Source organism: Nocardioides sp. (assembly GCF_030149505.1).
In the GTDB taxonomy this organism is placed as follows: Bacteria; Actinomycetota; Actinomycetes; order Propionibacteriales; family Nocardioidaceae; genus Nocardioides.
This window is the reverse complement of record NZ_JASBRN010000052.1, coordinates 1-43,776: the sequence shown is the minus strand read 5'-3', so window position 1 is coordinate 43,776 and position 43,776 is coordinate 1. Positions and strand designations below refer to the sequence as shown.

Genomic DNA, 43,776 nt, shown 5'->3' with positions numbered 1-43,776 from the left:
CCGGGCGGCCCGCCCGCTCGCCCCAGCCCCCGCCGCCGCTCCGGCCCCGGCGCCGGCCCCGGCGCCGGTCGCCGCCCCGATCACCACCGCAGCCGCCGCCCCGACCACTGCTGCGATGGCCGCCGACATCGCCGCCCTCCGCGCCGCCCTCCTCGCCGCGCAGCTGCAGGCCGCCAGCCCGGCCCCCGCGGCCGCGGCCGCTCCCGCCGGGCGCCCCTCGCGCGCCGAGCGCCGGGCCGCCCAGGCCCGGACCGCCGCCGCGCCCACCGCCCAGGACCAGGGCGCGCTCGCCGGCTCGGTCCTCTCCCCGACCACCTGGAAGCAGGCGTTCCGCGCGGTGAACCGCCGCGCGTCCTGACCCGCCGACCCGTCACCTTCGCACCGCCGAGTCGTCACATCTGAACCACCGAGTCGTCACGTCCGCACCGCCGTGGCGCCGCGCGTCCCTGCCTGCCCACCGAACCGCCCCGAGAGCGAGGTGAACCGATCATGACCAGCCCCCGCCGTACCCCCGCAGCCCGCCGCTCCACGCGGCTCGCACTGGCCCTGCTCGGCCCCCTCGCCGCGGTCCTCGGGCTGCTCGCCCTGGCCGCGCCGGCCTCGGCCGCTCCGTCGAGCGTCGCCTCCAGCGTCCAGGCCGGCGTCCAGGCCGCAGCCCCCCTCCTCGACCAGGGCAGCGTGGCGCTGGCCCCGCAGCCCGACGTCCAGGAGGACCAGGGCGGACAGGGTGCGGGACGGGGCGGACAGGGCGCCGGCGGCGAGAACGTGCTCATCGACGTCGACGGCCTCACCAAGAAGCCGAGCTCCTCGGTCAGCCTGCTGCTGACACTGACCCTGCTCTCGCTGGCCCCGGCGATCCTGCTGACCTGCACCAGCTTCACCAAGATCCTGGTGGTGCTGGGCCTGACCCGCAACGCGCTGGGCCTCATGCAGACCCCGCCCAACCAGGTGCTGGCCGGCCTGGCGCTCTTCCTGAGCCTGTTCATCATGGCGCCGACCCTGAGCGACATCAACGAGGTCGGGATCCAGCCCTACCTGGACGGGGACAAGACCGCGGCAGCCGCCTACGAGACCGGTGTGGAGCCGCTGCGCGAGTTCATGCTCGACCAGACCGGTGACGAGGAGCTGGCGCTGCTCACCAACGTGGCCCGCCGCGACCTGCCGGCCAACCGGGCCGAGGTGCCGATGTCGACGCTGGTCCCCGCGTTCATCATCAGCGAGCTCAAGGCCGCCTTCATCATCGGCTTCATCATCTTCATCCCCTTCCTGGTCATCGACATCGTCGTCTCCGGGGCGCTGATGGCGCTGGGCATGATGATGATGCCGCCGGTGATGGTCTCCCTGCCGTTCAAGCTGCTGCTCTTCGTCCTCGTCGACGGGTGGGGACTGATCATCACAGCCCTGGTCCAGAGCTATGCCTAGCTGCCGAGAGGCAGCCAGCGCCCCTGACCCCGCCACCGCCCCGACCCGCACCCCGGGCGCCGGAGGCCACCCCGACCAGGCACCACGGAGGACCCCGTGAACGACACCACCGTCATCGAGATCGCCACCCTCACCATGGAGGTCGCCCTCAAGCTGTCCGCGCCGATCCTGCTGACGGCGCTCTCGGTGGGCTTCACGGTCTCGCTGTTCCAGTCGATGACCCAGATCCAGGAGTTCACCCTGGCCTTCGTCCCGAAGGTCGTGGCCGTGGGTGCCGCGCTCGTCGCCTCCGGCAACTGGATGCTCCAGACCCTCGTGGCCTTCACCGAGGACCTCTTCGCCATGATCCCCAGCCTGCTGGCCTGACCGGAGAGCCCGACCCCGTCCGTGTACGTCACCCTCGCCGGAGAACCGCTCCTGGCCTACCTGCTCGCCTCGGTGCGCATCGTGGCCTGGCTGCTGGTCGTGCCGCCGTTCTCGACGCGCGCGGTACCGACGATGGCGAAGGTGGTGCTGAGCCTGGGCCTGGCCCTGACCGTCGCGCCGGCGATGGCCCAGGCCGAGGTCCCCCTGGAGCTCGGGGGCCTGCTGGTCTCGGTGGTGACCCAGGTGGCCACCGGCGCGGCGCTGGGCTTCCTCACCTCGCTGCTCTTCGCGGCGGTGGCCGCAGCGGGCAGCCTGGTCGACGTCTTCGGCGGCTTCGCCCTCGCCCAGGGCTTCGACCCGCTGGGCCAGAACTCCAGCACGGTCTTCGGCACCTTCCACCAGTGGCTGTTCACGATGCTGCTCTTCGCCAGCGGCGGGCACCTGCTGGTCATCGGCGGGCTGCTGCGCACCTTCGACCTGCTGCCCGTCGGGCAGATGCCGCAGGTCGAGGACGGCACGGGCCTGCTGACCCGGGCCTTCACCCTCTTCGCGGTCATCGCGGTGCAGGTGGCGCTGCCGATGATCGCGGTGCTCTTCGTCTCCGACCTCGGCCTGGCGCTGATGACCAAGGTCGCCCCGCAGCTCAACGCCCTCAACGTGATGTTCCCCGCCAAGATCGGCATGACCCTGCTCCTGGTGGGTCTGAGCTTCCCCGTCCTCACCACCGTCGTCGAGCGGGTCGTCGACCACGCCATGGCGGCGATGGCCGCCCTCGTGGGCGGCGGCTGAGGAGGGGGTGAGCGGACGTGGCCGGTGAGAAGACCGAGAAGGCGACCCCGAAGAAGCGCAAGGAGTCGCGCAAGGAGGGGCAGGTCGCCCGCACCGCCGAGCTCGGCGGCTGGATCAGCCTGCTGCTGGTCACCCTGGCCCTGCCGCCGGTCATGCGTGGGGCCGCCGAGTCGATGACGTCCCTCATGAGCGCCTGCCTGCGCGCGATCGAGGACCCGAGCGTCGAGGTGGCCACCGCGCTGGTGAAGGAGGCCTCGATGTCGGCCTTCCTCGCGCTCCTGATCCTGGGCAGCGTCGTGCTCGTCCTCAGCACCGTCATCACCCTGGCCCAGGGCGGGTTCTACATCGCCTCCAAGATGGCCAAGCCGGACCTGAAGAAGCTCAACCTGATCCAGGGCGTCAAGCGGATGTTCGGCGCCCAGGCCTGGTGGGAGCTGGCCAAGATGCTGATCAAGAGCGCCCTGGTGACGGGGCTGGTCTACCAGGGCGTCATGGCGCTGATGCCGATGGTCGGCGGCCTCGTGCCGCTCACGACGACGATCGAGCTCGGCAGCGACCACGCGTTCACGCTGCTGCGGAACGTCGCGATCGCCGGTGTGGTCATGGGTGCGCTCGACTACCTGATGGCGCGCCGCCGCACCACCAAGCAGACCAACATGACCAAGCAGGAGGTCAAGGACGAGCACAAGCAGGCCGAGGGCGACCCGATGCTCAAGGGGGCCATCCGCTCGCGCCAGCTGGCGGCGTCGCGCAACCGGATGATCGCCGACGTGGCCGACGCCGACGTCGTGCTGGTCAACCCGACGCACGTCGCGGTGGCGCTGCGCTACCGCCCGGAGCGCGGCGCCCCGGTCGTCGTGGCCCGCGGCGCCGGCGTGGTCGCCGCCCGCATCCGCAGCGTCGCCTCCGAGGCCGGCGTCCCCCTGGTCCAGGACGTCCCCCTGGCCCGCGCGCTCTACCGCTCGACCGAGGTGGGCATGGAGATCCCGACCGAGCTCTTCGCCGCGGTCGCGCACATCCTCGCCTTCGTGATCAGCCGCCGCGGCAGGGGCTCGTACGCCGGCACCCACCGCTCCCCCCGCGCCGAGGGCGCGCTGCCCGAGGTGCGCACGGCCGGCCAGCGCCGCCGTCGTACGCCGTCCGCCGCGGCCACGCGACCGGCCGGGTCCGCTGCGTCGGCCTCCGGGCCGGCACCCGCCCGAGCCGCGTCGCCGAACTCCTCAGGTGCCCTGGCCACCCGTCGATAGGACCCTCGACGCCAGGAGGGCGTTGCGACACATCTGCTGCAGCCAGGACGGCTGGTCGACGAAGCTCCACGACCCCGGAAGGCACGCATGTCCCTCCAGCGCCTGACCAAGCTCGGCGTGCCGATCGGCATCGTCATGATCGTCGTGATGCTCGTCGTCCCGCTGCCCGCGATGGTCCTCGACCTGCTGATCGCCGCCAACATCGCCGGTGCGCTGCTGGTGCTGCTGACCGCGATGTCGGTGAAGCGACCGCTGGACTTCGCGGCCTTCCCCGCGGTCCTGCTGGTGATGACCCTCTTCCGCCTGGCCCTCAACGTCAGCGCGACCCGGCTGGTGCTGCTCGACGGCTACGCCGGCAAGGTGATCGAGACCTTCGGTCACTTCGTCGTCGGCGGCTCGCTCATCGTCGGCCTGATCATCTTCACCATCCTGCTGATCATCCAGTTCGTGGTGATCACCAAGGGCGCCGAGCGGGTTGCCGAGGTCGGCGCCCGCTTCACCCTGGACGCCATGCCGGGCAAGCAGATGGCCATCGACGCCGACCTCAACTCCGGGCTGATCGACGAGGACGAGGCTCGTCGTCGCCGCAAGGAGGTCCACGCCGAGGCCGACTTCTTCGGCGCGATGGACGGTGCCTCGAAGTTCGTCAAGGGCGACGCGATCGCCGCCATCCTCATCACCGTCGTGAACCTGATCGGCGGCATGACCATCGGGCTGGTCCAGCTCGGCATGAGCCCCGCCGACGCGGTCAGCACCTACTCGCTGCTGACCGTCGGCGACGGCCTGGTCAGCCAGATCCCCGCCCTGCTGCTCTCGGTCGCCACCGGCCTGGTCGTCACCCGCAGCGCCTCGGAGTCCGACATGGGCTCCGACATGGTCGGGCAGCTCACCGGCAACAAGAACGCCCTGCAGATCGCCGGCTTCGGCTCGATGGCGCTGCTCCTCATCCCGGGCCTGCCCAAGATCCCGTTCCTGCTCGTCGGTGGGGTGCTGCTGCTGCTCTCCGCCCGCGCCGAGCGTCCCGAGCCCGCCGCCGTCGAGGCCACCGAGGCCGTGGGCGAGCTGCCCACCGCCGACCACCCCGAGCAGCTGGCCGAGGAGATCCAGGTCGACCCGCTGGGCCTGGAGCTGTCCGCCGACATGATCGACCTGGTGGACCACGCCCACGGCGGGGACCTGCTGCAGCGGGTCAAGGCGCTGCGCCGCAAGATCGCCGGCGAGCTCGGCGTCGTCGTCCCGCTGGTACGTACCCGCGACAACCTCGAGCTGCCCAGCCGCACCTACGCCATCAAGCTCTTCGACATCGAGGTCGCGCGCGGCGAGGCGCCCCCGGGCACCGTCCTGGCGATCGGCGACTTCCTCGGCTCGCTGCCGGGCGAGGCCACCAAGGAGCCGGTCTTCGGGCTGGAGGCCAAGTGGATCCCCGCCGAGCTGCGGGCCCAGGCCGAGCTCTCCGGCGCCACGGTCGTCGAGCGCTCGGCCGTGATCACCACCCACCTCTCGCAGGTGGTCACGACGTACGCCGCCCGGTTGCTCGGCCGGGAGGACGTCCGCCTGCTCACCGACGTCGTCAAGCGCACGCACCCCAACGTCGTCGACGAGCTCACTCCGAGCCTGCTCTCCCTGGGCGAGGTGCAGCGGGTGCTGCAGCAGCTGCTCGAGGAGGGCATCGCGATCCGCGACCTCGTGCGGATCTATGAGGCGCTGTCGATGAAGGCTGCGCAGACCAAGGACGTCGACGCCCTCGTCGACGCCGCCCGCGCCGCCCTCGGGCCGGCCGTCGTCGCGCCGTACGTCGCCGGCGGGACCGTGCACGTCCTCAGCTTCGACCCGATCTTCGAGCAGCGGCTCCTGGAGTCGCTGCGCCACGGCGACCAGGGCCCCGCCCTGGTGCTCGACCCGGTGACCGCGCAGACCGTGATCGGCGGCCTGGCCCAGCACCTCGTCGACGCCGAGAATCACAACATCCGCCCCGTGCTGGTGTGCGCACCGCAGTTGCGCGCCGCCGTGCGTCGGCTCGTGCGACCGGCCATCGACCGGTTGCCCGTGCTGGCCTACCCCGAGCTCGCCGGGACCGCCCAGGTGCGGTCCGTGGGCGTGATCGGCGGCGAGCGCACCTCGGTCCTCGCCGGCCAGGACCCGATGGGAGCCTGATCCATGAACCTGCTCTCCCCCACCGTCCTCGGCGCCGCCGGGGTCTGCGCCTCCCCGGCGCTCTATCAGACCCTCGTCACCGGCGGCGTGCCGCTGGAGGTCGCGATGACGCGCTACCTCGTGGCCCTGGTGCTGTGCTGGGTCGCGATCTCGCTGGTGGCCGCCCTGGTCGGCGAGCCTCCGGCCCCCGCGGCCCGCGCCACCGACCCCGGGGTCGACGCCGCGCCGGTCCCGGACGTGGAACGACCCCCAGGCGTGCCGGCGGAGTAGCTCGGGAGAGCACCTCCGGCGGCTGGTCCGGCGGACGGGTCCGGACCGACCTGGGGGTCGGGTGGCTGCCGGGTATTGCCGGCAGCGACGTCCTAGGAGCCGCTGCTAGCGAGCAGCCACCTCACGCGTCCGTAGAGAAATCATTGATCGGACCACCTCCTTTCCCGTGTCCCTCCACGGTAGGTCGGCTCGCGCGTGCGGACAACGGATTTCTCGGCGGGGGCTCGATCGAAACCTTTCACTGGCCAGATCGATTGTTATTCGATAGATTCCTCTCGACTCACGAGAGGAATCAGCATGAACCCGTACGTCGTCGCAGCCCTCCGCACCGTCCTGGCCCTCGGTCTGGCCGGCTCGCTGTTCGTCCAGGCGGTGATGGTCCCGCTGCTCTTCCTCGACCTCGACGACGCCTCGACGCCGGTGCGCGTGCAGGTGGTGGCGATCGTGCTGCTGGGGATCGTGGCGGTGCAGGTCGTCATGGTCTGCACCTGGCGGCTGCTCACGCTGGTCGGGCGCGACGAGGTGTTCTCGCCCCGGTCCTTCCGCTACGTCGACACGATCAGCGGGGCGGTCGTGGCCGCCGCCCTGCTGCTCTTCTGGCTCGGTGCGGTCGCCGCTCCGGGCGAGGACGTCGCTCCGGGGGTGGTGCTGCTGGTCGGCGGGGCCGGCGGGCTGGTGCTGGGCGCCGCCCTGGTGGTCCGGGTGATGCGCGCGCTCCTCGTGCAGGCGGTCGGCATGCGCGACGAGCTGGCCGAGGTCATCTGATGCCCATCGTCGTCGACATCGACGTCATGCTCGCCCGCCGCAAGATGTCGGTCGGAGCACTGGCCGAGGCGGTCGGCATCACCCCGGCCAACCTGGCGGTGCTCAAGAACGGTCGCGCCAAGGCGGTGCGGTTCAGCACGCTCGAGGCGCTGTGCGAGGTGCTGGACTGCCAGCCCGGCGACCTGCTGCGGCACGAGCCCGGCCCCGGCTGACTGCCTCCGGACGCAGCAGTGCCCCGCCCGGACGAACCGGACGGGGCACCGCGAGGTGGACCTGGTGGGTCCAGCCGAGATCAGATCGCGCGGACGCGCTCGGCCTGGGGGCCCTTGGGGCCCTGGGTGACGTCGAACTCGACGGCCTGGTTCTCGTCCAGCGACTTGTAGCCGGTGGACTCGATGGCGGAGTAGTGGACGAAGACGTCAGCGCCGCCGTCGTTCTGAGCAATGAAGCCGAAACCCTTCTCGGCGTTGAACCACTTGACGGTTCCCTGAGCCATGATGCTGTTCCTTCGTGTTTCTTCGCGGCGCACTTTGCGCCGCGTGGGCTGAAGACATCCGTTCACGTACCTGATGTCCAGCGAAACCGAAGACCAAGAGACTTTGAGATGCGGCACCGGCGTCCTGCCGAGTGCCAGGACGACCGGGGCCGTCCCTCCAACGCCGGCAACACTAGCCCCTCGCGACGCCGAACGCACCATCCCCGCCCGGCAGCGCCGCGACCGGTCCGCCGGCCGGCGCGTCCGCGTCCTCCGGGGCGGCTGCCAGCTGGGAGCGGTGCAGGGCGGCGTACGCCCCGTCGGCGGCGAGGAGCTCGGCGTGCGTGCCCTGCTCGACGATCGCGCCGTCGGCCATCACCAGGATCAGGTCGGCGTCGCGGATCGTGGAGAGGCGGTGGGCGATGACGAAGGAGGTGCGGTCGCTGCGCAGCGCCGCCATCGCGTGCTGCAGCAGCAGTTCGGTGCGGGTGTCGACGCTGGAGGTCGCCTCGTCGAGGATCAGCAGCGCGGGGTCGGTGAGGAAGGCGCGCGCGATGGTCAGCAGCTGCCGCTCCCCCGCCGACAGGTTGGCGCCGTCCTCGGCCACGACCGTGTCGTAGCCCTCGGGCAGGGAGTGGACGAAGCGGTCGACGTACGTCGCCCGGGCGGCCTCGCGGACCTGCTCCTCGCTCGCGCCGGGCCGGCCGTAGGCGATGTTGTCGCGGATCGTGCCCTCGAAGAGCCAGGTGTCCTGCAGCACCATCCCGATCCGCGAGCGCAGCTCCTGGCGGGTCATGGCGGCGGTGTCCTCGCCGTCGAGCAGGATCCGCCCGCCGTCGAGGTCGTAGAAGCGCATCACCAGGTTGACCAGGGTGGTCTTGCCCGCGCCGGTCGGCCCGACGATCGCGACGGTCTGGCCGGGGCGGGCCACCAGCGAGAGGTCCCGGATCAGCGGGCGGTCCGGGTCGTAGGAGAAGGAGACGTGCTCGAAGGCGACCTCGCCGCGGGTCGCGCCGCTCGGCGGGCGGCGTACGACGGCGACCGGCTCCTCCTCGGCGTCGAGCAGCTCGAAGACCCGCTCGGCCGACGCCACGCCCGATTGCAGCAGGTTGGCCATCGAGGCCACCGTGGTGAGCGGCTGGGTGAACTGGCGGGTGTACTGCACGAAGGCCTGCACCTCGCCCAGCGTCACCGCGCCGGAGCTGATCCGCAGCGCCCCCACGACGGCGACCACGACGTAGTTGAGGTTGCCGATGAACATCATCGTCGGCATCACCAGGCCGCTGACCAGCTGCGCCCGGAAGGACACCTCGTGCAGGTCCTCGTTGTGCTCGGCGAAGGTGCGCTCGACCTCGTCGGTGCGACCGAGGACCTTCACCAGGGCGTGACCGGAGAAGGCCTCCTCGATGTGGGCGTTGAGCTGGCCCGTGCGCCGCCACTGCGCCACGAACTCGCCCTGGGAGCGACGCATGATCGCCCGCGTCGCGACCAGCGACAGCGGCACGCTGAGCAGGGCGACCAGTGCCAGCAGCGGGCTGATCCACACCATCATCGCCAGCACCGCGACGACGGTGAGCAGCGACTGGAGCAGCTGGCCCATCGTCTGCTGCAGGGTGGTGCTGACGTTGTCGATGTCGTTGGTGACCCGGCTCAGCAGCTCCCCGCGCGGCGAGCGGTCGACGTAGCCCAGCGGCAGCCGGTGGATCTTGTCCTCGACCTCCGCGCGCATCCGCTGCACGGTGCGTTGCACGACGCCGTTGAGCACGTAGCCGGCCCACCACGACAGGAGCGAGGCGGCGGCGTAGACCGCGAGCACCAGCAGCAGCCACTGCCCCACGGCGCCGAAGTCGACGCCCTGGCCGGGCACCACCCCCTGCCCCTGGACGGCCTCGGGCAGCTGGTCGTCGGGGGTGCCCACGGGCGTCCGCGCACCGATGAAGCCGCGGAAGACCAGGTCGGTGGCGTGCCCGAGCAGCCGGGGGCCGACCGACATCAGGCCCACCGAGGCGACCACCAGCACGACGACGAGCAGGGCCTGGAGGCGGTCGGGGCGCATCCGACCGACCAGCCGGCGCGCGGACGGCACGAAGGTCATCGCCTTCTGACCGACCATGCCGCCGGCCATCGGGCCGCGCCCCGGTCCGCCCTGGGGGGCCTCGATCCGCTCGGTCGCGGCGAAGCCCTGGACCTTGGGCCTCCCTGCGGAGGCGGTCTCGACGACGCCCTCGCCGGGGCCCGGGCTGCCCGACCCTCGGGACCCGCTCATGCGGCGTCCTCGGCCTCGGCGGAGAGCTGGGAGGCGACGATCTCCTGGTAGGTCGCGCAGTCGCGCAGCAGCTCCTCGTGGGTGCCGCGGCCCACGACCCGACCGTCCTCGAGCACCAGGATCTGGTCGGCGTCGCGGATGGTCGAGACCCGCTGCGCCACCACGACGACGGTCGCGTCGGTGGTGATGCGGCGCAGGGCCGCACGCAGCCGGGCGTCGGTGGCCAGGTCGAGGGCGGAGAAGGCGTCGTCGAGCAGGTAGACCGCCGGGCGGCGCACGACGGCGCGCGCGATGGCGAGGCGCTGCCGCTGGCCCCCGGAGAAGTTGGTGCCGCCCTGGGAGACGGGGGCGTCCAGACCGTCGGGGAGCGCCTCGACGAAGTCGCGCGCCTGCGCGACCTCGAGCGCCTCCCACATCTGCTCCTCGGTCGCGTCGGGGCGACCGTGGGCGAGGTTGGAGCGGACGGTGCCGCTGAAGAGGTAGGCCTTCTGGGGCACCAGCCCGAGCTCGGCCCACAGCACCTCGGGGTCGAGGTCGCGCACGTCGACCCCGGCCACGCGCACAGTGCCGGCGGTGGCGTCGAAGAGTCGCGGCACCAGGTTGACCAGCGTCGACTTGCCGGCGCCGGTCGAGCCGACCACGGCGAGGACCTCGCCGGGCCGGGCGCTGAGCGAGCAGCCGGCCAGCACGGGGGCCTCGGCGCCGGGGTAGGAGAACGTCACGCCCTCCAGGTCGAGGTGGCCGCGGCGCGCCGGGTCGAGCGGGCGCGGGTCGGTGCTGCGGCGTACGGACGTCTCGGTGGCCAGCACCTCGGTGATCCGCTCCGCACAGACCGCCGAGCGCGGCACCTGCATGAGCATGAAGGTCGCCATCATCACCGACATCAGGATCTGCATGAGGTAGGACAGGAAGGCGGTCAGCGCCCCGACCTCCATCTGCCCCGCGTCGACCCGCTGCCCGCCGAACCACACCACCGCGACGCTGGAGACGTTCACCACCAGCATCGCCAGCGGGAACATCGTGGCCATCCACCGACCGGCCGTCGTGGCGACGTCGGTCAGCGCGTCGTTGGCGACCGCGAAACGCTGCGTCTCGTGCTCCTCGCGCACGAACGCGCGCACGACCCGGATGCCGGCCAGCTGCTCGCGCAGCACCCGGTTGACCTCGTCGATGCGGGTCTGGACGAGCCGGAAGCTCGGCACCATCCGCGAGACCACGAAGCCGACGGAGACGAAGAGCGCGGGCACGACGACGGCGAGGATCCAGCCCAGGCCGCGGTCTTCGCGCAGCGCCATCAGCACGCCGCCGACCATCATGATCGGGCTCGAGACCGCGATCAGGCAGGTCATCACGACGAGCATCTGCACCTGCTGCACGTCGTTGGTCGTGCGCGTGATGAGCGAGGGGGCGCCGATCTCCTGCACCTCGCGCTGGGAGAAGGAGCCGACGCGCTGGAAGAGGTCGCGACGCAGGTCGCGGCCGAAGGACGTCGCCGTGCGCGCGCCGAACCACACCGCCCCGACCGAGCAGACGATCTGGACCAGCGAGACCGCCAGCATGATCCCGCCGAGGCGCAGAATGAGCCCCTCGTCGCCGGGGACCACCCCGTCGTCGATGATCGCGGCGTTGAGGCTGGGCAGGTAGAGCATCGCCAGCACCGCGGCGAGCTGGAGCGCGACGACGGCCGCGAGCCAGGAGCGGTACGGCGCCAGGCGCTGCCTCAGGAGGGCGACGAGCACCGGGGGCTCCTCGCGGCGGTCACGGTGGCGGGGGCCGTCACGGCTGCAGCCGCCGGACGGTCCAGCCGTCCCCGGCCCGGCGGTACTCGAAGCGGTCGTGCAGCCGGCTGGGTCGGCCCTGCCAGAGCTCCACGACCTCCGGCCGCACGCGGTAGCCGCCCCACTGCTCCGGCGGGGTGACCTCGCGGCCCTCGAACTCCCGCTCCGCCGCGGCGTACGCCGCCTCCAGGGTCGCGCGGTCCGCGACCGGCTGCGACTGCGCCGAGGCGTGCGCCCCGAGCTGGCTGCCGCGCGGCCGGACCGCGAAGTAGGTCTCGACCTCCTCACGGGGCAGCAGCTCGGCGGTGCCCTCGACCCGCACCTGGCGCTCGAGCGGGTGCCACGGGAAGAGCAGGGCCACCCGGGGCTCGGCCGCGAGCGCGCGCCCCTTGCGGGAGGCGTGGTTGGTGTAGAACACGAACCCGCCGTCGGAGCCGTCCTCGAGGCCCTTGAGCAGCACGGTGCGCGCCGAGGGCCGCCCGTCGTCGTCGACGGTCGCCACGACCATCGCGTTGGGCTCGTCCAGGCCGGAGGCGAGCGCCTCCTCGAACCACCGCCGGAACACCACCAGCGGGTCGGGGTCGAGGTCGCCCTCGTCGAGCCCCTTCGCGGCGTACTCGTGGCGCAGCGCGCGCAGGTCGGTCATGCCTCCGAGAGTAGGGCGTGGCTCTCGACTCGGGGTGCGTGCCGGCGTCGTCCGGGGCGTGACCTCGCAAGGCGCCGGCGCGCCGCCGTACTTGGCCGTCCAGCAAGCGACGGCAACGCAGCGAGGGTGCGTCCCGGGCGGCACCGGCGCCGTGCTCCGAGTCGAGAGGCACGCCCTCGGTCCAGCGCCCACGGAGCGGCCCCCGGACCGGGTGTGCCCCGCGTCCGGCAGAATGCGGGAGGTTCTGAGGGCCGCGACCCGGCCCACGAGAGAGACGACGAAGGAGTCGACATGCCTGAGGTGCACCACGGACTGGAGGGCGTCGTCGCCTTCGAGACCCAGATCGCCGAGCCGGACAAGGAGGGCTCCGCGCTCCGCTACCGCGGCGTCGACATCGAGGACCTCGTCGGCCGGGTGCCGTTCGAGAACGTCTGGGGCCTGCTGGTCGACGGCACCTACACCCCCGGCCTCCCGCCGGCCGAGCCGTACAACATCGCCATCCACACCGGTGACGTGCGCGCCGACGTGCAGGCCTCGGTCGCGATGCTCGCGCCGATGCTCGGCATGGGCCAGACCTACGACATCTCCGACGAGCAGGCCCGCCTGGACCTCTCCCGCGTCGCGGTGATGGTGCTGTCCTACGCCGCGCAGTCCGCGCGCGGCCTCGGCACCTACGTCGTCCCGCAGAGCGACGTCGACCAGGGCAGGACGCTGGCCGAGAAGTTCCTCATCCGCTGGAGGGGCGAGGCCGACCCCAAGCACGTCAAGGCGATCGACGCCTACTGGTCCTCCGCGGCCGAGCACGGCATGAACGCCTCGACCTTCACCGCGCGTGTCATCACCTCCACGGGCGCCGACGTCGCGGCCGCCTTCTCCGGCGCCATCGGCGCGATGAGCGGCCCGCTGCACGGCGGCGCCCCCTCCCGCGTGCTCGGCATGATCGAGCAGGTCGAGAAGACCGGTGACGCGGCGGCGTACGTCAAGAAGCTGCTCGACGACGGCGAGCGCCTCATGGGCTTCGGTCACCGCGTCTACCGCGCCGAGGACCCCCGCGCCCGCGTGCTGCGCCGCACCGCCAAGGAGCTCAACGCCCCCCGCTACGAGGTGGCCGAGGCGCTGGAGAAGGCGGCTCTCGAGGAGCTGCGTGCCCGCCGCCCCGACCGCGTCCTCGAGACCAACGTGGAGTTCTGGGCCGCGATCGTCCTGGACTTCGCCGAGGTGCCGGCCAACATGTTCACCTCGATGTTCACCTGCGCCCGCACCGGCGGCTGGTCGGCGCACATCCTGGAGCAGAAGACCACCGGTCGCCTGATCCGCCCCTCGGCGATCTACACCGGCCCCTCCTCGCGTCCCGCCGACGCGGTCGAGGGCTGGGACGCCTCCTGGGCCGGCTGACCCTCCCCGCCGAGCAGTCACTTTCGAACCCTCGAGCCGTCACGTTCGCCCGCCTCAGCGGTGCGGAGGTGACGGCTCGAGGGTTCTTTTCTGACGGCTCGGCGATCAGTCCTTCTTCTTCTCGACCCGGCCGTCGTAGAAGCTGGTGCGCCCGTAGCCGCCCTTGCGGCTCAGCGAGACGTGCACGTGGTCGCGGTGGCGCAGGGTCTTGGAGCACTTCTTGAGCTTCTTGCACGAGGAGCTGAGGTAGGGCTCGGGCTCGAAGCCGTCCCAGGCCGACCACATCCGGTCGTCCCAGATGACGTACATGATCCCCATCCGGCGTGCCTTCGCCGCCGGGCGGTCACGGTGGTCCTCTGCCAGTACGTCGCGGAGGAACTCCTTGACCCGGGCGCGGCCGGCCTTGGTCGTGGCGTCGTTGGACCAGTCGACCGCGCGTCCCTCCTGGTGCTCCGAGACGCTGTCGGTGCAGGCCGCACCGATCCGGCCGCGCGCGCCGCCGTACGTCCTCACCAGCCAGCCGGCGAGGTACTCCGCCCCCGCCTTCGCCTTCGGGCTGCAGCGCTCCTCGGGCTGGTACGACGCGAAGTCCTCCAGCTCGGCGTGGGCGGCCGGGGCTGTCGCGACGACGGCGACGGGCAGCAGCAGGGTCACGAGAAGAGCCGCGAGCACGCGGCGGACCAGGACGATCATGGTGTTCCCTCCGGGTGCCGGCCGCCTCCCCGCGACCGGACCGTCCGAGGGTAGGTCGCGACCCGCGGCGACGTCCCGTGTTCGACCGAGGTGCTGGCCCCGGACCGACCAGCCCGCCTGCCCGCCGGCCGTGCCGTGCCCCTGCCGGGGCGGGTGTCGGCGGGTGTCGGCGGGTGTGCCTAGTGTCCGACCATGACCTCTCGGGACGCGGTCGACCTCTGGGACTCCGAGGCACCGACCTTCGACGACGCTGCCGACCACGGGCTCAGGGACCCGGCGGTGCGCCAAGCGTGGCGCTCGCTGCTCTCCGGCCTCCTCCCCCACCCACCGGCGCGGGTCGCCGACCTCGGCTGTGGCACCGGCACGCTGGCGCTGCTGCTCGCCGAGGAGGGCCACCGCGTCGACGGGGTCGACTTCTCCCCGGAGATGGTCGTCCGCGCGGTGGCCAAGACGGCCGCGGAGCCCGACGTCGCGATCCTGCAGGGCGACGCCTTCTCCCCGCCGCTGCCGCCGACGGCGTACGACGTCGTGCTGACCCGCCACGTCCTCTGGGCGCTCCCCGACCCGGTCGAGGCGCTGCGCCGCTGGGTCGCGCTACTGCGGCCCGAGGGCAGGCTGGTGCTGGTCGAGGGCAGCTGGACGACCGGTGCCGGGCTGCGGGCCACCGAGGTCGCCGACGCCGCCCGCGAGGTCGGGCGCGAGCCGACGGTGCACGCGCTGGACGACCCCGCGCTGTGGGGTGGCCCGATCAGCGACGAGCGGTACGCCGTCGTCTGCTGAGCCTCGATCCACCGATGGTCGCCGTCGCGAGCGGCACCAGACGGGTGCGCTGGCAAGGCGGAGCGCCGAAGGCGGGCCCCCAGGCCCGTCGAGGCGTGACAACGCCGCCAGGGCGCCCGCATGGTGTCGCGCAGCAGGCGAGAATCGGTGGATCGAGGCTGAGGCCCCCTCAGGCGATCAGCAGCTCGCGCGCCTGCGTGACCGGCTGGGTGCCGTTGAACAGCTCGAACCGCCACCCGTGGCGCCGGCTGTGGCTCAACGTGCCGGAGAGCTGGAAGGGGAGCCGCTCCTCCAGGCCCTCGGGGTAGGTCAGCACCGCCTCGGTGGAGGCGACGAACCAGAGGACACCGCCGCGGTGCCGGGCCCACACCTCGCCGACCTCCCAGCCGAGGGCGAAGGACTCCTCGAACACCTCGGCGAGGAAGAGCCGCAGCTCCTCGGCGCCGTGGGCGTGCTCGCCGAGGTCGTCGCCGTAGGCCGCGCCGTCGGGCGTGAAGCACGCCAGCGCCGTCTCGACGTCGCGCACTGCGAACGCCTGCTGCAGTCGCACCAGCGTCTCGACGACGACGCGCTGCGGCTCCTGGGTCGCGGAAGACTTCCTCACGCACCGACAACGAGGACCGGGGCGCGGGGGTATGGCCCCTGAGCGGGGGTTCTAGAGCACCTCGCCCGTGCCACCGGCCCCGGGCAGCACCCGGCCGAAGCAGCGCGAGAGCGGGGAGTCGCGGTAGTGCCCGAACCCGGCGATCGGCACGTAGCCCGCGGACTCGTAGAGCGCGATCGCCTCCGGCTGGGCGGTCCCGGTCTCCAGCACCATCGCGCGGACGCCGGTCGCGGCCGCGGTGGCCTCGAGGTGCGCGAGCATCCGCCGGGCGAGGCCGCGGCGCTGCGCGGTGGGGCTGACGTACATCCGCTTCACCTCGGCGACGGCCGCGTCGGGCGGGAGCCCGGGGACGGTCGCTGCCGTCGTACGCCGCCACGCGCCGGTCGCGACCGGCCGCTCCCCCAGGTAGCCGAGGAAGAAGCTCCCCGCGGGCGGCTCGAACATCGCCGGGTCGAGCGGGGTCTCGTCGGGGCCGCCGTAGCGCGCGACGTAGACCGCCTGGACCTCCTCGACCAGCCGCAGGACGTCGGGGTGGCCGTAGGGGGCGGGCTCGATCCGCCAACCGACCGGGGCGTCGGGGAGGTCGGGTAGGCGCTCAGGCCATCGAGGCTCCACAGCCGTCACAGAACCTCGCGTCCTCGTCGTTGCGGGTGCCGCAGGCGCGGCAGAAGGGGCCCGAGGCGCGCTGCGTCCCGGCGGCCGCCCCGTCGTCGACGGTGCGCCCGACGCCCATGATGCCTTGACCGTCGGAGAGGTACTCCGCGGACTTCTTCACCGTGGGCATGGTCTCGCCGGCGACGTACCGGCTCTGGGCTCCGAGGGTGCCGGCGTTGAGCATGCCGATGCCGAAGATGACCATGAACGCACCACCGGCCATCGTGAAGAAGGACCCGAACTGGGGGTCCATGCTCTCCATGTTGGCGGCCGCGAAGAAGTCGCGACCGCCGAGGTAGGCGATGACCGCGCCCCCGACGAGCAGCAGGGACCCGACGACGAGCAGGACGGTGCGGGAGCGGCGGGTGTCGTACGGCGATCGGGTCATGGTTCCTCCGAGAGATGTGCCCGCGGGTCGGGCGGGTCGGCTCCTACCCTCCCCCCTCCTGCGGTGAAACCCGGACGCAGGGTGCTCGGTGCGGCTGGGATGATGGCGCCGTGACGCCGGACCTGCGCATCCCCGCCGACCTGCTGCCCCGCGACGGCCGGTTCGGGTCCGGCCCCTCCAAGATCCGGGTCGAGCACATCGACGCCCTGGCGGCCACGGGTACGTCGCTGATGGGCACCTCCCACCGGCAGACCCCGGTCCGCTCGCTGGTGGCGTCGGTCAAGGAGCGGCTGACCGCGCTGTTCTCGCTGCCCGAGGGCTACGAGGTCGTCCTGGGCGTCGGCGGCTCGACCGCCTTCTGGGACGTCGCCACCCACGGCCTGGTCGAGCACCGCAGCCAGCACCTGGTGCACGGGGAGTTCACCGGCAAGTTCGCCACCGCCGTCGCCCGGGCGCCGTGGCTCGGCGAGCCGTCGGTGGTGCGCGCGGAGCCCGGGTCCCTCGGCGTACCCGTGGCCGAGGACGGGGTCGACGTCTACGCCTGGGCCCACAACGAGACCTCGACCGGCGTGATGGCCCCCGTCGTGCGGCCCGCGGGGATCGACCCCGACGCCCTCGTGATGGTCGACGCCACCTCCGGTGCGGGCGGCCTGCCTGTCGACATGGCCGAGGCCGACGTCTACTACTTCGCCCCGCAGAAGGGGTTCTCCTCCGACGGCGGGCTGTGGATCGCCCTCATGTCGCCGCGAGCGCTGGAGCGCGCGGCCCGGATCGCGGCGACCGACCGCCACGTCCCGGCGTTCCTCGACCTGCCGACCGCGATCGAGAACTCCCGCAAGGACCAGACCTACAACACGCCCTCGGTCGCCACCCTCTTCCTCATGGACCAGCAGCTGGGCTGGATGCTCTCCCTCGGCGGGCTCGAGGCCACCGTCGCCCGCACCCGCGCCTCGGCCGCCCACCTCTACCCCTGGGCCGAGGCCTCGAGCTGGGCCTCGCCGTTCGTCACGGACCCCGCCCACCGCTCGCACGTGGTCGCCACCCTCAACCTGGCTCCCCCGCTGGACTTCGAGGACGTGCTGGTCGTCCTGCGCGCCAACGGCATCCTCGACACCGACCCCTACCGCAAGCTCGGCCGCAACCAGCTGCGCGTGGCGATGTTCCCCGCCGTCGATCCCGACGACGTCCTGGCCCTCACCCACTGCCTCGACTGGGTCGTCGATCACCTGTCCTGACCCTCACTCGGCGCTGGTTCGACGCTCACTCGGCGCTGGTTCGACGCTCACTCGGCGCTGGTTCGACGCTCACTCGGCGCTGGTTCGACGCTCACTCGGCACTGGTTCAAGCGCCCACGCTCGAATCAGTGCCGACTCACCCTCGAATCCGTGCCGAGTCACGCACGCGCCGGGGTCAGGCAGTGCGGAGGAGCTTGAGGGTGGCGCGCTCGAGGGCGGCCTGGCGCTGGTCAGGGGTGTCGTAGGTACGTCGGGTGGTGCCGGCGATGGTGCGGCCCTCCTCGTAGGACTCGATGACGCGGGGGTCGACGTAGGAGGACCGGGCCAGCGTCGGGGTGTTGCCGAGGAAGCCGGAGACCTCCTTCATGGCACCCGAGATCGCGCGCTTGCGCGAGGCCGCGCTCTCCCCGTGCTCGGGCGACTCCGCCAGGGCGGCAGCGGCCAGCACCGTCGCGTGCCAGGTGCGGAAGTCCTTGGCGGTGGCCTGCACGCCGGTGGTGACCCGGACGTAGTCGTTGACCAGGTCCGGCAGCACCGAGCGCCAGGAACGGGACTCCTTGTAGGACAGCAGCCGCGGGTCCTCCGCGCGCCGACGGCGCATGATCTCGACTGCCTCGATGACGACCAGGTCGTCGATCTCGATCCGGTGCTCGACCCCGGACTTGCCGACGAAGGCGAAGACCAGCCGGTCCTGGCGCCGCCGCACGTGCCGCCGCTCCAGGGTGGTGAGGCCGAAGGAGCCGTTGGTGTCGGCGTACACGTCGTTGCCGATCCGGAAGTAGCCGAGGTCCAGCAGCCGCACCGCCGCTGCACAGGCCCGCTCCAGCGGCATGCCCTCGCGCCCGAGGTCGGCGACGACCTGCTCGCGCGCCTTCACCAGCGCCTTCCCGAACACCAGCATCCGCTCGAACTTCTCCGCGTCCCGCCGCTCCCGCCAGGCGGGGTGGTAGAGGTACTGCCGGCGACCGGCGTCGTCGGTGCCGACGGCCTGCAGGTGCCCGTTCTCGTACGGCGTCACCCACACGTCCTGCCAGGCAGGCGGGATCACCAGCGACCGCACGCGCTCGGCGTCGTCGGTCGGCAACCGCTGGCCCGAGGCGTCGAGGTAGACGAATCCCTTGCCTGCCCGACGCCGGGTCCACCCCGGCTGGTCGGGCGAGGTCCTGCGCAGCCGCACCATGACTGCCAGCCTTGCCGACGAGGCCCGGGGTCAATCTCACCCGGTGGCGTGAGAGCCGCCGGCGGGATAGTCCACGGCTGCGCGCCGGAGGCGGGTCAGCGCCGGCGCACCGCCCAGGCGACCAGGCCGAGCAGCACCACCACGCCGGCGCCTCCGCCCAGCAGCAGCCAGAGCGGCAGCGGCAGCGCCCGGGGCTCCTCGACGACCGGCGCGGGTGCGGAGGCAGGGCGTCCACGGTCAGCGCCCGAGGTCGGTCGCTCCGGTGCGACCGCCTGCCGTACCTCGCGCGGCAGCGGCACCTCCAGCACGTCGGTGAACTGCCCCTCGGTGGAGACGAGCACCCGCCCGTCGGCGGTGACGGCGATGCCCTCGCCCTGGTCCTGGTCGGGCAGGTCGAGGTCGGCGACCGCGGTCATCGAGGGCCACTCGTAGACCACGGCCCGCCCGTAGCCCCGGACGACCAGGTGCCGCCCGTCGGGCCAGAAGGCACCGTCCGTGGCCACGGCCAACGCGTCGGCGACCGGCTCCAGCACGTTGGGACGGTCGGCGGAGAGCCGCTGCGGGGCGGAGTAGAGGGTGCCGCCGAAGATCTCCTTGGACACCACGTGCAGGCGTCCGGTCGTCGGGTCGACGAGCAGCGTCTCGGCGTCGCGGGGGCCGTCGGCGTAGACGAGCTCGAACGTGGGGTACTCCCCGGACCGGTCGCCGCGAGTGACCGGCACCCGGGTGACGGAGATCGAGGACCGAGCAGCGGCGTTGTCGCCGATGTCGCCCACCCAGACCTCGTCGGCGCTGTCCGTAGCCACGGGCGCCAGGGCCTCGACGTCGGTCGGTGACTCCGCGAAGGTCGTCACCCCGACCGTCCGGCCCTCGGGTCCGACGGCGAAGACCCGGCCGGAGTCACCGGAGTCGTTGACGGTCACCACGAGGTCGTCCAGCGCCACGAGGCCCGAGGACTCCACGACGGCCGGGTCGGCGAAGGTCAGGACGACCTCCCCGCGGTCCGCCGAGACGGCCGCGGTCACCCCGCCGGCCAGGAACGGCAGCGCGACCAGGACGGCGAGCAGCCGGCCCACCACGCTCACTCCTGCCCGGACGACGGCTCGGCGACAAGCTCGACGACAAGCTCGGCAGCAGGCTCGGCGGCGGATCCTGCCGGCGACCGCCCCAGCAGCTCCCCGAGCCGCGGCCGGAGCTGCCAGGTGGCGACGAGCTCGTCGTACTCCTTGACCACCGAGCCGCCCTTGACCGGCGAGCCGGTGCGCACCGCCCGCAGCATGGTGTTGCGGGGCGTGTGCTCGGAGCCCACGAACTCCACGACGTCGACGCGGTAGCCCTGCTGGCGCACCAGCGAGGCGCGCAGGGCGTCGGTGAGGGTGTCGGCGAACCGCTCGCGCAGGATGCCGTGCCGGGTGAGCGCGGAGTACGGCGACGGGGTCGGCGCGCGACGCAGCTGGGCCGCCACGTCGTGGTGGCAGCAGGGCGCGGCGAGCACGACCGGCGCCTGCCAGCCGATCGCCCGCGCGAGCGCGTCGTCGGTGGCGGTGTCGCAGGCGTGCAGCGCCAGCACCACGTCCGGCGCCGGGTCGACGACGACGTCGCCGATGGTGCCGACCGCGAAGGACATCTCCTCGGCCACCCCGAGGGCCGAGGCGACCGAGCTGTTGTGGTCGGCCGACTGCTGCTTCACGTCGGCGCCCACCAGGTGCACCGGCAGCCCCCGCACGTGGCTGAGGAAGCGGTGGGCGGCGAAGGTGAGGTAGGCGTTGCCGCAGCCGAGGTCGACGATGCGCAGCGGCTGCTCGGGGGTCGGGCGTCGCAGGTGCCCCGAGGAGCGCGCCTCGGAGATCGTGGCGTCCAGCAGCCGCAGGAACTCCTCGACCTGGCGCAGCTTGGCCCGCCGGGTCGGCTTGATCCGCCCCTGCGCGTCGGTCAGGCCGAGGGCGGCGTAGACCGGGTCGTCCTCGGGCAGCAGCCGCTGCTTGTCGCGGTCGTGCTCGAGCTCGACGGCCACCGGGGCGGCGCGCTGGGTCGAGTGCAGCAGCGCCTCTCCCTTCTTGGTGACGCGCAGCTGGTGGGTGTGGGTCGTGGTCTCGACGTGCCAGTTCCCGAACGGCTCGTCGAAGAGCAGCGCGTCCAGCGCCTCCGCCGCGGGCCCCGCCAGCGGGTCGTCACCGAGCAGGTGGTTGCTCGTGTGCGCCTGCGTCGCGTCGTACGACGTCAGCTGCAGGTGCCGGCCGGCCTTGAGCTCCACGGGGCGGACCTCGACGCGGCGCCAGCGCGGCTCGCCGTCCTTGCGGCGGCCCGAGGCGACGGCCCGCACAAGGGCGTCGGGGGCCAGCAGCTCGGCCCGGAGCCGGGCGAGCGCACGGAGGAGCGGTTCGGCCATGGGTCCTACAGGAAGGAGGCGACGACGACGATCAGCAGCAGCAGCCCCAGCGCCACGGGGATGATCAGCCGGCGGTGCTTGGGATTCACCGGGCGAGCCTAGAAGAGAGCAGCTCGGCGAGGTGCATCGCCGGGACGTCCGCGAGGTCGTCGAGCTGGACCTTGCAGGACATGCCGTCGGCGAGCACGACCGCGTCCGGGTGGGAGCGGATGGTCGGGAGCAGGTGGGTCTCGGCGACGGCGACCGACACCTCGTAGTGCCCCTTCTCCATGCCGAAGTTGCCGGCCAGGCCGCAGCAGCCGGGCACCCTCGTGACGGTGGCGCCGAGCCGCTCGAGCAGCCGCTGGTCGGCGTCCCAGCCCATGACGGCGTGCTGGTGGCAGTGCGGCTGGGCGACGACCGTGACGCCGTCGAGCGAGGGCAGCCGGTCGGGGCCGAGGCCGAGCCGGTCGAGCAGCTCGGCGAAGGTCAGCACGCCCTCGGCCACGACGCCCGCACCGGGGTGGTCGGTGAGCTCGACCAGGTCGCTGCGCAGCGTGGCGGTGCAGGACGGCTCGAGGCCCAGGACGGGCACGCCGGACTGCACGTAGGGGGCGAGCGTCGCGGCGGTCCGGGTGGCGATCCGGCCGGCCTCCGTGAGCTGCCCGGTGGTGATCCAGGTGAGGCCGCAGCAGGCGTCCTCGTCGATCACCTTGACGGTGAGGCCGGCGGCCTCGAGCACCCGGATCGCGGCGTGGCCGGAGCCGGGCAGGAAGTGGTCGGTGAAGGAGTCGGCCCAGACCCAGACGTCAGGGGTCGCGGACGCCAGCCGGGCCACCGGAGCGGAGCGGCGCAGGGTGCGCCGCGCGAAGGACGGCAGCGAGCGCCGCTGGTCGACCCCGGCGGTGGCGCGGGCGATCCGTGCGAAGGCCGGCACCTTGAGCGAGGCGTTGACCACCGGGGCGACCGGCGCCGCGAGCGCGGCCCACCTCGGCAGCCTGCCCAGGAGCCTGTGCGAGCGCGGGCGCCGCTGCCCCTCGACGTCGTGCTTCTGGTGCAGCGCCTCGGACTTGTAGGTCGCCATGTCGACGCCGGTCGGGCAGTCCGACGCACAGCCCTTGCAGGCCAGGCAGAGGTCGAGCGCCTCGGAGACGGCCGGGTCGCCGAGCCCGCCGACGAGGGTCCCGTCGAGGGCCTCCTGCAGCACCCGCGACCGCCCGCGGGTGGAGTCCTTCTCGTCGCGGGTCGCCTGCCACGACGGGCACATGACGCCCTTGCCCTGGCCGCTGACCTGGGGCGCGACGCACTTGCCGACGCCCGTGCAGCGGTGCACCGCGTCCCCGAGCGACCCGCCGTCGTGCAGCAGGTTCAGCCGGGTGCGCGGCTCGCGGCGCGGACGCGCCGGGCGCAGGTGGGCGTCGATCGGGTCGGGGTCGACGAGCACGCCCGGGTTGAGCAGGTTCTCCGGGTCGCAGACGGCCTTGACGGCACCGAAGAGGCGCAGCGACTCCTCGTCGTACATCGTGGAGAGCAGCTCGGAGCGGGCCCTGCCGTCACCGTGCTCGCCCGACAGGGAGCCGCCGTGCTCGCGCAGCTTCTCCGCGCACGCCAGCAGGAACTCGCGGAAGCGCCGCGGCCCGGCGCTCGCGTCGCTCTGGCGGTCGGTGAAGTCGAAGTCGATGCGCACGTGCACGCAGCCGTCGCCGAAGTGGCCGTAGGGCACGCCCTGCAGGTCGTGGCCGGTCAGCAGCTCGTCGAAGTCGCGCAGCCAGGCGCCCAGCTTCTCGGGCGGGACGGCGGCGTCCTCCCAGCCGGAGTACGCCGGTCGGCCGAGGCTCCGCGCGGCGAGGCCGGCACCGTCCTCGCGGATCCGCCACAGCGCGGCCGTCTCGGCGGAGTCGGTGACGACCCGGTGCCCCAGGGCGCCGGACGCGGCGACCAGGCCGCTCTCGAGCGAGGCGTCGAGGTACTCCACGAACAGGAACCCGGCGCCGCGCGGCAGCTCGGGCACCCCGCCGCGGGCGCGGACCAGCTCCACGATCCGGTCGTCGAGGCCCTCGCAGGCCGTCAGCGGTCCGACGGCGAGCAGCGCCGGCACCGCGTCGGCGGCCTCCGCCATCGACGGGTAGCCGAGCACGAGCAGGTGCCGCGTGACCCGGTCGTCGACCAGGCGCACGGTGGCGCCCAGGACCAGTCCGAGCGTGCCCTCCGAGCCGGCGAGGAACCGCTCGACCGAGCGGCCGTTCTCCGGCAGCAGGTGCTCCATCGAGTAGCCGCTGACCTGCCGGGTGAACCGGCCGAACTCCGTGCGGACGTGCCCGAGGTGGCCGTCGACCAGTGACGCGAGCCCGTCACCCACGGCGGAGGGGCCCCCGGTCCACACCTCACCGGTGCCGAACGCGACGTCGAGGCCGACCACGTTGTCCGCGGTCCGGCCGTAGCCCAGCGCCCGCGCCCCGCAGGCGTTGTTGCCGATCATCCCGCCGATGGTGCAGCGGGGGTGGGTCGAGGGGTCAGGCCCGAACCGCAGGCCGTGCGGTGCCACCGCGCGCTGCAGCACCGCGTGCACCGCACCCGGCTCCACGGTCGCGGTCCGCGCCTCGGGGTCGATCGAGAGCACCCTGTTCAGGTGCTTGGAGGTGTCCACCACGATGCCCGGGCCGACGGCGTTCCCGGCGATCGAGGTGCCGGCGCCGCGCATGGTGAGCGGCGTCCCGGTCTCGCGCGCCACCGCGAGGGTCGCGAGCAGCTCGTCGCGGTCGCGCGGCCGCACCACGACCTGCGGTGGGACGCGGTAGAGCGAGGCGTCGGTGGAGTAGAGCGCCCGAGCCAGGGTGGAGTCGTCGACGTCGCCGGGGCCACCGATCCCGGCTGCCCGCAGGGCCGCCGCCACGTCACGGACGGCACCGGCGTCGTGGCCAGGGGTCTCCAGGGTCGGCGCGCTCACCGCTCCATTGTCCGCCACCACCCCAGCCCGCCCCATCCGCGTCCAGGGGAGCCGGGCCGGTGTGGCCCGCGGCACACGGCGTACGCCGGTCGCCGGCTGGTGGAGGTCCGGGCGCAGCGAGCCCCGAGACCGCTCACCAGTGGTGCATCGAGCCCCGGAACACCCCGGCTAGGTCCTCGGCGGTGATCTCGCGCGGGGCGGTGGCGAGCAACCGCTGCTGCTTGAGCGCCCCCTCGACCAGGTCGTCCACGTCGGAGTCGAGGTAGCCCACCTCGGCCAGCCCGCTGGGGATGCCGACGTCGCGCATGAGCGAGGTCAGGACCCCGGGCAGCACGTCGGGACCGGTGCCGGTCACCGACGGGTCGAGCAGCCGGGCCGCCTCGAGGTGCCGCTCCGGGGAGGCCTCGAAGGTGAGGCGGAACGCCTCGGGCGCAGTGAGCACCACGGCCATGCCGTGCGGCACGATCGCCTCGTCCTGGGGGTAGCCGGCGGGCCGGTAGTCGCGGACGCGACCGGCGATCGGGTAGGCGTTGGCGTGCGGCACGTGCACCCCGGCGTTGCCGAAGCCCAGCCCGGCGAAGGTCGCCGCCAGCGCCATCTGCTCGCGGGCCACGACGTCGCCGCCGTCGGCCACCGCCTGCCTGAACGAGCCTGCCAGCAGCGACATCGCCCGGGTCGCCCACAGGTCGGCGATCGGGTTGGCGCCGCAGTAGGGCACACGCTGCTCGGGGGTCTTGGCGTCGAAGTCGGCGAACCACTTCGCGGTCCAGCTCTCCAGCGCGTGGCAGAGGATGTCCATGCCGGCCGCGGCGGTCACCATCGGCGGCTGCCCCATGGTCAGCGCGGGGTCCACCACCGCCATCGTCGGGCGCAGCGCCGGGTGGCTGATGCCGGTCTTGACGTGCAGCGACAGCACGTCGAGCACGCAGATGGTCGTCGACTCCGAACCGGTGCCGGTCGTCGTGGGCACCGCCACGAGCGGGAGCAACCGGTTGACCGGCGCCTGCGCGCGGCCCACGGGCGCGTTGAGGTAGTCCATGAGCTCGCCGGGGTTGGTCGTCAGCAGGTTCACGGCCTTCGCGGTGTCGATCGAGGAGCCGCCCCCGACGGCGAGCACCGCGTCGAAGGGGCCGGCGTCGCGCGCGAACGCGATCGCGTGCTCCATGGAGGCGTCCGTGGGCTCGACGTGCACGCCGTCGTACGTCGTCACCTCGAGGCCGCGGGCCCGGACCTGCTCCGCGATCCGCTCGGGGTGGCCGGTCGCCGCGACCCCGGGGTCGGTGACGAGCAGGACCCGGCGGGCACCCAGCGCGGCCAGGTCGTGCCCGAGCTCGGCGGAGGCCCCGGAGCCGAACTTCAGCGCGGGCGCGGCGTAGGTGAAGACGGTCTCGCTCATGCGCCCACCGTAGGCCCCGGACGTGCGTACCATCCCGAACAGCGGTCGGGCGCTGCTCGCGGCGTCGCGGGTGGTGACCGCCGGGGGGACGGAGGCGTCGTGGGAGCCGGGGGGCTGGGGCTGGAACGTGAGCGGTCCGCGGGCCGCGCCCGCGGAGCCGGCGCGCTGCTGCTCGTCCTGGTCCTGCTCACCGCCGTCGGTGCCGCCGCGGCCGGCACCTGGTGGGCGCTGCGCGACGACGTCCCCGCCAGCACCGCCGCGGAGCCGGTGGTGCGCGACGGCGAGCTCGTCGACGCCCGCACCGGTGAGCCGTGGGTCCCCCGCGGGGTGGTCTGGGGCAGCTTCGAGACCGCGTGCGCGCAGGGCTGGGGCTACTCCGCGCTCGACGCGCTGGGCCGGACGGGCCGCGCGAGCGGCGACGGCGGCAGCGGGGCGGGCGACGCCGGGGAGGACGACCGGGAGGCGGCGGCCGCGGCGCAGGCCGACGTGCTGGCTTCCTGGGCGGTCGACACCGTGCGACTGCCGCTCAACCAGGACTGCTGGCTCGGCACCCGCGGCGCACCGGTGAGCGACGAGTTCGCCGCGCGCACCCCGGCGGGCTACCGGGCGGCCGTCGACGCCTTCGTCGAGGCGCTCAACGCTCGCGGCATGGTCGTCGTGCTCACGCTCCACTCCCGCAAGCGGATCGGCAGTCCGGAGGCGGGCAGCCTTGCGATGCCCGACTCGGAGTCGCTGGCCTTCTGGCGCGCGGTCGCCGCGAGGTACGCCGAGCGGCCCTCCGTCCTGTTCGAGGCCTTCCACGAGCCGCACTCCCGGGAGGACACCGCCGGTCGCCGGGTGCTCGACCTGGACTGGGCGTGCTGGCGCGACGGCGGCTGCCGAGCCCCGGTCGAGGACGACGGCGTCCCGGTCAAGGCCGGCGGGCCGACGTACGACGCCCAGGGGATGGCCGACGTCGTGGCCGCCATCCGCCGGGCCGGGGCCGCCCAGCCGGTGCTGCTGCCCGGACCCGACCGGGCGCGGGACCTCTCCGCGTGGCGGGAGTGGGTCCCCGACGACGACCAGCTGGTCGCGACCGTCCACGTGGGCTCCCCCACCACCGGCGCGTCGGTCGCGACCTCCGACGAGCCGGGCTGCGGACCCTCCTGCTGGCGGCAGGTGCTGGCGCCGCTGGCCGACCAGGTACCACTGCTCACCACCGAGCTGGGCCCCGGCGAACAGCTGCCCGGCTCCGCCGCCCTGCACCTGCAGTGGGCCGCCGACCACGGCGTGGGCGTGCTGGCGCGCAGCTGGGTCGAGCGTCCGGGCGATCCGCAGACCCTGGTCGAGGACCTGTCAGGTCGCCCCACTGCCTGGGGAGAGCTGGTGCGCAGCTGGCTCCGCGAGGGTCCTGCACAGCCGCAACCCTGATCCACCGACCAGGGCTGTGAACGAGCCCGTCCACCTGTTACCCACTCGTGGAGCTGCTGTTGGTCCCCGCAGGAGACCGCACTCCTAGGGTCGAGGAACGGGGTGCGCATGGGGCGTGCCCGGACTCGACGAGGGGATTCCGGTGACGGTGCAGACGGTGACGCGGACCGGCGGGAAGAGCGTGGGCTCGGCCGTGCTGGGCGTCCTGCTCACCCTGGGGATCTTCGTGCTGACCTTCGTCGGGTTCCTCATCGCCCCGCTGGCACTGCTGCTCGTGGCCTTCCTCGTGTGGACGGTCGTGCGACCGCGCCAGGGCGGGGAGCAGTCGGTGGCCCCGGCGGCCGGCGAGACCGACGAGGCTGACGGGGCGGTCGGCGGTCACCGCGGCCGCACCGCGACCACCGACTTCGGAGCAGGTGCGCGATGACCACCGACACCGAGCGCGGACCCGAGGGCGCCGGCACCGGGACCATCGGCGCGACCACCGCCCCGCGCCTCGGCGAGGGCGTGGACCCCGACCTCGCGGCGCTGCTCCCCGAGGGCCTGTGCCGCACCTTCCGGGTCCTGCCGTACGCCGTCGCCGACGGCACCGTCCTGGTGGCTGCGGCCGACGCCGACGACGAGATCACCCGGACCGTCGTCGAGGAGCGCATCGAGGGACCCGTGCGGCTGGTGCGGCACACCGCGATGGAGATCGTCAGCGCGATCGACGCGGTCCGGCCGCCGATCGACGAGCAGGTCGAGTCCCCCGAGGCCCGACGTGCCCGCACCCAGGTCTCGCAGATGCTCACGCGCAGCGGGCTGGTGACGACCGAGCAGCTGCAGCGCGCCACCGTCGAGTACTCCCGCACCGGCGACCCCATCGGCGACATCCTGGTCGCCCACGGCGCGATCACCGAGGACGTGCTGGTGGCCGCCCTCTCCGAGCTCCACCAGGTCCAGCGGGTCGGTCTGACCGACGTCGAGCCGGACCTCGAGGTCGCCCGCCGGCTGCCCGAGCCGCTCGCCCAGTCCCTGCAGGTGCTGCCCGTGGCCGAGGCCGAGGACGGCACCGTGCTGCTCGCCGTCGGACGCCTGCTGGCGCCCGAGGACCTCGAGCGGGTGGAGGAGGCCCTGGACCGTCCGGTCCGGCAGCTGCTGGCCAACCGCACCGACCTCGACCAGCTGGTCCAGCGCGTGCACTCCGAGCACTACGCCGACGTCTCCACCCACCTGCTGATGGAGAGCGCCCCGGAGTCCTCCGCGCACGTCGTCATCGCCCCGGCGCAGAAGGCCGTGCTCGTCATGGCGCTGCTCGCGGTGCTGGTCTGCGGGGTCATCTGGCCGATGGGCACCCTGATCGGCCTCGTCGGAGCCGCGAGCGCGGCGTACCTCTTCGTCTCGGTCTACAAGTTCCGCCTCACCCTGCGCGCGCTCGGCACCCACCTGGAGACCGACGTGACGGCGGAGGAGGTAGCGGCGCTGGACGAGCGGTACCTGCCCGTCTACACGATCCTCGTCCCGCTCTACAAGGAGGCCGGGATCGTGGCGCGCCTGGTGCGTGACATCAACGCCCTGGACTACCCGCGCACCCGGCTCGACGTGAAGCTGCTCTGCGAGGAGGACGACACCGAGACGATCGACAAGATCCGCTCGATGAACCTCCCGCCGCACTTCCACCTGGTGGTCGTGCCCGACAGCCAGCCGAAGACCAAGCCGAAGGCCTGCAACTACGGCCTGCAGCTCTCGCACGGCGACTTCTGCGTCATCTTCGACGCCGAGGACCGGCCGGACCCCGACCAGCTGAAGAAGGCGGTCGTCGCCTTCTCCCGGGTGGGCCCCGAGGTCGCCTGCATCCAGGCCAAGCTCAACCACTTCAACCAGGACCAGAACATGCTGACGGCCTGGTTCGCCAACGAGTACTCCATGCACTTCGAGCTGGTGCTGCCGGCGATGGGCGCCTCGGAGTCCCCGATCCCGCTGGGCGGCACCTCCAACCACTTCATCACCTCGGTGCTGCGCGACCTGGGCGCCTGGGACCCCTTCAACGTCACCGAGGACGCCGACCTCGGCATCCGGCTGCACCGCGAGGGCTACCGCACCGCGATGATCGACTCCACGACCCTGGAGGAGGCCAACTCCCAGGTCGGCAACTGGATCCGCCAGCGCTCGCGCTGGAACAAGGGCTACTTCCAGACCTGGCTGGTGCACATGCGCCACCCCTTCCAGCTGCTCTCCGAGACGGGGCTGCGCGGGTTCCTCTCGTTCAACCTCACGATGGGCAGTGCCTTCGTGCTGCTGATGAACCCGATCTTCTGGGCGCTCACGACCCTCTACGTCTTCACGCAGGCCGGCTTCATCCAGCAGCTCTTCCCGGGCCTGGTGTTCTACGCCGCGAGCGCGATGCTCTTCGTCGGCAACTTCGTCTTCGTCTACCTCAACGTCGCTGGCAGCCTGCAGCGCGGCGAGTTCGGCATCACCCGCACCGCCCTGCTCTCGCCGCTCTACTGGGGCCTGATGAGCTGGGCGGCCTGGAAGGGCTTCATCCAGCTCTTCACCAACCCGTTCTACTGGGAGAAGACCGAGCACGGTCTCGACGAGGAGTCGTCATGACCGAGCAGCAGGTCCGGGTCGAGCCGGCCCACACCGACCGGGTCCACGTCGAGCAGGCCCCGCGCCGCGTCGTCACCAACGCCGAGCGCCTGGCCGGCGTCGTGCAGTCCGTCGGACGGCGCCCGGCCGACATCGAGCGCCGCCGCTGGGAGAGCATCGGCGTCTTCGCCTTCTTCCTGGTCGCGTGGACGCTCTTCGGCCACTGGCTGGTCGTCGGCAAGCACGTCGTGGGCTTCGAGACCCTCGACCGGCTCAACCGCGCACTCATGGTCTGGCACAACGACCCGCCGAAGCTCTCCGCGCTCGGCTTCGACTACCCGCCGCTCGCCACGCTCCTGGTCACGCCGCTCACGCTCTTCTCCGACCTGGCGCGCAACCTCGCGATCGTGCCGCTGACCTCCGCGGTCTTCGCCGCCTTCACCATGGTCGTGCTCAACACGATGATGCGCCGCGCCGGCGTCCTCGCCCCCCTGCGCCTGAGCCTCCTGGTCGCGCTGGGCGCCAACCCGCTGGTCGCCCTGTACGCCGCCGGCGGGGGCCGCCAGTTCATCTGGCTCTGCTTCGTGGTGGCCGCCCTCGGGGCGCTGGTGGCCTGGTACGTCACCGCCGACATCCGCTTCGTCATGATCGCCGGGCTCGCGTTCTCCGTCGCCGCGCTCGCGGGCTACTCCAGCCTGCTGTGGTTCGTCGTCGGCGCGGTCATGGTCGGCGCGATCCTGGCGCGGCTGGGCGCCGACGGCACCGAGGTCGAGGGCACGACCGTCGGCTTCGCCTCGCCCACCGTCTACGTCATCGCCCTGTGGACCGCCTTCAACCTGCTGCTGCTCGGCAACCCGTTCGCGTGGATCACCGACAGCAGCGACGCGCTCGGCGGCGCCAGCGTGGAGCAGTTCTCGCTCGTCGGCTTGGCGCAGTGGACCGGCGCCCTGGTCCTGCACGGAGCACCGCTGGCGATCGTGGTGCTCCCGGCCCTGCTCTTCGTGGGCCTCTCCCGCGGCAACACCCTGGCCCTGTGGCTGGCCGTCGTCCTCGCCGTCACCGTGCTCGCACCGGCGGGCGCCGTGGTGCTGCACCTGACCGACAGCCCGATGGTGATGCGCAACGCGCTGCCGATCCTGCTGGTCTCGGTCATCGGGGCGATCTGGCTGGCCCGCTCGGCGGGCAGCAGCGCGACGCTCGTGAGCGCGCTGGTCGTGGTGGGGCTGCTGGTGAGCATCCCGTGGACCTTCCAGGGGATGAAGACCTACAAGTACCAGAACCTCGAGTCGACCTTCGCCGCCGCCGTGTCCACCGGCCAGAGCCAGGAGGGCGCCCGCACGCTCTCGGGCCAGGCAGTCGGCATCGTGGACGAGCAGGCGATGGCGGCCTGGATCCGCGACAACGTGACCCGCCAGGGATCCATCCTCACCGACAACGCCCAGACCTACGCCGTCATGCTCTTCACCGGACGACCGGACCTCTTCTTCGACCGGGTCGACCGGTCCGACGGCCCGTGGCTGGAGGCGGCCCGCAACCCCGTCGAGCACGTCGACTACCTGCTGCTCTCGACCGACACCTCGCGGGACCTGCTCAGCCAGGTCTATCCGGTGGCCGCCGAGGGCCGGGACCCCGCGCTCACCACGATCTACACGACCTCGCGCTACACGCTGGTCGCCGTGCCGGCCGGCTTCACCCCCGACCGCGACGTCGCCGACTCCGTCGACGACCTGGAGTCCGCGCCGGTCGTCGCCCCGGAGCAGGGCCGCACCGGCGACGAGACCGGCGACGGGACTGGCACCGGCACCGGCACCGGCACCGGCGGCCAGGACCGCAGCCAGGATCCCGCGCGTCAGCGCGAGGGCGCCGCCACCGGAGCCGACGACGGCGCGACCGACGACGTACAGCTGGAGGTGCAGCCGTGATCGACCAGGACCTGGCCATCGAGCCGCCGCCCTCGCTGGAGGCGATCCTGTCGCACCGCGAGCGGATCGGCCGTGTCGACTTCACCCACCGCCTGGTGGCCGCACCTCCGCCCCCGTCCGACCAGGGCGGGGAGCCGGACGAGGGCGACCCCGCGCGCCAGGACCCCCAGGGTCCTCAGGGCTCCGAGGAGTCCCCGGACGGGGCGGCCGGGACCACCGACCCGGCCACCGACGACGTGTCGGTCGACCAAGCGGTCGACGGGCCGGTCGACGAGGCGGTCGACCAGGCGGTCGACGTGGTGGACGAGGACACCGGCGACGACCAGCAGCACACCGAGCCCGCGGCCGAGGTGACCGAGGCGCGCGGGGAGCAGGACCCCGACGACTTCCTGCTCGCCCCGCCCGTGGACGACTCACCTGCTGCGCACGCCCGGGCCGAGGCGTCGGCCCAGGTCGCGGCCCTGCTCTCGCTGGTGCCGGCCGAGGACGTCGACACCGTCACCGAGGACGTCTCCGAGGTCGTCGAGGGCGTGCTGGCCCGCATCCGCGAGGTCCAGTCGGCGACCCTGGCCCACCTCGAGGCGATCGAGGTCGAGGCCGCCCTGCGCTGCGAGATGCTCACGGCCCAGGCCGAGCTCGACGCCGAGCTGATCCGCCTGCACGCCCGCCGCGAGGCGCACGCGATCCTCGCCGCCGCCCGCGCCCGCTCGGGGCTGCCGCCCGCGGTCCCCGACGACGTACGCCGCCTGGACCACCTCGCCGGAGCCGCCTCGCGCCTCGTCGAGTCCCTCGAGGAGCCCGGCCTGTCCCGCTCCTCCGACCACCCCTTCCTGCCATGAGCCCCTCCCCGACCCCGACCTCGACCCCGACCTCGGCCCCGACCCTCGGCCGCCGAGCCGGCGCGTCCTTCCGGAAGAACGGGCCGGCTCGACCCCACCGCACGGGCGCGCCACGCCTCCGCAGTGCGGGCGCGACCGCCCTCGCAGCCGTGCTGGCTCTCGGTCTGGCCGCCTGCGGCGACGACGCCCCGCAGCAGTCGGGTCGCACCCCCGCGGCCGAGGTGACCGTCACGGCGGGCACCGCCGAGGAGACCGGCGGCGTGGTCCTGGCCGAGGAGCGACTCTTCTCCGAGGACTCCCCGTGGAACCAACGGGCCGACGCCGCCCCGGTGGACCCCGACTCCGACCGGATGATCGACCGCGCGCAGTACCGCATCGGCGTGGTCGAGGACGCCACCGGCGTCCGCACCGTGCCCCGTCGGATCGACGACCCGCTCTACATCAACACCGAGGCCTGGACCGTGCCCGTGGTGGCCGGCGGTGAACCGACCGCCGTGGTGTGCCGGCAGGCCCAGTGCGGCGACGGCGACGACACCGTGACCCTCACGATCCCGTCCGACGTCGATCCCGACCCCCGCTACGACGGCTGGTTCACCATCGTCGACGCCGGCGAGAACGTCGCCTACGACCTGTGGCGTGCCCGCCGCGAGGACGACGGCTCGATCTCCTACCACTACATGAAGCGCTGGGCGCTCGACGGACCCGGCTTCCAGGAGCCCGGCCAGGTGTCCGCCCGCGGCTCCGGCCTCCCGCTGTTCGGCGGGCTGATCCGCCCCCGCGAGCTCGAGGCCGGCCTGATCGAGCACGCGCTGGCGATCAGCATCCCGGGCCCGGCCCAGGGTTCCTTCGTGCAGCCGGCGTCCTCCACCGACGGCAACGGAGAGACCACCTCGGTGCCCGAGGGTGCCCGGATCCGGCTGCGCGCCGACGTCGTGCCGGAGCGCCCGCGGGACCCGCGCACCGGGAAGCTCGTCCCGCTCACCGCCCAGCAGCAGCGCCTCGCCGACGCCCTCGTCCTGACCCTGCGCACCTACGGCGCGATCGTGGTCGACCGCGCGGAGGTCCCGACGCTCTACGCCCAGCGCGACGTCACCGCCGGCCTGATCAACGGCAACGAGCTGCAGGGCCTGACCCTCGACGACTTCGAGGTCGTCGAGCTCGGACCGCGCTACGACTACCCGCCGACGGAGCGGGGGAGGAACCGATGAGCACCCGCACCCCCGGACGCGCCGTCCGGATCGCCGCCCCGCTCCTCGCGCTGGGCCTGCTGGCGGGCTGCTCGGAGCAGCCGGCGCAGGAGGCCAGCGACATCGTCGCCGACGCCCAGGCCCAGGACTACGAGGCCGACCGGGCCGAGAGCGCGCGGGTCCGCGCCGCCTACCGCGACCTGCCCCAGCCCGTCGCCGGCGTCGTCCTCGTCAGCGGCAACCGCGGCTCGCTGACCCCGGGCGAGGTCGTGGCCTTCGGGCAGAGCGGCACGGCCACCGACGTGCGTCTCTCGTACGACGGCGAGGACGCCGCCTTCGCGGCGCTGTGCCGCGGGGAGATCGACGTCGTCGACTCCTCCCGCACCGTCAGCGAGGCCGAGCTCGAGGCGTGCCGGCGCGTGGGCCTGGACCTGGTCCAGTTCCAGGTCGCCTCCGACGCCGTGGTCGTCGCCACCAAGAACGAGTCCGACGTGGGCGGCGACTGCCTCAGCACCGACCAGGTGCGCGAGGTCTACCGGGCCGGCTCCCCCGTCACCCGCTGGTCCCAGCTGGGCGGCGGCTTCGACGACGTCCCGCTGCACGTCGCAGGGCCGGACCCGGAGAACAACGCGTTCTCCTTCTTCGGCCAGTACGTCCTCGACGCACCCGAGCCCTCGCTCACCAACCTGCGCTCGGACTACAAGGCCTTCGACACCGACCAGGGCTCCCGGCTCTTCGTCGTGGGCCGCGACCGCGACGAGCTGCTCGCGGCCCAGCTGCGCGACCGGACCCGGCGCCGCGACCTGGCCAAGACCGAGCTCGAGACGCAGTGGCAGGTCGTCAACGACGCGCGCGCCGAGGTCGAGGAGGCCTCCGCGGAGGTCGAGAAGGGCATCCGCGACCAGCGGCCGCTGGCCACCCAGCGGGCCGACCAGGAGCGCAAGGACCGCGCCTGGGAGGCCCTCGGTCTGGCGCAGGCCCGGATGCGGGAGCTGGAGGCGCGCAAGCGCGAGCTGACCGCCGTCTGGGAGCGGTCGGTGCAGGCGCGCGAGCGCCTCCAGGGCGCCCGCGGCAACGTCGCCTACTTCCGGTTCAGCTACTACGAGCTCTTCGAGGAGCAGCTCCGCCCCTTCGAGGTGACCCTGCCCCCGGGCGAGGGGACCGACGGCGAGCGCAGCTGCATCTTCCCGAGCCAGCAGACCATCACCAGCGGCGAGTACCCCCTCGCCCGCCGGCTGCTGCTCACCACCACGGTGCGCTCGCTGGAGCGCCCCGAGGTCCAGGAGTTCCTCCTGCACTACCTCGACAACGCCGAGGACCAGGCCACCCGTGCCCGGCTCGTCTCCGTCCCCGCGGCCGACGTCGCCACCCAGCGCGCCTGGGTCACCGGACGCGAGGACCCGGTGCTCGTCACCCTCGATCCCGCCCCCGTGCTCACCTCGGACGGCGAGGTCACGACCCTCCAACCGGCCCGATGACGCGCGCCCGCAGGACCTCGGCGCTCCTGGTGACGGCACTCCTGCTGGCAGGCGGCCTCGCCGGGACCACGACCGCGGCGCCCGCGGCACCGGGCAGCGCGGAGCGCCGGGCGCCCGACGACGTCGTGACCAAGACCCTGACCCTCTCCTGGCAGGGCAGCACGCCCAAGCACCGCCTCGACCAGAGCGCCTCCACGCGGGTGCCGGGCATCGGACAGCTGAAGCTGGTCTGCAAGCCCAACAACACGATGGTCAAGATCGTGCCGGACGACCGGAACCGCGAGACCACCATGTGGCTGGCGAAGTACGAGAAGAAGGGTGGCCGCGACGTCGTCGCGGTCAAGAACGTGCGGGTCTACCGCTTCGACACCGCGCTCGACGACGGCACCGGCGGCACCGGCCGCGCGGCCCACGAGGGCCTCAACCAGGAGACCCCGGTCGAGACGTTCTCCAGCGGGTACGCCGAGGGCGTCATCAGCACCCGCACCGGCAGGCACCTTCCGGGCGGGGCGATGCCGGCCGTCCCCGCGACCGCCCTCAAGCTCAGCTGGTGGTGGGAGAACTTCCGCGAGCCGCAGGAGTACCGCACCTGCCGGATGGACGCCACCCTCAGCACCGACCTCTCCCAGGCGGCGTTGCTCACGTGGCACGGCGACCAGGACGCGGGCAGCAGCGACGGGAGCAGCGACCGCACCGTCGTGACCGCCGACCTCGCCCCGCTCGGCACCCTCGAGCTGCGCTGCGAGCCCGGTCGCCGCGGCGCCCGCTGGGTCTCCCTGCTCACCGACGACCCCACCGCCACCGTCTTCGCCCGCACCATCTCCGGCGAGGGCGAGGTCCGCGACCACGTCGAGGAGGACTCCCTCGACGCCGGCGGCGGCCGCGTCGGCCCGCTCGACCTCCCGGAGAACGGGATGATGGAGCTGAGCTGGACCGCCCACGGCCGCACCTCGAACCTGTTCCTGTCGTCGTACTGGATCACCAACGACGAGACCTCTCCGGCCCTCAACCTCTGCGAGGTCGCCGCGGCCCCCTTCTGAGGGCGTTCGACGCCGTGGCCGGACCGGCCTGCACGCTCGCGGCGCCGCGGTCGACCTCCGGGCGGGCGGGGGCGTGGCCGGCCGAGGGCGCCCCCGGAGGAGCGTGGATGGGTCTGGCCCCCGCCTCGTGAGGGACGAACGAGGCGGGTGGTTGCGACGAAGGGGGTGTCCTCGGCCGGCCGTGCCCTCGCCCGCCCCACACCGATCGCGGCGCCGCGCGCGCCACCCCACCGCTCAGACCTCCGGCCCCCAGGTGGGGCGGATCGCCGAGCGCGGGAGCAGGTCCAACGGCTCGGCGGCCGTGCGGGTCGGGGCAGTGCCCCCGAGGTGCGCCGGGTGCCACCGGGCCTTCTCACCCGGGCGCGGTCGGTGGTGCGGCAGGGACTGCAGGCCCTCCAGGAGCCCCGTCATCCGGTGGCCCAGGTCGCGGGTGACCTCCACGAGGTCGGCGTCGGGTCCGACGGAGAACGCCGGGCCGAAGGCCACGTCCACCCGCACGCCGCGCTGCACCGAGAGCTGCGCCTTCTCCTCGAGGTGCCGCCGCAGCGGCCACAGCCGCTGCTGCCCCCACACGGCCACGGGGACGACGGGCACGCCGGTCTCCCGCGCGAGCGCCGCGACCCCGGGCATGAGCGCTCGGATCGTGTAGCTGTGCGAGACCCCCGCCTCGGGGAACGCGCAGACCGGCTCGCCCTCGCGCAGCAGCCGCCGCGCCGCGAGGTACGCCGCCGCCGGGGCCTCGCGGTCGACCGGCACGTGCCGCATCGACCGCATGGCCCGCCCGACGACCGGGACCTCCCACATGTCGTGGCGGCACAGGAAGCGGATCCGTCGTCCCCGTGCGAGGCCCGCCTCGCCGACGAAGGCGAAGTCCGGGAAGGAGGCGTGGTTGCTCGCGAGCAGCACCGGTCCGTCGGTGGGCAGGTGCTCGGTGCCGTGCCAGGCCCGCTCGACCTCCAGGCCGCGCAGCAGCCCCTTGCCGAGCAGGATCGTGCCGGCGTACCACGGCTCGCGTGCCACCGCGCTGGCCCCGGACCGGCTCAGCTGAACGGCGGGCGGGCGTCGACCGCCAACGAACGCCGCCCGGCCCAGCGCCAGACCCGGGCCGCAGTGTCACGGTCCTCGTCGGTGACCAGGTTGCCCATCCACCGCAGCGCGAGGGTCATGAGCAGGTCCGAGCGCATCCCGGCGGGACCGAACCGGGGCAGGACCCACGGCACGGTGACGAGCCCCGCGAGGCGGCGGGCGATGGAGAAGGCCTCGCCGTAGTGCTCGCGCAGCAGCTCCGGCCAGCGGGTGCTGAGGCCGGCGGCCCCGGGCCCGAGCTCGACCAGCAGGTCGGCGACCATCCGGCCGGTCTCGAGGCCGTAGTCGATGCCCTCGCCGTTGAGCGGGTTCACGCACCCGGCGGCGTCCCCGATGAGCGCCCAGTTGGCCCCGGCGACGCCGCTGACGGCGCCGCCCATCGGCAGCAGCGCCGAGGTCGGCATCCGCAGCTCGCCGGAGAGCCCGAAGTCCTCCTTGCGCTGGTCGGCGTAGAACTGCATGAGGGGCTTGATCGCGATGTCCGCCGGGCGCTTGGCGGTGGCCAGCGTGCCGACGCCGACGTTCACCTCGCCGGTGCCGAGCGGGAAGATCCAGCCGTAGCCGGACAGGACGGCACCCTTCTCGTCCCGCAGCTCCAGGTGCGAGCTGATCCACGGGTCGTCGGTCATCGTCGAGGTGACGTAGGAGCGACCTGCGACGCCGTAGACGGTGTCGCGGTGCCACTCGCGGCCGAGCACCTTGCCCAGCGGCGAGCGCACGCCGTCGGCGACGACCAGGCGTCGGCAAGCGATCTCGAAGCGCTGCGTCGCGGCGCGGGCGCCGTCGACCCGCGGGCCGCGGCGCTCGAAGACCACGGCGGCGACGCGGGCGCCGTCCCAGCGCACGTCGACGGCGCGGGCGTCCTCCACCCCGATCGCCCCGGACTTCAGCGCGGTGGTGCGCAGGTGGTCGTCGAGCTCGGTGCGGGCGACCGCGCTCCCCCACGTGGGGAGGTTGCCGCCGGGCCACGGCAGGTGCAGCACCTGGCCGAAGCCGTGGGCACGCAGGCCCTGGTTGACCGTGTGGGCGCGCAGCCAGTCCTCCAGCCCCAGCCGGGAGAGCTCGTGGACGGCCCGGGGCGTGAGCCCGTCACCGCACGTCTTGTCCCGGGGGTACGTCGCCGCGTCGGCCAGCACCACCTCGACCCCCGCGCGCGCCAGCCAGGCCGCGGCGGCCGAGCCCGCGGGGCCGGCGCCGACGACCAGGACGTCGGTCTCGGTCGGGAGGGTGGGGGTCGTGCTGCTCACGGGTCAGATTCTCCCAGATGGTCGGTAGCGGGCTGTCTTCGTCGGCTGCTGTGGAGCGACCGTCTCCCGACATCGACTGGATCTCGACACGACAAGACCCCGCCGGCGCACGCGCCGGCGGGGTCTTGTCTCGCTCGATCTGGTTCCGGGTTACCAGAGCCAGCGCTTCGCGCTAGCTCTGGTAGGAACCAAAGTCGAAGTCGTCGAGGGCGACGGCCTGGCCGCCGCTCCCGCCGAACTCGTAGTCGTAGGAGTCGTAGCCGGTGACGGAGTACGCCGCCGCGCGGGCCTCCTCGGTGGGCTCCACCCGGATGTTGCGGTACCGCTCGAGGCCGGTGCCCGCCGGGATCAGCTTGCCGATGATCACGTTCTCCTTCAGCCCACGCAGCGAGTCGCTGCGCCCGTTGATGGCCGCGTCGGTGAGCACCCGGGTGGTCTCCTGGAAGGAGGCCGCCGAGAGCCACGACTCGGTCGCCAGCGAGGCCTTGGTGATGCCCATGAGCTCGGGACGACCCGCCGCGGGCTTGCCGCCCTCGGAGACGACCCGACGGTTCTCCTCCTCGAACCGCACGCGGTCCACGAGGTCGGAGGGCAGCAGGTTGGTCTCGCCCGACTCCAGCACCGTGACCCGGCGCAGCATCTGCCGCACGATGATCTCGATGTGCTTGTTGTGGATCGACACACCCTGCGAGCGGTAGACCGCCTGGATCTCGTGCACCAGGTGCTCCTGCGCCTTGCGCACACCGAGGATGCGCAGCACCTCCTTGGGGTCGGGGGTACCGCTGGTCAGCTGCTTGCCGACCTCGATGTGCTCGCCGTCGGCGACCGCCAGGCGGGTACGCCGGCTGACGGCGTACTCGATGACGTCGGAGCCGTCGTCGGGGGTGACCAGGACCTTGCGGGCCTTGTCGGTCTCCTCGATCTGCACACGACCGGCGACCTCCGAGATCGGCGAGACGCCCTTGGGCGTCCGAGCCTCGAAGACCTCGACCACGCGGGGCAGACCCTGGGTGATGTCGTCCGCGGAGGCCACACCACCGGTGTGGAAGGTACGCATCGTCAGCTGCGTGCCGGGCTCACCGATCGACTGGGCGGCGATGATGCCGACCGCCTCGCCGATGTCGACGAGCTTGCCGGTGGCCAGCGAGCGGCCGTAGCACTTGGCACAGGTGCCGGTGCGGGCCTCGCAGGTCAGCACGGAGCGGATCTTGACCGAGTCGACCCCGGCCGCGATCAGCTCACCGATCTTGACGTCGCCCAGGTCCTCGCCGGCAGCCGCGAGCACCTCCCCGGTCTCGGGGTGGGTGATGTCCACGGCCGCCGTCGTGGCGTAGACCGAGGTCTCCACGTCGTCGGCCGCCACGAGCGTGCCCGACTCGGTGCGCGTGGCGATCGTGCGGGGCAGGCCACGCTCGGTGCCGCAGTCCTCCTCGCGGATGATGACGTCCTGCGAGACGTCGACCAGGCGACGGGTGAGGTAGCCCGAGTCGGCGGTCCGCAGCGCGGTGTCGGCCAGACCCTTGCGAGCACCGTGGGTGGAGATGAAGTACTCCAGGACCGAGAGGCCCTCACGGAAGTTCGCCTTGATGGGGCGCGGGATGATCTCGCCCTTCGGGTTGGCCACGAGGCCACGCATGGCGCCGACCTGGCGGATCTGGTTCATGTTTCCGGACGCACCCGAGTGGACCATCATGTAGATCGGGTTGGTCGGGTCGAAGGCCTTCTCCATCGCGTCACCGACGCGGCGGCTGGCCTCGGTCCAGATCTCCACGAGCTCCTGGCGACGCTCGTCGTCGGTCATCAGACCACGCTCGAAGTCCTTCTGGACCTTCGCGGCCTGCTTCTCGTAGGACTCCAGGATCTGGAGCTTGTCCGCCGGGGTGGTCACGTCGTCGATGGAGACGGTGACGCCCGAGAAGGTCGCCCACCGGAAGCCGGCGTCCTTCAGCGCGTCCAGGGACGCAGCGACCACGACCTTGGTGTAGCGCTCGGCGAGGTCGTTGACGATCTGGCCCAGGCGCTTCTTGCCCACCTCGCCGTTCTCGAACGGGTAGTCGGCCGGCAGCGTGTCGTTGAACAGGATGCGACCCAGGGTCGTGTCGAGGGTGATGACCCGCGACTCCTCCCAGTCCGCCCCGAGCTCGAGGTCCAGCGGCGGGACGATGTCGTCGAGACGGACCTTGACCCGGCTCTGCAGCGAGATCTCGCCGCGGTCGAAGGCCATGATCGCCTCGGCCGGGGACGAGAAGACGCGACCCTCGCCGGGCTCGCCCTCGCGGTCGGAGGTCAGCCAGAACAGGCCGATGATCATGTCCTGCGAGGGCATGGTCACCGGACGGCCGTCCGAGGGCTTGAGGATGTTGTTGGTCGACAGCATCAGCACGCGGGCCTCGGCCTGGGCCTCGGCGGACAGCGGCAGGTGCACGGCCATCTGGTCACCGTCGAAGTCGGCGTTGAACGCGCCGCAGACGAGCGGGTGGATCTGGATGGCCTTGCCCTCGATCAGCTGCGGCTCGAAGGCCTGGATGCCGAGGCGGTGCAGCGTGGGCGCACGGTTCAGCAGCACCGGGTGCTCGGTGATGACCTCCTCGAGCACGTCCCACACGACGGGGCGCGCGCGCTCGACCATGCGCTTGGCGGACTTGATGTTCTGCGCGTGCGAGAGGTCGACCAGGCGCTTCATGACGAAGGGCTTGAACAGCTCCAGCGCCATCTGCTTGGGCAGACCGCACTGGTGCAGCTTCAGCTGCGGACCCGACACGATGACCGAGCGGCCGGAGTAGTCCACGCGCTTGCCGAGCAGGTTCTGGCGGAAGCGACCCTGCTTGCCCTTGAGCATGTCCGAGAGCGACTTCAGCGGCCGGTTGCCCGGGCCGGTGACGGGGCGACCGCGGCGGCCGTTGTCGAACAGCGAGTCGACGGCCTCCTGGAGCATCCGCTTCTCGTTGTTGACGATGATCTCGGGCGCACCGAGGTCGAGCAGCCGCTTGAGGCGGTTGTTGCGGTTGATCACGCGGCGGTACAGGTCGTTGAGGTCGGAGGTCGCGAAGCGGCCACCGTCGAGCTGCACCATCGGACGCAGGTCCGGCGGGATGACCGGGACGGCGTCGAGCACCATGCCCTGCGGCTTGTTGCCGGTCTTGCGGAAGGCGTCGACGACCTTGAGGCGCTTGAGCGCACGGACCTTCTTCTGGCCCTTGCCGGTCGCGATCGTCTCGCGCAGGTTCTCGACCTCGGCGGCGATGTCGAAGGACTCCAGGCGCTTCTGGATCGCCGTGGCGCCCATGTGACCCTCGAAGTACTTGCCGAACCAGTTCTTCATCTCCCGGTACAGCATCTCGTCGCCCATGAGGTCCTGGACCTTGAGGCTCTTGAAGGTGTCCCACACCTCCTCGAGACGGTCGATCTCGCGCTGCGCGCGGTCGCGCAGCTGCTTCATCTCCCGCTCCGCACCGTCCTTGACCTTGCGGCGCTGGTCGGCCTTGGCACCCTCGGCCTCGAGGGCCGCGAGGTCCTCCTCCAGCTTCTGCTGGCGGTCCGACAGCGACTGGTCGCGGCGCTTCTCGAGGCGCTCGCGCTCCAGGCCGACCTTGCCCTCGAGCGAGGACAGGTCGCGGTGGCGGGCGTCCTCGTCGACCGAGGTGATCATGTACGCCGCGAAGTAGATGACCTTCTCCAGGTCCTTCGGGGCGAGGTCGAGCAGGTAGCCCAGCCGCGACGGCACGCCCTTGAAGTACCAGATGTGGGTCACGGGGGCCGCGAGCTCGATGTGGCCCATCCGCTCGCGACGCACCTTGGAGCGGGTCACCTCGACGCCGCAGCGCTCGCAGATGATGCCCTTGAAGCGCACGCGCTTGTACTTGCCGCAGTAGCACTCCCAGTCCCGGGTGGGACCGAAGATCTTCTCGCAGAAGAGGCCGTCACGCTCCGGCTTGAGCGTGCGGTAGTTGATGGTCTCCGGCTTCTTGACCTCACCGTGGCTCCAGCCGCGGATGTCCTCCGCGGTGGCCAGGCCGATCTGGAGCTGGTCGAAGAAGTTCACGTCGAGCACGATGGCTGCAACCCTTCGGTAGTTCTAAGAATGTGAAGTAGGGGGGTGGAGGGGCGGTCCCGCTGGTTGAGGAGGTTGCTCTGCAACCGTCTCGAAACCACCGGGACCGCCGGGTCTCACACCTCTTCGACCGAGCTGGGCTCGCGACGGGACAGGTCGATGCCGAGCTCCTCGGCGGCGCGGAAGACGTCCTCCTCCGCGTCCCGGAGCTCGATGCTGGACCCGTCCTGGGAGAGGACCTCCACGTTCAGGCACAGCGACTGCATCTCCTTGACGAGCACCTTGAACGACTCCGGGATGCCGGAGTCGGGGATGTTCTCGCCCTTCACGATCGCCTCGTAGACCTTGACGCGTCCGGGGACGTCGTCGGACTTGATCGTCAGCAGCTCCTGCAGGGCGTAGGCGGCGCCGTAGGCCTCCATCGCCCAGACCTCCATCTCGCCGAACCGCTGGCCGCCGAACTGGGCCTTACCGCCCAGGGGCTGCTGCGTGATCATCGAGTAGGGGCCGGTGCTGCGCGCGTGGATCTTGTCGTCCACGAGGTGGTGCAGCTTGAGGATGTACATGTAGCCGACCGACACCGGGTCCGGGAACGGCTCGCCGGAACGACCGTCGAAGAGCCGGGCCTTGCCGGTCTCGTCGATCATCCGCTCGCCGTCGCGGTTGGGGTAGGTCGCACCGAGCAGGCCGGTGATCTCGTCCTCGCGGGCGCCGTCGAAGACCGGGGTCGCGACCTTGGTGCCCGGGGCGGACTTGTCGGCGTGGATCGACATCAGCCGCTCCGCCCACTCGCCCTTGTCGCCCTGGTGCAGGTCGAGGTCCCAGCCCTGCTTGGCCAGCCAGCCGAGGTGGAGCTCGAGGATCTGCCCGATGTTCATGCGTCGCGGCACGCCCAGCGGGTTGAGGATCACGTCGACCGGGGTGCCGTCCTGCATGAACGGCATGTCCTCGACGGGGAGGATCTTCGCGATGACGCCCTTGTTGCCGTGGCGCCCGGCCAGCTTGTCGCCGACCGAGATCTTCCGCTTCTGGGCGACGTAGACGCGCACCAGCTGGTTGACGCCCGGGGGCAGCTCGTCGCCGTCCTCGCGGTCGAAGACCCGGACGCCGATGACGGTGCCGGACTC

36 protein-coding genes and 1 pseudogene are annotated in these 43,776 nt (G+C 72.6%); 20 read left to right on the top strand and 17 right to left on the bottom strand.

The window, feature by feature from the left end; genetic code table 11:
• From Q1V71_RS11395 to Q1V71_RS11355, 9 genes are all read left to right on the top strand, one after another.
• Positions 1 to 358: hypothetical protein (locus Q1V71_RS11395; RefSeq protein ID WP_300643917.1), on the top strand; the 358-nt coding region annotated here is incomplete at its 5' end.
• Positions 359 to 489: 131 nt separating this feature from the next.
• Entirely contained in the window at positions 490 to 1,422 is a 933-nt protein-coding gene (gene fliP / locus Q1V71_RS11390) for a flagellar type III secretion system pore protein FliP (protein WP_300643916.1), read from the top strand.
• Between the two features lie 96 nt (positions 1,423 to 1,518).
• Positions 1,519 to 1,788 carry a flagellar biosynthetic protein FliQ gene (locus tag Q1V71_RS11385; RefSeq protein WP_300643914.1) on the top strand — a complete coding sequence of 90 codons (270 nt, stop codon included), beginning with the start codon at positions 1,519 to 1,521 and terminating at the stop codon, positions 1,786 to 1,788.
• A 21-nt stretch (positions 1,789 to 1,809) separates the two neighbouring features.
• Positions 1,810 to 2,577 carry a flagellar biosynthetic protein FliR gene (locus tag Q1V71_RS11380; RefSeq protein ID WP_300643913.1) on the top strand — a complete coding sequence of 256 codons (768 nt, stop codon included), beginning with the start codon at positions 1,810 to 1,812 and terminating at the stop codon, positions 2,575 to 2,577.
• 17 nt (positions 2,578 to 2,594) lie between these two features.
• Positions 2,595 to 3,824: an EscU/YscU/HrcU family type III secretion system export apparatus switch protein gene (locus Q1V71_RS11375; protein WP_300643911.1), complete on the top strand. Its 1,230-nt coding sequence runs from the start codon at positions 2,595 to 2,597 to the stop codon at positions 3,822 to 3,824.
• Between the two features lie 87 nt (positions 3,825 to 3,911).
• Positions 3,912 to 5,978, top strand: coding sequence for a flagellar biosynthesis protein FlhA (flhA, locus tag Q1V71_RS11370; RefSeq protein WP_300643909.1), 2,067 nt, complete (start codon positions 3,912 to 3,914; stop codon positions 5,976 to 5,978).
• A 3-nt stretch (positions 5,979 to 5,981) separates the two neighbouring features.
• Positions 5,982 to 6,248: a hypothetical protein gene (locus tag Q1V71_RS11365; RefSeq protein WP_300643907.1), complete on the top strand. Its 267-nt coding sequence runs from the start codon at positions 5,982 to 5,984 to the stop codon at positions 6,246 to 6,248.
• 297 nt (positions 6,249 to 6,545) lie between these two features.
• The gene (locus Q1V71_RS11360) at positions 6,546 to 7,013 is read left to right on the top strand and encodes a DUF2975 domain-containing protein (protein ID WP_300643905.1); all 468 of its coding nucleotides are present in this window, start codon (positions 6,546 to 6,548) and stop codon (positions 7,011 to 7,013) included.
• Positions 7,013 to 7,225, top strand: coding sequence for a helix-turn-helix transcriptional regulator (locus Q1V71_RS11355; RefSeq protein WP_300643904.1), 213 nt, complete (start codon positions 7,013 to 7,015; stop codon positions 7,223 to 7,225). Before Q1V71_RS11360 ends, Q1V71_RS11355 begins: the two co-directional genes overlap by 1 nt.
• Positions 7,226 to 7,305: 80 nt before the next feature.
• Here Q1V71_RS11355 and Q1V71_RS11350 read toward each other — a convergent pair whose 3' ends face one another.
• The 4 genes from Q1V71_RS11350 to pdxH form a co-directional block, all read right to left on the bottom strand.
• Positions 7,306 to 7,509: a cold-shock protein gene (locus Q1V71_RS11350; protein ID WP_300643902.1), complete on the bottom strand. Its 204-nt coding sequence runs from the start codon at positions 7,507 to 7,509 to the stop codon at positions 7,306 to 7,308.
• Positions 7,510 to 7,681: 172 nt separating this feature from the next.
• Complete coding sequence (locus Q1V71_RS11345; RefSeq protein WP_300643900.1) at positions 7,682 to 9,754, bottom strand: ABC transporter ATP-binding protein; 2,073 nt, start codon at positions 9,752 to 9,754, stop codon at positions 7,682 to 7,684.
• Entirely contained in the window at positions 9,751 to 11,493 is a 1,743-nt protein-coding gene (locus Q1V71_RS11340; RefSeq protein WP_300643898.1) for an ABC transporter ATP-binding protein, read from the bottom strand. Before Q1V71_RS11340 ends, Q1V71_RS11345 begins: the two co-directional genes overlap by 4 nt.
• Before the next feature lie 37 nt (positions 11,494 to 11,530).
• Positions 11,531 to 12,178 carry a pyridoxamine 5'-phosphate oxidase gene (gene pdxH / locus Q1V71_RS11335; protein WP_300643896.1) on the bottom strand — a complete coding sequence of 216 codons (648 nt, stop codon included), beginning with the start codon at positions 12,176 to 12,178 and terminating at the stop codon, positions 11,531 to 11,533.
• A 291-nt stretch (positions 12,179 to 12,469) separates the two neighbouring features.
• On the opposite strand from pdxH, the gene Q1V71_RS11330 reads away from it, so the two are divergent.
• Positions 12,470 to 13,573 carry a citrate synthase 2 gene (locus Q1V71_RS11330; RefSeq protein ID WP_300643894.1) on the top strand — a complete coding sequence of 368 codons (1,104 nt, stop codon included), beginning with the start codon at positions 12,470 to 12,472 and terminating at the stop codon, positions 13,571 to 13,573.
• Positions 13,574 to 13,678: 105 nt separating this feature from the next.
• On the opposite strand, the gene Q1V71_RS11325 is transcribed toward Q1V71_RS11330, so the two are convergent.
• Positions 13,679 to 14,266 (bottom strand): hypothetical protein, encoded by a 588-nt coding sequence (locus Q1V71_RS11325; protein ID WP_300643892.1) that lies wholly within the window; start codon positions 14,264 to 14,266, stop codon positions 13,679 to 13,681.
• Positions 14,267 to 14,458: 192 nt separating this feature from the next.
• Here Q1V71_RS11325 and Q1V71_RS11320 point away from each other — a divergent pair, with 192 nt between their 5' ends.
• Positions 14,459 to 15,046: a class I SAM-dependent methyltransferase gene (locus Q1V71_RS11320; RefSeq protein ID WP_300643890.1), complete on the top strand. Its 588-nt coding sequence runs from the start codon at positions 14,459 to 14,461 to the stop codon at positions 15,044 to 15,046.
• A gap of 169 nt (positions 15,047 to 15,215) precedes the next feature.
• Here the strand turns inward: Q1V71_RS11320 and Q1V71_RS11315 are convergent, their stop codons facing one another.
• The 3 genes from Q1V71_RS11315 to Q1V71_RS11305 are packed head-to-tail and all read right to left on the bottom strand — an operon-like array spanning position 15,216 to position 16,692.
• The gene (locus Q1V71_RS11315; RefSeq protein ID WP_300643888.1) at positions 15,216 to 15,650 is read right to left on the bottom strand and encodes a nuclear transport factor 2 family protein; all 435 of its coding nucleotides are present in this window, start codon (positions 15,648 to 15,650) and stop codon (positions 15,216 to 15,218) included.
• Between the two features lie 51 nt (positions 15,651 to 15,701).
• Entirely contained in the window at positions 15,702 to 16,265 is a 564-nt protein-coding gene (locus Q1V71_RS11310; RefSeq protein WP_300643886.1) for a GNAT family N-acetyltransferase, read from the bottom strand.
• Positions 16,246 to 16,692 carry a zinc ribbon domain-containing protein gene (locus Q1V71_RS11305; protein ID WP_300643884.1) on the bottom strand — a complete coding sequence of 149 codons (447 nt, stop codon included), beginning with the start codon at positions 16,690 to 16,692 and terminating at the stop codon, positions 16,246 to 16,248. The genes Q1V71_RS11310 and Q1V71_RS11305 overlap by 20 nt, the downstream gene beginning before the upstream one ends.
• 110 nt (positions 16,693 to 16,802) lie before the next feature.
• On the opposite strand from Q1V71_RS11305, the gene serC reads away from it, so the two are divergent.
• Positions 16,803 to 17,927 (top strand): phosphoserine transaminase, encoded by a 1,125-nt coding sequence (gene serC, locus Q1V71_RS11300; RefSeq protein ID WP_300643882.1) that lies wholly within the window; start codon positions 16,803 to 16,805, stop codon positions 17,925 to 17,927.
• Between the two features lie 175 nt (positions 17,928 to 18,102).
• Here serC and Q1V71_RS11295 read toward each other — a convergent pair whose 3' ends face one another.
• The 5 genes from Q1V71_RS11295 to Q1V71_RS11275 form a co-directional block, all read right to left on the bottom strand.
• Entirely contained in the window at positions 18,103 to 19,107 is a 1,005-nt protein-coding gene (locus tag Q1V71_RS11295; RefSeq protein WP_300643880.1) for a DNA topoisomerase IB, read from the bottom strand.
• Positions 19,108 to 19,202: 95 nt separating this feature from the next.
• A complete protein-coding gene (locus Q1V71_RS11290) occupies positions 19,203 to 20,186 on the bottom strand; it encodes a hypothetical protein (protein WP_300643878.1) in 984 nt (327 codons plus the stop codon).
• Between the two features lie 2 nt (positions 20,187 to 20,188).
• Positions 20,189 to 21,496 (bottom strand): SAM-dependent methyltransferase, encoded by a 1,308-nt coding sequence (locus Q1V71_RS11285; protein WP_300643877.1) that lies wholly within the window; start codon positions 21,494 to 21,496, stop codon positions 20,189 to 20,191.
• 85 nt (positions 21,497 to 21,581) lie between these two features.
• Positions 21,582 to 24,422, bottom strand: a complete 2,841-nt coding sequence (locus Q1V71_RS11280) for an FAD-binding and (Fe-S)-binding domain-containing protein (protein ID WP_300643875.1) — start codon at positions 24,420 to 24,422, stop codon at positions 21,582 to 21,584.
• Between the two features lie 133 nt (positions 24,423 to 24,555).
• Positions 24,556 to 25,818, bottom strand: coding sequence for a hydroxyacid-oxoacid transhydrogenase (locus Q1V71_RS11275; RefSeq protein ID WP_300643873.1), 1,263 nt, complete (start codon positions 25,816 to 25,818; stop codon positions 24,556 to 24,558).
• 99 nt (positions 25,819 to 25,917) lie between these two features.
• On the opposite strand from Q1V71_RS11275, the gene Q1V71_RS11270 reads away from it, so the two are divergent.
• The 8 genes from Q1V71_RS11270 to Q1V71_RS11235 all read left to right on the top strand — a co-directional run bounded on the left by Q1V71_RS11270 (position 25,918) and on the right by Q1V71_RS11235 (position 36,265).
• The gene (locus Q1V71_RS11270) at positions 25,918 to 27,228 is read left to right on the top strand and encodes a cellulase family glycosylhydrolase (RefSeq protein WP_300643871.1); all 1,311 of its coding nucleotides are present in this window, start codon (positions 25,918 to 25,920) and stop codon (positions 27,226 to 27,228) included.
• Between the two features lie 142 nt (positions 27,229 to 27,370).
• Complete coding sequence (locus tag Q1V71_RS11265) at positions 27,371 to 27,655, top strand: hypothetical protein (protein ID WP_300643869.1); 285 nt, start codon at positions 27,371 to 27,373, stop codon at positions 27,653 to 27,655.
• The gene (locus Q1V71_RS11260; RefSeq protein ID WP_300643867.1) at positions 27,652 to 29,820 is read left to right on the top strand and encodes a glycosyltransferase; all 2,169 of its coding nucleotides are present in this window, start codon (positions 27,652 to 27,654) and stop codon (positions 29,818 to 29,820) included. Before Q1V71_RS11265 ends, Q1V71_RS11260 begins: the two co-directional genes overlap by 4 nt.
• Positions 29,817 to 31,721, top strand: coding sequence for a hypothetical protein (locus tag Q1V71_RS11255; RefSeq protein WP_300643865.1), 1,905 nt, complete (start codon positions 29,817 to 29,819; stop codon positions 31,719 to 31,721). Before Q1V71_RS11260 ends, Q1V71_RS11255 begins: the two co-directional genes overlap by 4 nt.
• Complete coding sequence (locus tag Q1V71_RS11250) at positions 31,718 to 32,560, top strand: hypothetical protein (protein ID WP_300643863.1); 843 nt, start codon at positions 31,718 to 31,720, stop codon at positions 32,558 to 32,560. Before Q1V71_RS11255 ends, Q1V71_RS11250 begins: the two co-directional genes overlap by 4 nt.
• The gene (locus Q1V71_RS11245; protein WP_300643862.1) at positions 32,557 to 33,768 is read left to right on the top strand and encodes a hypothetical protein; all 1,212 of its coding nucleotides are present in this window, start codon (positions 32,557 to 32,559) and stop codon (positions 33,766 to 33,768) included. Before Q1V71_RS11250 ends, Q1V71_RS11245 begins: the two co-directional genes overlap by 4 nt.
• Positions 33,765 to 35,225: a substrate-binding domain-containing protein gene (locus Q1V71_RS11240; protein ID WP_300643860.1), complete on the top strand. Its 1,461-nt coding sequence runs from the start codon at positions 33,765 to 33,767 to the stop codon at positions 35,223 to 35,225. The genes Q1V71_RS11245 and Q1V71_RS11240 overlap by 4 nt, the downstream gene beginning before the upstream one ends.
• Positions 35,222 to 36,265, top strand: coding sequence for a hypothetical protein (locus Q1V71_RS11235; RefSeq protein ID WP_300643859.1), 1,044 nt, complete (start codon positions 35,222 to 35,224; stop codon positions 36,263 to 36,265). Before Q1V71_RS11240 ends, Q1V71_RS11235 begins: the two co-directional genes overlap by 4 nt.
• Before the next feature lie 234 nt (positions 36,266 to 36,499).
• Here Q1V71_RS11235 and Q1V71_RS11230 read toward each other — a convergent pair whose 3' ends face one another.
• From Q1V71_RS11230 to Q1V71_RS11215, 4 genes and pseudogenes are all read right to left on the bottom strand, one after another.
• Positions 36,500 to 37,285: a 1-acyl-sn-glycerol-3-phosphate acyltransferase gene (locus Q1V71_RS11230; protein ID WP_300643858.1), complete on the bottom strand. Its 786-nt coding sequence runs from the start codon at positions 37,283 to 37,285 to the stop codon at positions 36,500 to 36,502.
• A gap of 20 nt (positions 37,286 to 37,305) precedes the next feature.
• Positions 37,306 to 38,598, bottom strand: a complete 1,293-nt coding sequence (locus Q1V71_RS11225) for a geranylgeranyl reductase family protein (protein ID WP_300643856.1) — start codon at positions 38,596 to 38,598, stop codon at positions 37,306 to 37,308.
• 172 nt (positions 38,599 to 38,770) lie between these two features.
• Positions 38,771 to 42,649: a DNA-directed RNA polymerase subunit beta' gene (locus Q1V71_RS11220; RefSeq protein WP_300643854.1), complete on the bottom strand. Its 3,879-nt coding sequence runs from the start codon at positions 42,647 to 42,649 to the stop codon at positions 38,771 to 38,773.
• A gap of 116 nt (positions 42,650 to 42,765) precedes the next feature.
• Positions 42,766 to 43,776, bottom strand: a pseudogene (locus Q1V71_RS11215) (DNA-directed RNA polymerase subunit beta); the annotation flags it as partial.

Bases quoted from the DNA above. Each gene is read 5' to 3' on its own strand.
- fliP (WP_300643916.1), top strand. From the start codon at position 490: ATGACCAGCCCCCGCCGTACCCCCGCAGCCCGCCGCTCCACGCGGCTC.
- flhA (WP_300643909.1), top strand. From the start codon at position 3,912: ATGTCCCTCCAGCGCCTGACCAAGCTCGGCGTGCCGATCGGCATCGTC.
- Q1V71_RS11365 (WP_300643907.1), top strand. From the start codon at position 5,982: ATGAACCTGCTCTCCCCCACCGTCCTCGGCGCCGCCGGGGTCTGCGCC.
- Q1V71_RS11360 (WP_300643905.1), top strand. From the start codon at position 6,546: ATGAACCCGTACGTCGTCGCAGCCCTCCGCACCGTCCTGGCCCTCGGT.
- Q1V71_RS11355 (WP_300643904.1), top strand. From the start codon at position 7,013: ATGCCCATCGTCGTCGACATCGACGTCATGCTCGCCCGCCGCAAGATG.
- Q1V71_RS11350 (WP_300643902.1), bottom strand. From the start codon at position 7,509: ATGGCTCAGGGAACCGTCAAGTGGTTCAACGCCGAGAAGGGTTTCGGC.
- Q1V71_RS11345 (WP_300643900.1), bottom strand. From the start codon at position 9,754: ATGAGCGGGTCCCGAGGGTCGGGCAGCCCGGGCCCCGGCGAGGGCGTC.
- pdxH (WP_300643896.1), bottom strand. From the start codon at position 12,178: ATGACCGACCTGCGCGCGCTGCGCCACGAGTACGCCGCGAAGGGGCTC.
- Q1V71_RS11330 (WP_300643894.1), top strand. From the start codon at position 12,470: ATGCCTGAGGTGCACCACGGACTGGAGGGCGTCGTCGCCTTCGAGACC.
- Q1V71_RS11325 (WP_300643892.1), bottom strand. From the start codon at position 14,266: ATGATCGTCCTGGTCCGCCGCGTGCTCGCGGCTCTTCTCGTGACCCTG.
- Q1V71_RS11320 (WP_300643890.1), top strand. From the start codon at position 14,459: ATGACCTCTCGGGACGCGGTCGACCTCTGGGACTCCGAGGCACCGACC.
- Q1V71_RS11305 (WP_300643884.1), bottom strand. From the start codon at position 16,692: ATGACCCGATCGCCGTACGACACCCGCCGCTCCCGCACCGTCCTGCTC.
- Q1V71_RS11295 (WP_300643880.1), bottom strand. From the start codon at position 19,107: ATGGTGCGGCTGCGCAGGACCTCGCCCGACCAGCCGGGGTGGACCCGG.
- Q1V71_RS11285 (WP_300643877.1), bottom strand. From the start codon at position 21,496: ATGGCCGAACCGCTCCTCCGTGCGCTCGCCCGGCTCCGGGCCGAGCTG.
- Q1V71_RS11275 (WP_300643873.1), bottom strand. From the start codon at position 25,818: ATGAGCGAGACCGTCTTCACCTACGCCGCGCCCGCGCTGAAGTTCGGC.
- Q1V71_RS11260 (WP_300643867.1), top strand. From the start codon at position 27,652: ATGACCACCGACACCGAGCGCGGACCCGAGGGCGCCGGCACCGGGACC.
- Q1V71_RS11255 (WP_300643865.1), top strand. From the start codon at position 29,817: ATGACCGAGCAGCAGGTCCGGGTCGAGCCGGCCCACACCGACCGGGTC.
- Q1V71_RS11245 (WP_300643862.1), top strand. From the start codon at position 32,557: ATGAGCCCCTCCCCGACCCCGACCTCGACCCCGACCTCGGCCCCGACC.
- Q1V71_RS11240 (WP_300643860.1), top strand. From the start codon at position 33,765: ATGAGCACCCGCACCCCCGGACGCGCCGTCCGGATCGCCGCCCCGCTC.
- Q1V71_RS11235 (WP_300643859.1), top strand. From the start codon at position 35,222: ATGACGCGCGCCCGCAGGACCTCGGCGCTCCTGGTGACGGCACTCCTG.